Annotated in this window: 55 protein-coding genes and 2 pseudogenes (1 of these 57 running past the window's edge); 35 read left to right on the forward strand and 22 right to left on the reverse strand. The window is 58.9% G+C overall.

Features of this window, described 5'->3' with window-relative positions; all coding sequences use genetic code 11:
• The 7 genes from HMPREF9695_RS06155 to HMPREF9695_RS06185 all read left to right on the forward strand — a co-directional run.
• On the forward strand, positions 1 to 377 hold the end of the coding sequence (locus HMPREF9695_RS06155) for a multicopper oxidase family protein (protein ID WP_006019958.1). It extends 1,006 nt beyond the left edge of the window; 377 of the gene's 1,383 nt are visible here — the last part of the coding sequence; the start codon falls outside the window, past its left edge; its stop codon occupies positions 375 to 377.
• A 46-nt stretch (positions 378 to 423) separates the two neighbouring features.
• Positions 424 to 909: a cupredoxin domain-containing protein gene (locus HMPREF9695_RS06160; RefSeq protein WP_006019959.1), complete on the forward strand. Its 486-nt coding sequence runs from the start codon at positions 424 to 426 to the stop codon at positions 907 to 909.
• Positions 910 to 946: 37 nt separating this feature from the next.
• Positions 947 to 1,237, forward strand: a complete 291-nt coding sequence (locus HMPREF9695_RS06165) for a copper-binding protein (RefSeq protein WP_006019960.1) — start codon at positions 947 to 949, stop codon at positions 1,235 to 1,237.
• Between the two features lie 96 nt (positions 1,238 to 1,333).
• Positions 1,334 to 1,639: a copper-binding protein gene (locus HMPREF9695_RS06170; RefSeq protein ID WP_006019961.1), complete on the forward strand. Its 306-nt coding sequence runs from the start codon at positions 1,334 to 1,336 to the stop codon at positions 1,637 to 1,639.
• Between the two features lie 74 nt (positions 1,640 to 1,713).
• Positions 1,714 to 2,700, forward strand: a complete 987-nt coding sequence (locus tag HMPREF9695_RS06175; RefSeq protein WP_006019962.1) for an FkbM family methyltransferase — start codon at positions 1,714 to 1,716, stop codon at positions 2,698 to 2,700.
• The gene (locus tag HMPREF9695_RS26285; protein WP_006019963.1) at positions 2,697 to 2,840 is read left to right on the forward strand and encodes a hypothetical protein; all 144 of its coding nucleotides are present in this window, start codon (positions 2,697 to 2,699) and stop codon (positions 2,838 to 2,840) included. Before HMPREF9695_RS06175 ends, HMPREF9695_RS26285 begins: the two co-directional genes overlap by 4 nt.
• A gap of 1,020 nt (positions 2,841 to 3,860) precedes the next feature.
• Positions 3,861 to 5,099 (forward strand): OpgC domain-containing protein, encoded by a 1,239-nt coding sequence (locus tag HMPREF9695_RS06185; RefSeq protein WP_006019966.1) that lies wholly within the window; start codon positions 3,861 to 3,863, stop codon positions 5,097 to 5,099.
• 885 nt (positions 5,100 to 5,984) lie between these two features.
• Here the strand turns inward: HMPREF9695_RS06185 and HMPREF9695_RS06190 are convergent.
• Together HMPREF9695_RS06190 and HMPREF9695_RS06195 are read right to left on the reverse strand one after the other, a co-directional pair.
• A complete protein-coding gene (locus tag HMPREF9695_RS06190; protein ID WP_041711932.1) occupies positions 5,985 to 7,352 on the reverse strand; it encodes an ATP-binding protein in 1,368 nt (455 codons plus the stop codon).
• A gap of 11 nt (positions 7,353 to 7,363) precedes the next feature.
• On the reverse strand, positions 7,364 to 8,017 hold the full coding sequence (locus HMPREF9695_RS06195; RefSeq protein WP_041711934.1) for a response regulator transcription factor: 654 nt from the start codon (positions 8,015 to 8,017) through the stop codon (positions 7,364 to 7,366).
• Between the two features lie 155 nt (positions 8,018 to 8,172).
• Between HMPREF9695_RS06195 and HMPREF9695_RS06200 the strand changes: the two genes are divergently transcribed.
• The 7 genes and pseudogenes from HMPREF9695_RS06200 to HMPREF9695_RS06230 all read left to right on the forward strand — a co-directional run bounded on the left by HMPREF9695_RS06200 (position 8,173) and on the right by HMPREF9695_RS06230 (position 15,214).
• A complete protein-coding gene (locus HMPREF9695_RS06200; protein WP_006019969.1) occupies positions 8,173 to 9,228 on the forward strand; it encodes an efflux RND transporter periplasmic adaptor subunit in 1,056 nt (351 codons plus the stop codon).
• 3 nt (positions 9,229 to 9,231) lie between these two features.
• Positions 9,232 to 12,384, forward strand: coding sequence for an efflux RND transporter permease subunit (locus HMPREF9695_RS06205; protein ID WP_006019970.1), 3,153 nt, complete (start codon positions 9,232 to 9,234; stop codon positions 12,382 to 12,384).
• Positions 12,327 to 12,731 (forward strand): DUF3240 family protein, encoded by a 405-nt coding sequence (locus HMPREF9695_RS25620; protein ID WP_006019971.1) that lies wholly within the window; start codon positions 12,327 to 12,329, stop codon positions 12,729 to 12,731. The genes HMPREF9695_RS06205 and HMPREF9695_RS25620 overlap by 58 nt, the downstream gene beginning before the upstream one ends.
• A 68-nt stretch (positions 12,732 to 12,799) precedes the next feature.
• Positions 12,800 to 13,342 (forward strand): annotated as a pseudogene (locus HMPREF9695_RS26885) (cytochrome b/b6 domain-containing protein); the annotation flags it as partial.
• 99 nt (positions 13,343 to 13,441) lie between these two features.
• Positions 13,442 to 13,687, forward strand: a complete 246-nt coding sequence (locus tag HMPREF9695_RS26890) for a PilZ domain-containing protein (RefSeq protein ID WP_041711938.1) — start codon at positions 13,442 to 13,444, stop codon at positions 13,685 to 13,687.
• Between the two features lie 38 nt (positions 13,688 to 13,725).
• A complete protein-coding gene (locus HMPREF9695_RS06220; protein WP_006019973.1) occupies positions 13,726 to 14,199 on the forward strand; it encodes a hypothetical protein in 474 nt (157 codons plus the stop codon).
• A 433-nt stretch (positions 14,200 to 14,632) separates the two neighbouring features.
• Positions 14,633 to 15,214, forward strand: coding sequence for a hypothetical protein (locus tag HMPREF9695_RS06230; RefSeq protein WP_006019974.1), 582 nt, complete (start codon positions 14,633 to 14,635; stop codon positions 15,212 to 15,214).
• Positions 15,215 to 15,355: 141 nt separating this feature from the next.
• Here HMPREF9695_RS06230 and HMPREF9695_RS06235 read toward each other — a convergent pair whose 3' ends face one another.
• From HMPREF9695_RS06235 to HMPREF9695_RS06250, 4 genes are read right to left on the reverse strand one after another with little or no spacing between them, the layout of a single operon-like run.
• A complete protein-coding gene (locus HMPREF9695_RS06235; RefSeq protein WP_006019975.1) occupies positions 15,356 to 16,675 on the reverse strand; it encodes a cation diffusion facilitator family transporter in 1,320 nt (439 codons plus the stop codon).
• Positions 16,676 to 16,692: 17 nt separating this feature from the next.
• Entirely contained in the window at positions 16,693 to 19,932 is a 3,240-nt protein-coding gene (locus tag HMPREF9695_RS06240; RefSeq protein ID WP_006019976.1) for an efflux RND transporter permease subunit, read from the reverse strand.
• Positions 19,933 to 19,935: 3 nt separating this feature from the next.
• Positions 19,936 to 21,144 (reverse strand): efflux RND transporter periplasmic adaptor subunit, encoded by a 1,209-nt coding sequence (locus tag HMPREF9695_RS06245; RefSeq protein WP_006019977.1) that lies wholly within the window; start codon positions 21,142 to 21,144, stop codon positions 19,936 to 19,938.
• A 44-nt stretch (positions 21,145 to 21,188) separates the two neighbouring features.
• Positions 21,189 to 21,470 carry a metal-sensing transcriptional repressor gene (locus tag HMPREF9695_RS06250; RefSeq protein ID WP_006019978.1) on the reverse strand — a complete coding sequence of 94 codons (282 nt, stop codon included), beginning with the start codon at positions 21,468 to 21,470 and terminating at the stop codon, positions 21,189 to 21,191.
• A 77-nt stretch (positions 21,471 to 21,547) separates the two neighbouring features.
• Between HMPREF9695_RS06250 and HMPREF9695_RS06255 the strand changes: the two genes are divergently transcribed.
• Positions 21,548 to 21,826 (forward strand): metal/formaldehyde-sensitive transcriptional repressor, encoded by a 279-nt coding sequence (locus tag HMPREF9695_RS06255; RefSeq protein ID WP_006019979.1) that lies wholly within the window; start codon positions 21,548 to 21,550, stop codon positions 21,824 to 21,826.
• Positions 21,827 to 21,958: 132 nt separating this feature from the next.
• Here HMPREF9695_RS06255 and HMPREF9695_RS26895 read toward each other — a convergent pair.
• Both HMPREF9695_RS26895 and HMPREF9695_RS06260 read right to left on the reverse strand, forming a co-directional pair.
• Positions 21,959 to 22,192, reverse strand: a pseudogene (locus tag HMPREF9695_RS26895) (hypothetical protein); the annotation flags it as partial.
• 268 nt (positions 22,193 to 22,460) lie between these two features.
• Positions 22,461 to 22,823: an ArsR/SmtB family transcription factor gene (locus tag HMPREF9695_RS06260; RefSeq protein WP_006019980.1), complete on the reverse strand. Its 363-nt coding sequence runs from the start codon at positions 22,821 to 22,823 to the stop codon at positions 22,461 to 22,463.
• Between the two features lie 556 nt (positions 22,824 to 23,379).
• On the opposite strand from HMPREF9695_RS06260, the gene HMPREF9695_RS06270 reads away from it, so the two are divergent.
• The 4 genes from HMPREF9695_RS06270 (at position 23,380) to HMPREF9695_RS26900 (ending at position 27,524) form a co-directional block, all read left to right on the forward strand.
• Positions 23,380 to 24,114 (forward strand): L,D-transpeptidase, encoded by a 735-nt coding sequence (locus tag HMPREF9695_RS06270; protein WP_006019982.1) that lies wholly within the window; start codon positions 23,380 to 23,382, stop codon positions 24,112 to 24,114.
• Positions 24,111 to 26,210, forward strand: a complete 2,100-nt coding sequence (locus HMPREF9695_RS06275) for a protein-disulfide reductase DsbD family protein (protein WP_006019983.1) — start codon at positions 24,111 to 24,113, stop codon at positions 26,208 to 26,210. Before HMPREF9695_RS06270 ends, HMPREF9695_RS06275 begins: the two co-directional genes overlap by 4 nt.
• Before the next feature lie 8 nt (positions 26,211 to 26,218).
• The gene (locus HMPREF9695_RS06280; protein ID WP_006019984.1) at positions 26,219 to 26,854 is read left to right on the forward strand and encodes a DsbA family protein; all 636 of its coding nucleotides are present in this window, start codon (positions 26,219 to 26,221) and stop codon (positions 26,852 to 26,854) included.
• Positions 26,855 to 27,248: 394 nt separating this feature from the next.
• Positions 27,249 to 27,524 (forward strand): GDCCVxC domain-containing (seleno)protein, encoded by a 276-nt coding sequence (locus HMPREF9695_RS26900; RefSeq protein ID WP_245258722.1) that lies wholly within the window; start codon positions 27,249 to 27,251, stop codon positions 27,522 to 27,524.
• A gap of 68 nt (positions 27,525 to 27,592) precedes the next feature.
• Here the strand turns inward: HMPREF9695_RS26900 and HMPREF9695_RS06285 are convergent, their stop codons facing one another.
• The 3 genes from HMPREF9695_RS06285 to HMPREF9695_RS06295 form a co-directional block, all read right to left on the reverse strand.
• Positions 27,593 to 28,702 (reverse strand): YeeE/YedE family protein, encoded by a 1,110-nt coding sequence (locus HMPREF9695_RS06285; RefSeq protein WP_006019985.1) that lies wholly within the window; start codon positions 28,700 to 28,702, stop codon positions 27,593 to 27,595.
• Between the two features lie 80 nt (positions 28,703 to 28,782).
• Entirely contained in the window at positions 28,783 to 29,160 is a 378-nt protein-coding gene (locus HMPREF9695_RS06290; protein ID WP_006019986.1) for an ArsR/SmtB family transcription factor, read from the reverse strand.
• Between the two features lie 30 nt (positions 29,161 to 29,190).
• A complete protein-coding gene (locus HMPREF9695_RS06295) occupies positions 29,191 to 29,595 on the reverse strand; it encodes a thioredoxin family protein (RefSeq protein WP_006019987.1) in 405 nt (134 codons plus the stop codon).
• Positions 29,596 to 29,655: 60 nt separating this feature from the next.
• Here HMPREF9695_RS06295 and HMPREF9695_RS06300 point away from each other — a divergent pair, with 60 nt between their 5' ends.
• Positions 29,656 to 30,246 (forward strand): SoxW family protein, encoded by a 591-nt coding sequence (locus tag HMPREF9695_RS06300; protein WP_006019988.1) that lies wholly within the window; start codon positions 29,656 to 29,658, stop codon positions 30,244 to 30,246.
• 34 nt (positions 30,247 to 30,280) lie between these two features.
• Here the strand turns inward: HMPREF9695_RS06300 and soxX are convergent, their stop codons facing one another.
• Positions 30,281 to 30,958, reverse strand: coding sequence for a sulfur oxidation c-type cytochrome SoxX (gene soxX / locus HMPREF9695_RS06305; protein WP_006019989.1), 678 nt, complete (start codon positions 30,956 to 30,958; stop codon positions 30,281 to 30,283).
• 11 nt (positions 30,959 to 30,969) lie between these two features.
• Positions 30,970 to 31,791, reverse strand: coding sequence for a sulfur oxidation c-type cytochrome SoxA (gene soxA, locus HMPREF9695_RS06310; RefSeq protein ID WP_006019990.1), 822 nt, complete (start codon positions 31,789 to 31,791; stop codon positions 30,970 to 30,972).
• A gap of 172 nt (positions 31,792 to 31,963) precedes the next feature.
• Between soxA and soxY the strand changes: the two genes are divergently transcribed.
• The 10 genes from soxY to HMPREF9695_RS06355 all read left to right on the forward strand — a co-directional run bounded on the left by soxY (position 31,964) and on the right by HMPREF9695_RS06355 (position 40,594).
• Positions 31,964 to 32,428, forward strand: coding sequence for a thiosulfate oxidation carrier protein SoxY (soxY, locus tag HMPREF9695_RS06315; protein ID WP_006019991.1), 465 nt, complete (start codon positions 31,964 to 31,966; stop codon positions 32,426 to 32,428).
• A gap of 34 nt (positions 32,429 to 32,462) precedes the next feature.
• Complete coding sequence (gene soxZ, locus HMPREF9695_RS06320; protein WP_006019992.1) at positions 32,463 to 32,792, forward strand: thiosulfate oxidation carrier complex protein SoxZ; 330 nt, start codon at positions 32,463 to 32,465, stop codon at positions 32,790 to 32,792.
• A 57-nt stretch (positions 32,793 to 32,849) separates the two neighbouring features.
• Positions 32,850 to 34,547: a thiosulfohydrolase SoxB gene (gene soxB / locus HMPREF9695_RS06325; protein ID WP_006019993.1), complete on the forward strand. Its 1,698-nt coding sequence runs from the start codon at positions 32,850 to 32,852 to the stop codon at positions 34,545 to 34,547.
• Positions 34,548 to 34,621: 74 nt separating this feature from the next.
• Complete coding sequence (gene soxC, locus HMPREF9695_RS06330; RefSeq protein WP_041711413.1) at positions 34,622 to 35,899, forward strand: sulfite dehydrogenase; 1,278 nt, start codon at positions 34,622 to 34,624, stop codon at positions 35,897 to 35,899.
• Entirely contained in the window at positions 35,883 to 36,584 is a 702-nt protein-coding gene (locus HMPREF9695_RS06335; RefSeq protein WP_006019995.1) for a c-type cytochrome, read from the forward strand. The genes soxC and HMPREF9695_RS06335 overlap by 17 nt, the downstream gene beginning before the upstream one ends.
• A 67-nt stretch (positions 36,585 to 36,651) precedes the next feature.
• The gene (locus tag HMPREF9695_RS06340; RefSeq protein WP_083875163.1) at positions 36,652 to 37,065 is read left to right on the forward strand and encodes a c-type cytochrome; all 414 of its coding nucleotides are present in this window, start codon (positions 36,652 to 36,654) and stop codon (positions 37,063 to 37,065) included.
• A gap of 108 nt (positions 37,066 to 37,173) precedes the next feature.
• The gene (locus HMPREF9695_RS06345; protein WP_006019997.1) at positions 37,174 to 37,632 is read left to right on the forward strand and encodes a DsrE family protein; all 459 of its coding nucleotides are present in this window, start codon (positions 37,174 to 37,176) and stop codon (positions 37,630 to 37,632) included.
• Entirely contained in the window at positions 37,633 to 38,733 is a 1,101-nt protein-coding gene (locus HMPREF9695_RS06350; RefSeq protein ID WP_083875164.1) for a substrate-binding domain-containing protein, read from the forward strand. It begins immediately after the preceding gene.
• 268 nt (positions 38,734 to 39,001) lie between these two features.
• Positions 39,002 to 39,412: a hypothetical protein gene (locus HMPREF9695_RS26290; RefSeq protein ID WP_157223910.1), complete on the forward strand. Its 411-nt coding sequence runs from the start codon at positions 39,002 to 39,004 to the stop codon at positions 39,410 to 39,412.
• A gap of 549 nt (positions 39,413 to 39,961) precedes the next feature.
• A complete protein-coding gene (locus HMPREF9695_RS06355; protein WP_006020000.1) occupies positions 39,962 to 40,594 on the forward strand; it encodes a DsbA family protein in 633 nt (210 codons plus the stop codon).
• A 308-nt stretch (positions 40,595 to 40,902) separates the two neighbouring features.
• Here the strand turns inward: HMPREF9695_RS06355 and HMPREF9695_RS26125 are convergent, their stop codons facing one another.
• Positions 40,903 to 41,136, reverse strand: coding sequence for a hypothetical protein (locus HMPREF9695_RS26125; protein ID WP_006020001.1), 234 nt, complete (start codon positions 41,134 to 41,136; stop codon positions 40,903 to 40,905).
• Between the two features lie 384 nt (positions 41,137 to 41,520).
• Here HMPREF9695_RS26125 and HMPREF9695_RS25650 point away from each other — a divergent pair.
• Positions 41,521 to 42,662 (forward strand): IS3 family transposase gene (locus tag HMPREF9695_RS25650; protein WP_085947356.1). Its coding sequence is split into 2 segments (ribosomal slippage): positions 41,521 to 41,785 and positions 41,785 to 42,662, totalling 1,143 coding nucleotides; the frame shifts between segments, so codons are not numbered across the junction.
• A gap of 17 nt (positions 42,663 to 42,679) precedes the next feature.
• Here HMPREF9695_RS25650 and HMPREF9695_RS06375 read toward each other — a convergent pair.
• Together HMPREF9695_RS06375 and HMPREF9695_RS06385 are read right to left on the reverse strand one after the other, a co-directional pair.
• Entirely contained in the window at positions 42,680 to 42,865 is a 186-nt protein-coding gene (locus HMPREF9695_RS06375; protein WP_006020002.1) for a hypothetical protein, read from the reverse strand.
• A 1,067-nt stretch (positions 42,866 to 43,932) separates the two neighbouring features.
• Positions 43,933 to 44,994 carry a site-specific integrase gene (locus HMPREF9695_RS06385; RefSeq protein WP_006020003.1) on the reverse strand — a complete coding sequence of 354 codons (1,062 nt, stop codon included), beginning with the start codon at positions 44,992 to 44,994 and terminating at the stop codon, positions 43,933 to 43,935.
• A gap of 111 nt (positions 44,995 to 45,105) precedes the next feature.
• On the opposite strand from HMPREF9695_RS06385, the gene dusA reads away from it, so the two are divergent.
• Positions 45,106 to 46,104, forward strand: a complete 999-nt coding sequence (gene dusA / locus HMPREF9695_RS06390) for a tRNA dihydrouridine(20/20a) synthase DusA (protein WP_083875165.1) — start codon at positions 45,106 to 45,108, stop codon at positions 46,102 to 46,104.
• 7 nt (positions 46,105 to 46,111) lie between these two features.
• Here the strand turns inward: dusA and HMPREF9695_RS06395 are convergent, their stop codons facing one another.
• From HMPREF9695_RS06395 to HMPREF9695_RS06410, 4 genes are all read right to left on the reverse strand, one after another.
• Entirely contained in the window at positions 46,112 to 46,627 is a 516-nt protein-coding gene (locus HMPREF9695_RS06395) for a TIGR02281 family clan AA aspartic protease (RefSeq protein WP_006020005.1), read from the reverse strand.
• A 16-nt stretch (positions 46,628 to 46,643) separates the two neighbouring features.
• Complete coding sequence (locus tag HMPREF9695_RS06400) at positions 46,644 to 46,856, reverse strand: DUF1289 domain-containing protein (RefSeq protein WP_006020006.1); 213 nt, start codon at positions 46,854 to 46,856, stop codon at positions 46,644 to 46,646.
• Between the two features lie 42 nt (positions 46,857 to 46,898).
• Entirely contained in the window at positions 46,899 to 48,494 is a 1,596-nt protein-coding gene (locus tag HMPREF9695_RS06405; protein ID WP_006020007.1) for a sensor histidine kinase, read from the reverse strand.
• 235 nt (positions 48,495 to 48,729) lie between these two features.
• On the reverse strand, positions 48,730 to 49,599 hold the full coding sequence (locus tag HMPREF9695_RS06410) for an NAD(P)-dependent oxidoreductase (protein ID WP_006020008.1): 870 nt from the start codon (positions 49,597 to 49,599) through the stop codon (positions 48,730 to 48,732).
• A gap of 168 nt (positions 49,600 to 49,767) precedes the next feature.
• Here HMPREF9695_RS06410 and HMPREF9695_RS06415 point away from each other — a divergent pair, with 168 nt between their 5' ends.
• The 3 genes from HMPREF9695_RS06415 (at position 49,768) to HMPREF9695_RS06425 (ending at position 53,413) form a co-directional block, all read left to right on the forward strand.
• A complete protein-coding gene (locus HMPREF9695_RS06415) occupies positions 49,768 to 50,901 on the forward strand; it encodes an Mrp/NBP35 family ATP-binding protein (protein WP_006020009.1) in 1,134 nt (377 codons plus the stop codon).
• 160 nt (positions 50,902 to 51,061) lie between these two features.
• Positions 51,062 to 52,150, forward strand: a complete 1,089-nt coding sequence (locus tag HMPREF9695_RS06420) for a TRAP transporter substrate-binding protein (protein WP_006020010.1) — start codon at positions 51,062 to 51,064, stop codon at positions 52,148 to 52,150.
• Between the two features lie 174 nt (positions 52,151 to 52,324).
• The gene (locus HMPREF9695_RS06425) at positions 52,325 to 53,413 is read left to right on the forward strand and encodes a TRAP transporter substrate-binding protein (protein ID WP_006020011.1); all 1,089 of its coding nucleotides are present in this window, start codon (positions 52,325 to 52,327) and stop codon (positions 53,411 to 53,413) included.
• An 86-nt stretch (positions 53,414 to 53,499) separates the two neighbouring features.
• Here HMPREF9695_RS06425 and HMPREF9695_RS06430 read toward each other — a convergent pair whose 3' ends face one another.
• Together HMPREF9695_RS06430 and HMPREF9695_RS06435 are read right to left on the reverse strand one after the other, a co-directional pair.
• Positions 53,500 to 55,347, reverse strand: a complete 1,848-nt coding sequence (locus tag HMPREF9695_RS06430) for a TRAP transporter large permease (protein WP_006020012.1) — start codon at positions 55,345 to 55,347, stop codon at positions 53,500 to 53,502.
• Between the two features lie 40 nt (positions 55,348 to 55,387).
• Positions 55,388 to 55,984 carry a TRAP transporter small permease subunit gene (locus HMPREF9695_RS06435; protein ID WP_006020013.1) on the reverse strand — a complete coding sequence of 199 codons (597 nt, stop codon included), beginning with the start codon at positions 55,982 to 55,984 and terminating at the stop codon, positions 55,388 to 55,390.
• Between the last annotated feature and the right edge of the window lie 199 nt (positions 55,985 to 56,183).

Raw genomic sequence — 56,183 nt, forward strand, 5'->3', positions numbered from 1 at the left:
TTTCGAAAAAGGATCTGGCCAGGGCCGTCGCCAAGCTGGCGCCCGGCGCCATGGCGATGGGATCGACCGGAATGGCCATGGGCGAGATGGAAATGCCGATGCCGGACAACACGCTGATGATGATGACCGGATCGGGACAGTTCGGGCCTATCGAGATGGGTGGAATGTTCACGGTGATGAAGATCCGCGAAGGGCTTGCGCGCGACGATTACAAGGACCCCGGTCCCTACAAGTTTCCCAAGGGCACGGTCGCGTATGAAATCGATGTGCCGCAGAGCGAGCCGCCGCGTCAGACCGGTGCGAAAGGCAGATCCGCAAAAGACAAGGCACCGAAGCCCACGGACATGAAAGGCATGAAGGGGATGAAAGGGATGTAATCGCACTACCGAAATCGTCGATTCATTAAGAACAAGGAGACACGCTATGAAGACTCTCAAGCCATCCGGAACCGCGCTCGTCGCAGCGGTGCTTCTCTCCACCGCTGCCTGGGCTGGAGCGGGCCCGTCGGGTCATGGCCATGACGAGGCGTTCTCCGCCGGAGAACCCGGCGATCCGAAAAAGCCGGCGCGCATCGTCCAGGTCACCATGGGCGAGATGGACGGAAAGATGATGTTCATGCCGTCCAGGCTCGAGGTGAAGAGGGGCGAACAGGTCAAGTTCGTGCTGCGCAACAACGGCGAGCTCGAACACGAATTCGTCCTGGCGAACACGGCGGAAAATCTCAAGCACGGCGAAGCCATGAAAAAGAATCCCGACATGGAGCACGACGATCCGAACGCAAAGCGGCTCGCGCCGAAGAAGGCGGTTGAGATCGTCTGGAAGTTCACCAAAACCGGCCAGTTCGAGTATGCGTGTCTAATTCCGGGGCATCGGGAGTCCGGCATGATCGGCACTGTGACCGTAAAGTAGCCCACGTGACCTAACCTCCATAGAAACAAGGATTCATATGAGAAATCTGAAGATCGCCGTCGTCCTTGCCTTGATCCTGACCTCCGCGGCTGCATTCGCGCAGAACGCCATGGTCCAGGGCGAAGTCAAAAAGATCGATGCTGCCGCCGCAAAAATCACACTCAAGCACGGACCGATCAAAAACCTCGAGATGGACGCAATGACAATGGTCCTGCGTGTCAACGATCCAGACATGCTCAAGAACTTGAAGGTAGGCGACAAAGTCAAGTTCGAAGCCGAGCGCGCCTCGGAGGGAGTGACCATCACGAAGATACAAAAGTCCAAGTGACCGGAGGTCGCTCGAATTTCGCTAACGAGGTGCGAAACAAGAAGGGTGGGCATCAATGGGGTTAGCACAGATCAAACCGAACAAAGGGAGTTCAAGATGAAGGTAAATAAGTTGGCAATTACCGCTCTCGCGTTGTCACTCGCGTGGCCGTCCGCTGGCGCATTAGCGCAGACAGCGATGGTTAACGGCGAAGTCAAGAAGATCGACGAAGCCGCCGGGAAAATCACCCTCAAGCATGGTCCCATCAAGAACCTCGATATGAACGAGGACGGAATGACGATGGTGTTCCGCGTCCAGGATCCTTCGATGCTCAAGCAGGTGAAGGTGGGCGATAAGGTCCAGTTCGAAGCCGAGCGGGCCACCGCCGGCATCACGATCACGAAGATGCAGAAGGGAAAATAGGGGCCGAAGCTTCCGGCGTCGTGACGCCGCCTTTTCGCATGGCGCCGGAGCTCGGGTCGAGATTGGAGAAACGAATGGAGGCATTGTTGCACCGAACCGACGAAGCCGCGGCAGGACGACCGCTCGCTTTCGATCGCGGGAGCGGAATGCTCACCGGCGCGGGCGCGCTCGATCGCATCGCGCTGCTGGCGTTGCAGGCGGGATCCCTGTTGACGCAACCATACGGACATCGCGGCTACAGGCTCGGCTGCAAGGCAGTCGCCAACTTCGTGCCACGGCGAGACATCGTCGTGCGGCTGAACGAGGACGCCGAATTCGCGATTCCCTTCTGCGACGGGTATTGGAGCAGATTGCTCAACCGAAGATACCACTATGAGGAGGAAATCGAAGCCTTCTTGAGGAGCGCCAAAGACGTCAGATACTCTTTCGTCGATTGCGGGGCCAACTTCGGGTACCGGTCCGCGCTCGCGTCCAGTCGGCCTTTCGGCGGTCAGCTTACGCTTGCAATCGAAGCGTCTCCCGATAACGCGAGGCGGCTTGCGACCAACGCGCACCTGAACGGCGACCGTTTCCGCTGGCTCAACGCCGACGTCGGCGAAAAATCGGGGGGATTCGCGCGCATCACCGGCGCTCGCCACGAAACATTCGGACCGCTCGTCCTGGCCGAGCACGAGTCCGAAGCAGTGCCGGTCGTCTCGCTCGACGGCCTTGCCAACGACGGCCTCGTCGATCCGACGCTACCCGTCGTGATCATGCTCGACGTCGAGGGAGTGGAGATCGAGGCCTTGAGCGGCGCGCAAGGACTGCTGCAGCGCGATTGCGTCGTGATCTGCGAAGAGCATGGGCTCGACCGGACGCACGGTATCACGCGACATCTGATCGAGGCATTGGCCCTCAGGGTGTTCGTGGACGACGAGGGAGAACGTCGGTTCATGCGGCTCGACCGAGTCGAGCGCCTCGATCGGATCAAGAAGCACGCCTGGGTCGGCTACAACGTCTTCGCGACCTCCAGCGCGCTATGGGAGGAGCGGTTGCTCGCGGCAACATGGAGGCATCGATGATCGCGTCGCCGCCGCGCATGAGCCACCTGCCACAAGAGAGCGGTGCGACGATCGTCCCGTTTGCGACAGCCCGGATTGCCATTCGCTACCGCGACGCTGCGGTGATTACATTCAATGTTGATGCAGGAGTTCCTTCGTAGCGCAGATGTCTTGACCCAAACACGGTGAAAACCTGGCGAGGTCTGGTCGACAGCGCGTGCTGGTGCGCGCATGAACACCAGTTGAGTCATGCGTCCCGTAGTTTTCGAAGTCGCGGAACAACCGTTCAACGGTCGTTCGTGAGCGTGTTTTCAATCAACGGAGAATGTGTGATGCGAAATACTCCGGAAGATGTGCGCGGCGTACGTCCTGATCGCGTTTGCGCTGTCCATGCCATCTTTCGCCGACGATGCCGGTCAGGCCTAGATGAAGTCGATGGAAAAGATGAACGCGGACTTGAAGAAGGGCATGGATCCGGATGCCAGCATCGGGTTGATTGCTATCGGATCACATGCGTGGTTTGATTATTCGGTCAATTAGGAGGAAGAGAAATGAATGTCTGTAAACTGTTAGTTGCCGCGAGTGTCATGTCCTTCGTTGCGTTCCCCGCGATGGCGCAGACGAGTTCTGGAGAAGGAAAGGGCGGCAGCCACCACTACTCTGGTGGACCCAAGTCCGAAGGTCCTCATCACATTGGCCCCAAGAAGCAGAAGACGGGCTCAAAGAAGTCCGGTCCGAGCGGGAGCCATCATTACAGCGGCGGCCCGCGTGAACCCCACCACATCGGTCCAAAGTAACAGTGACTGGACTGAGGTGATTCTGCACGCGGCGGGATCGCCTCTTCTCAGCATCGCTATTCCTTAATGTGCCTTTGCGACGTTAGTTCAGCGAAGCCTCGACCTTGATTGTTTCGTCGAGATCGCCAAGCACTAAGACTCCGAATCCAAGCTGCCGATGCTCACCGCAGCGGGAGTTTATCGTCCGCCGTACCGGAGGTCAGCGATTGTTGCGTGGATCGAAGCGTCGGCCCAAACTAACCTCATCGCTGTATTGACCATGGCTCTCAGCTGCCTCATCGCCCACAGGGTCTCGTTGAGCGTACCGGCGTCTTGGATAAGCGCGATCAAATCGTTCCATTCGAAGGCGCGGAAACTCATCATTAAGAAATGGAGAAAGAGACGTTGGCTGACGAGACCTTTAGCGGTACGGCCGGTTGGGCCCTAAGACCTGTATGGCGCCGGATTCGAGATGTAATCGCCGTCCGATCCGTACTGCCCAAGTCCCAGCGCGACGTCCGTCTGGACCTATTTCGAGGTCTGGCAAATTGGCTGATCTTCCTTGGGCACATTCCGGACAGCTTACTCGCATGGTTCACGACGCGAAACTACGGCTTTAGCGATGGAGCCGATCTCTTCGTGCTGATTTCCGGCTACACGGCGACGTTTGTTTTCGGCAAGATGATGATGGAGCGGGGCTTCGTCATCGGCGCTACCAGGGTGTTGCGCCGGGTCTGGCAGCTCTACGTTGCCCATTTGCTGATCTTCATTTTTTACCTCACTGCGGTTCACTATCTTTCGCATAAGTTCGACGACCCGCATCTGATGGATCAATTCAACGTCACATCCCTGATGAACGTGCCCGTCGAGACTCTCTTGCAAGGTCTCCTGCTCAAGTTCAAGCCGCTTAATCTCGATGTTCTGCCGCTCTACATCGTGCTGATGGCCGCGTTCCCGATCTTCCTTTGGTTCATGTTGCGATGGCGCAATGCGGTGATGATCGGATCTATCGGCCTGTATCTGGCTACTCGCCATTACGGCTGGAATTTTGCCTCCTATCCTGCGGGCGTTTGGTACTTCAATCCGCTCACTTGGCAGCTGCTCTTTGTTTTCGGAGCCTGGCTGGCGCTCGGGGGAGCTGCGGCGAATCGAGGGCTTCTGCAATTTCGCAGCCTTTACGTCCTGAGTATCGGCTTCGTTCTGTTTGCTCTCGCCATTACGCTGGCTGAGCGGATTCCCGAATTGCGGCAGTTCGTTCCTGACGCGATCGCAGAGACATTTATTCCGAACGACAAGACGAATCTCGCGCCTTACCGGGTGATCCATTTGGTTAGCCTAATGTTCATCGTCGTCTCGCTCATTCCGGTCGATTGGCCGGGGCTGAAATGGCCAATCTTCAAGCCGATGATTAGATGCGGTCAGCAGTCGCTGCCTGTCTTTTGCGTTGGCCTGTTCCTGTCCTTCATCGCGCACTTCGTGCTGGGCTTCGGGTCAGTGGGAGTAGTGGCCCAGCTCCTGGTCGGTGCCGCGGGTCTTTGGATCATGACGATGGTCGCCTACTATCGGGCTTGGTCGAAGGAGGTCGACAAGGGTTTACCTTCGGGCGGCAAGTTGCCGAAAGGGGAGGCTCGGGGTGAGCCGTAAGCCATTCTGAAGGATGAAAGCGTTCCCACATAACGGTGATGTAACCAGCCAAGGATGAGCATCAAGGATGTCGGCTGGTATAACGCCGGTGAGGAGAAGGCACGGTGTCTAATTGGTGTCCAACATCTCGACACGTGAAGAGCAGTTTGCGGTGTCCTTGGCTGGCCGCATCGACATTCGCGCTCAACGCGGGTTCTTCATTCCGGTCGGTGTTGGTGCATAGGAACTCCAGCTGCGGCTGTTGGGCCGGGCAACTGTCCAAAATGACCGAAGAAATGACCAATTCCGCTACGATCCGTAGGCTCCTCAGCGTGCCGGCGTCACGGCGCATGCCGCGGTAGTTTGGGGGCTGTATTTGGAAGGCTAGGTGCCACTCTAACGCGACAAAAACGAAGCAACTCCGATTCGCAGGAACGTCGTTCGCGAGGTGGCGTTTGCAAACCAGCTAAAGTCCGGTCCGAAATTCGGGTCGACTCAACTGCATGGAGATACTCAGGAGCAATAAGTCTGGCCGTCGCCGTGGAGGGGATACCGGCGAAGGCGACACCACTCTTAAGAGCTTCGGCGACTACGCGCTGATCGTAGGCAACGGCTGCCGATGGTTCTGACGCCGAGATGGACATCGCTTTCGGACGCAGCGGCAGCGAGTATCTGTACTCCCGAAGACGACGTTTTGGTGCACCAGTTTTTGCGTCCGGTAGCATCGTCGACGTGCGCTCGTTCGTCGCCGGCATGAATCGACCCTTCGCTCCCTGCCGATCAGGATCAGAAACCGATCGGTCCGATCGAGACTGAACGACGTCGTTCGAGGCATCGACCAGGACTCGAAGATACAAGATTACTGAGTGGGGTCAGCCGGTTGGCCAATAGTATGCTTCGGAAAGGTCACCTGAATCGATCATCGAGAGTTTGGAAGCGAGGAAGATCAAGAACAACTTTGAGCCCACCGAGCGGTGAGGTATCGAGAGCGATATCGCCGCCGTAAAGTCGTACGAGATCGCGCACGATCGAAAGGCCAAGTCCAGAGCCGGGGGCCTGACTGTCCCAGCGCTCACCGACGTTGAAGACCACCTCGAAGGCTTCCGGCGGCAGCCCAGGTCCATCATCCTCGACCACAACACTAACGGTGTGCTGAGGCGATCCATCGGCACAATACAGCAGCACGCGTCCCTTTGCGTGCTTGCACGCATTGTCGACCAGGTTTGCCAACATCTCGTTGAGGTCTTGCGCGTCGCATGCCGCCGTCAGGCTTAACGGAATGCCGTTCTCGATCACGATTCCCTTGGGTTGGTATAGCCGCGAAAGGGCACTGGTCACTTCCGCGCCGGCCCTTCCGACAGAGGCGAGCGTTCCTGGAACCGAGTGCATCGCAACCGCACGGGCACGTGCAATCTGGTAGTCAATCTGTGTCTGCATTCGCCTACATTGGTCCAGGATGATCACCGACGACTGCGGCAAGCCTTTGTCCTCGATGCGATAGGCCTCGTCAGTCAGAATCGCAAGGGGTGTCTTGAGCCCGTGTGCCAGGTTTCCAGCCTGCGCCCGCGCGCGAATCATTAGTGCGGTCATCGACTTCAGCATGGCGTTCAAATCGTCGACCAAGGGCTGCACCTCCTGCGGGAAGTTGCCTTGCAAGTTCTTCTCGCTTCCGGACCGCACCCGGTTCAGGGCATTACGCAGGTAGTTCAAGGGCCGCAATGCAAACAGAATGAGTCCGCTCGCTGCGATGATCATCGAACTGGCGAAAGCGCCCATCGACCAGACTAGTGTACTGTTGAAGCCTTGAAGGACACTTTCTAAGTGACGGCGGTCAGTGCCTATAATAAAGCGTAGTGGCGGGTCTGTAGTGTTGTACCAGTGCGCACGCTCGGCAATGAGAACCTTACCGGTCGGGCCGTCAATCATGTGGGTGTGAATGGTAGCATTCGGCCGATCGTCAGTTGGGATGCGTAGCATCCCTCCCTGCAACGAGCCGGACCGGGCCAAGATGCTTCCTGGCTTCTGGATCTCCCAATAATAGCCGGAGAGGGGCACGTCGTAGCGCGGATCGCTCAACGGACGTTGTAGGTGAGAGCCCGACGATGTGATGGTTGCAAGTCCCTGTAATTCGTCCAGGTGGACGTAAAGTTCCTCGTAAAACTGTTGGGTGACATGCGTCTTGAAGACCGTTGAAAGTGCGACACCGGATATGAGCACCCCAATGAGGATCCATACGATAGCAACGCCGATCAGTCGGCCTTTGAGGCTCGTCATGCGTAACGCCATTAATCCATCCGATATCCGAGACCGCGAACGGTCTTGATCAGATTGTGGCCAAGCTTGCGCCGCAGCCGGCTGACATACACCTCGATGGTATTGGACTCGCGGCTATCTTCGAGAGCGTACAGGTGATCGATTAGGTCTTGCTGCGAAATTACCCGTCCTACGCGGTGCAGGAAACAGTTGAGCATGCGGTACTCGCTTGCAGTTAACTCCACTGGCTCGCCGTCGCGCGTAACGCGGCTCGATACAGGGTCGAGCGAAATGCCGCGATGCTCAAGCAACGGGTTCGCAATCCCGGACGCGCGGCGTATGAGCGCTCTCAGCCGCGCCGCCACTTCGGGGATGTGGAACGGTTTTGTGATGTAGTCGTCGGCGCCCGCGTTCAGGCCATCGACCTTCTCCGCCCATGTCCCGCGCGCAGTAAGAACGAGGACTGGAAGTTTGCTGTTTGCCGCTCGCCATCGTCGCAAGACATCCAAGCCTTGCATTCCGGGGAGGCCCAGGTCCAGCACGGCGGCATCGTAGGGCTCGGTTGATCCCAATGCGTGACCGTCAGGGCCGTCAGCCGCATGTTCAACCACGAAGCCACTCGCCGTCAACCCGGTGATCAGGCGCCGGGCAATCTCGTCATCATCTTCAATCAGAAGAATACGAATGGATGCCTCCTCGAATTCCAACCTCTCTTTATCACGGACAAGCTGAAACGTACCTGAAAACGCCAAGCCAGCCGGCGGATCGCCTTCAGGCTCCTTTCAGATACGCATGCCATGAGACGGGCCCCAAGTCTGGTTTCGACGATGGAGACGGTTCCATGCGCTGCCCGCGGCTGAAATATCTGCTGGCTCTTCTGTCGCTTATGCCCCTGGCGACACGCGCCGGCGCCAAAGATCTTGCCGTCACCCAGGCGCAGGTGGATCGCCTCGAAATCCGCCTTCAGAAAGTTCAGCCCGCGCAAACCGAAGCCGTCGCCCTGCTTCCGGCCACGGTCGTGCCGGCAACCAACGCGCGCGTTGTCGCCGCGGCGCCGTTCGCGGGAACGGTCACGCAGATGCACGTTCTGCCGGGCCAGTCCATCAGGAAAGGCGAACCACTCGTCACCGTTGCCAGCCGCGAATTCCTCGAAGCCATGAGCAGGCTCAATCAGTCCGAGGCTGAGCTTCAAATGGCGGAAACGGTCGCGACACGCGCCCGCAGGCTGGTCGACAAGGACGTCGCAACGCCGGTCAAGGCCGAGGAGGCAGAGGCGCAAGCCGCCAAAATCCGTGCGCTGACTGACGACCAAAAACGACTTGTCGCGATCGGAGGCATCTCGCAGGGAGCCCCCGGGAACTACACATTGCCAGCCCCTGCCGACGGCAGGGTGGTGGAAACCCGCGTGTTACCAGGTGAAAAGCTCGATGCTATGGGAGCGGCGGTCGTGATCGACACCAGCGAGCAGCTTTGGCTGGAAGCGCAAGTGCCGGCCGACCTCATTGGTCGCATCCATCCAGGTGACCGTGTGCAGGTCGCGGACGGACCGATCGGCAAGGTGATCTCAATCGGGGGCGCGCTTGACCGCATGACGCGGTCAGCGACAATGCTGGCCGAGGTGCCGCCGCGGTCCGGCCTTGTTGCCGGGCAGATGACCGCAGTGAGCATCATTCGTCCCGCTGCTGCAAGTGGACTCGAAGTGCCGGCCACGTCGGTCGCATGGATCGGCGAGGGCAATGCTGTTTTCGTGCGAAACGACACCGGCTTCGTCGTGGTGCCCGTTCGACTCAAGGGCAAGACGACGGCGGCTGCCACAATCGAAGGCGATTTGACGCCAGGACAGATGGTGGCTGCAAGCGGTCTTTCGCAACTTGAAAACCTCATTCCCAGGGAGTGAGTAATGCTGCGCCGCTTAATCGAGTTCGCCCTGACACAGCGCGTTTTTGTCTTGTTGGTCGCGGTGCTCATCGTCGGAGTTGGCGGTTACGCGTTTCAAAATATCCCGATCGATGCCTTCCCGAATATCGCGCCCGTTCAAGCGAAGATCATCTTGAAGGCGCCGGGCATGACGCCGGAAGAGGTTGAGACCCGCGTTATCACCCCGCTTGAAATGGAACTGCTTGGCATTCCGCACCAGACCATTCTGCGCGCTTCCGCCAAGTACGCCATCGCGGATATCACCATTGATTTTGTGGACGGGACTGACATCTATTGGGCGCGCCAACAGGTGGCCGAACGGCTGGCCGGCGTGCGGGGGGATTTGCCCGCCAACGTCTCCGGGGGTCTCGCACCGATCTCGACGCCGCTGTCCGATGTATTCATGTTCACCATCGAAGGAGGCGGCCTTTCGCTTGAAGAGCGGCGCACCCTGCTGGATTGGACGATACGGCCGGCGCTGAGAACCATTCCGGGCGTTGCCGACGTCAACGCGCTCGGCGGCCTCGTCAAGACCTTCGAGGTGACGCCGGATAGCGCGGCGTTGGCAGCCTCCGGACTCGACGTCTCAAAGCTGATCGCGACGATTCAAGCCAATAATCGCAATGACGGCGCGGGGCGCCTCGGCGAAGGCGAAAAAGCGCTGGTGGTGCGCGCTGAAGGCGCCATCCAGACGCCGCACGACCTCGAGCAAATCGTACTCAAATCCGAGGGCGGGAAAATCCTCCGGGTGCATGATGTCGCCAAGGTCCGCATCGGCAGCCTCACGCGCTATGGCGCGGTTACGAAAGACGGAAAAAGTGAGGCGGTCGAAGGGCTTGTGTTGTCGCTCAGAGGCGCTGACGCCAATGCACTCGTCAAGGCCGTCCGCCAGCGGCTCGACGAGTTGAAACCAAGCCTGCCTGACGGCGTTCGCCTCGAAGCCTTCTACGACCGCTCGGATCTCGTCCAAAGCGCCGTTGGAACGGTCAAGAAAGCTCTCATTGAGGCCACCGTTCTCGTCGTCCTGCTCCTCCTCGCCTTTCTGGGAAATCTCAGGGCGGCCCTCGTTGTCGCCGTGACGCTGCCGTTTGCGGCGCTCGTCACCTTCATCATGATGCAGGCGTTCGGGATGTCGGCCAACCTGATGAGCCTCGGCGGCCTCGCCATTGCCCTCGGCCTCATCGTGGATGCCGCGGTTGTTGTCGTTGAAAACGCGGTCGAGCGTCTCAATCATGATCCTGGCGACGGCAAAGTGCCGCTCCTGCATCAGATTTATCGGGCGGCAAGCGAAGTCGCGGTTCCCGTCGTGTCGGGCATTTTCATCATTTGTCTGGTGTTTCTACCGCTGTTGTCGCTGCAGGGCCTGGAGGGCAAGCTGTTCGCTCCCGTTGCGTTGACGATCATCTTCGCCCTCAGCGGCTCTCTGGTTCTGTCGCTCACGCTGATCCCGGTCCTATCGTCCTTTCTGCTGCGCGGCGGCAATCATGGCGAGCCTTTGCTGATGCGGCTGCTGACCCGTGGATACGGCCCGCTGCTCAGAACGTGTCTCGCTCATCCGCTGCCGGTCTATCTCGTTGCTCTCGGCGGGATTGGTCTTGCCGTGGTGGCTTATGGAGCCGTCGGCAAGACGTTCATGCCGAGCATGGACGAGGGCTCCGTCATCATGCAGACGATCAAGTTGCCTTCGATCAATCTCAAGACCAGCATCGACGCCGATCTTCTGATCCAGCGCACCTTGCTCGAAAAGGTGCCCGAAATCGATCGCGTGATCTCGCGTGTCGGCTCTGACGAATTGGGCCTCGACCCCATGGGTCCGAATGAGACCGATGCCTTTCTCGTCTTGAAGCCGAAAGATCAGTGGCGCGTGCCTGACAAGGACTGGCTGGTCGCGCGCTTGCGTGAGGCGATGACCGATCTGCCGGGAATGGAATTCGCGTTCACGCAGCCTATCGAGATGCGCACATCGGAGATGCTGACCGGCGCCCGGGGCGACCTTGCGATTAAAATTTTCGGGCCTGATCTCAAAGTGCTGTCCGAGTTGGCAGGTCAAGTCCAATCGACTCTTCGAAAGGTCCCAGGCGCAACCGAGGTATCGACGGTCTCGAACGACAAGGTTGATTATTTGCAGATCGACGTTGACCGCTTGGCGGCAGGCAGGGTCGGTTTATCGGTCACCGGCATTCAGGATGAATTGCGCACGCTGCTTGAAGGCGGCTCCGCCGGGCTTGTTGCAGAACCGCAGCGGCGGACCAACATCGTGGTGCGCGGGCCAGAGGCCATTCGCGACTCGCCTGAACTGTTCAGCCGGATGCAGCTCGCGGCCGGCGACGGCGGTCTTGTGCGGATCGGGGATGTTGCGCGCGTCGGGCGCAAGGTTGGCGCCGTCAAGATCGATCGTGAAAACGCTTCGCGCTTTGCTATCGTGCAGGGCTACGTGTCGGGCCGCGATCTTGTCGGTTTCGTGAAGGACGCCCAGAAGGCGGTTGCCGAGAAGATCCAGCTTCCGTCAGGATACCGGCTCGTCTGGGGTGGCCAGTTCGAGAACCAGCGCCGTGCCGCAGCCCGGCTTGCGATCGTCATCCCGATTGCACTGAGTCTCATCTTCATTGTCCTTTTCGCAACATTGCGCTCTATGCGCCAGTCACTGCTTATTCTTGCCAACGTGCCCTTTGCTTTAGTCGGAGGCATACTGGCCCTGTGGGTCTCCGGCGCGTACCTGTCGGTACCTGCTTCCGTCGGTTTTATCGCCCTGCTCGGTATCGCCGTGCTCAACGGGCTGGTTCTGGTCAGTTATTTCAATCAGCTGTTGGACAGCGGGATTTCGCTCGATCGGGCCATTTATGAAGGCTCGGTCCGACGGCTCCGGCCAGTTCTCATGACGGCTAGCATCGCTGCCTTCGGGTTGGTGCCGCTGCTGTTCGCAGACGGGCCCGGTTCGGAAATCCAAAAGCCGCTCGCGATCGTGGTCATCGGCGGTCTTGTCACCTCAACGGCCTTAACGCTGGTTCTTCTGCCTATCCTGTTTCGACGCTTCGGCGTCCCCAATGGTCAAACCACCCTGCGCACTCGGAGCCTCGAATGGACAAGTCCTTATGCAAGCTCACGCTCGTCTTTCCCCCAAGCGGAGAGGACGTAGTCGTCGAGTTTCTGCTGAGAGCCAATCCACCCGTTAGCGGTTTTACGACATGGGTTGCGGACGGACACGGTCTCGACTTCACCGAAGCAAGCATCAACGAGCGGGTGCGGGGGCGGGTGAAGCGCAGCGTGCTGGTCGCGGTGCTGCCACGACAAGGGGTGACGAGTTTGCTAGACGGTCTGCGAGAAAATGCCCGGGTTGCCAACCTCACGCATTGGATCGAGCCCGTCGACAGCTTCGGCAGGCTGACCGCGATCACGGGTGATGTGGAGGTCAAACCCAAAGAGACGAGTAGCCTGGGTCCCTCACATATCCTTGACGCCTCACCAGAGTGCCGATGCTCATAGCGGTCCAGAGTATAGAAACAACGAGCCTTTAGGATTCTCCGCATGTTGAAACGAACGAGATATTAAACATGAAAGATCGCAAGCCTGGCTGGTCTTGGACCACCCGCCTTCTCCATCTTCTGCTCGCCGTGTCTGTGACCCATCAGCTGTTCATAAGCCTCGTGATGGTGGTTCCTCAAGATAATCGTCCGGGCGACATACTATTTTCGCTCCACGAGAACGTGGGGCTGGCTACGTTTGCTATCATTCTCTCCTATTGGTCTTGGCTGGCCTTGCGCCGGTCGGACAGAGGTGCCCGCGCCTTATTTCCTTGGTTCTCGAAAAGCGCCCGAACCGCCGTTGTCAATGATGTTCTTGCGCATCTCGCGAGCTTGCGCCGTCTGCGCTTGCCTGCTTTGGAGGAACAACCGCTTGCCGCTGCGGTCCATGGGCTCGGCTTATTGACAGCGACCATAATGGCGAGTACCGGCGCCGTCGCATGGTCTTCACTCCTGCCCAAAGCTACGACGGCGATGATTTGGGAGGTGCATATGACATTAGGTAACGTGATGTGGGCCTACTTGATCGGCCACGTCACACTAGCGCTCTTACACGAGTTCGCTGGCGAGCGGCGGCTTCGGAGGACTTTCAGTTTGCGGTTTTCGATCAGCAACAGCGGGACGAGTCCGCTGAAGATAAAGTCGCCTAGACAAACTTCCTCGGGGTCGATCATGGAAGATAAGCGGTCGCATCCGCGGACGAGAGTTTTTAAGGCCGGCACGATCTCCTTTGGCGGCGGGGCGATCTCCTGCACGGTCAGAAATCTCACAGCCGCTGGAGCATTGTTGGAGATTGAGGGTCCAGCGGGAATTCCAAAGAAATTCACGCTTGTGATTGTAGCGGACGAGTTTCGAAGAGCTTGCCGGGTTGTTTGGATGAGTGAAAAAAGGCTCGGCGTCACCTTCGACGCAGTCTGAACCACAGAGACCAAATTTAGCGGCTAAAGGAGCATTCCATGTTGCGCATATTCATCGCACTGATGGTGTGTCTGACCCCGACTGGAGCAAACGCGCGCGCGTCGGGAATGGCGCCGGGCAAATTCTCCACGTTATCATACGAGCAGCTGCAGCGACTTCCGCCGCCTATTCACAAGGCGCTTAAAGCAGCGCAGCTACTGTGCACGGACGACGCAATAAATATTCGAACGGGGTTTCTGCGATACCTGAAAGGAACGACGGACGAAGAGTTTATCGCAGTCCACTTCGACCAGTTCGAGTGCTTCAATCGAGATGCTCTTTGTTCGCCGAACGGCTGCCTTCACCGCGTCTTCGTTTCGAAAGGAGGCATCCTTCGCGAGGTTTGGCGAGGGGACGTTTTGGAAATCGACATGTCTACTGAATCAGGTAGGCCATCCATCGACGTCGATTGCAGCCGACGCGGTTCGTTTTGCCGCTACCGGATGCAGTGGAATGGCAAGCGGTTTCGTTAAGGGCAAGATACGCTCCGATTAAGGGCGAGGAGTCTGATATCGTCCATTGCGTTGAACACGCGATTGCGGCGGCCGGGATGCTGCTTCACATGTTTCCCGTCCCGCGTGATAATGGGTCGCGAGTATTCGCCGACTCGTTTGCTCGCGGCCTTCGTGATCGTCGGTTTCGTAGCTGCGTAGCTGGTGACACCAGTATCGGCAAAGCATCTGGCTGCTGCTGAGATGACGGATATGGCCGCGATGCTGTCCTGACGGCCAGAAGAGTAGTACTGCGAGGATTGCCCGCCTGTCGCGATGTACATGCTGACCATCGCTCAGGCCGAGCCGTCCTCTACAAACGGTATCCAGGTGTCTTGACCCGAAGGCTGTTTGCTCTCACCGGCGTCTCTACGCCGTCTGCTGCTGCGGCGGCCTTAGCGTCGGGGGTAAAAGCATGAAGCGCGACCAACGAATGCGGCTTCCCGTGTCGAGCCGCAAGCGTTGGAGGTTTGTGACGTCGCGTCAGAATCTTAGGACGATGATTCTCTATCCTTACCAGAACGCCGTGGCTCTTGGCGATCATCTGGTTGCCCTGTGCACGGCGTCCTTCCTGCACCGCGCCGCCCCGTACCTCGCCACGACGACCGTGCGGTTGCCCGATTCCGTAACCCCTTCTGGCGCCGTGCATCCAGGTGGTGCCGACCGCTGCGCCGCGGTTCACCGAAATTTTGCCGACTTCAAGCTCGACTTAGATCGAGACGCGCTCGTCGCCGCCGATCTCGGAAACCGTGACGTTCAAGTCTTGCCTTCGATGGGCCGGTGCATGACCATCTCTGTCCAGCCCGCCTTCGGCCGGAAAATGCTATCTTCCTTGATCTTGGTCTGCGTAGCCTCGGATAACGGAAGTAACGCTTGCGCTGTTGCCGCGTTCTCGCTCAAGCTTCTTCTGGTCCAAATAAAGATTGCACGCCGACCAGGCACCACCCGACCGTCTGCCGGACCAATTATTCCTGCTCTGCAGTTGGGTGGACTCTGAACCGGGAGTTTTGCGCGGCAGCATCGATTCCTTCGCGGACTTTAAATCCTCGGATATGGATGCGGAGTACCGTGGGGAGTAGTGGTGCTGTACACGCGCCTCGATCGGCCCTGAAGGCCATGCTTGCCACGCGCAGGAGGGTCAATGCCCGTGGCCTGCCGGCTCCGTTATGCGAAATTCCCGAATTTCCTCCCTGCCATTAGCCGACAAAATAAGCCGCGCGTTGAATTCATGCGGCTCGTCCGGCGCAGACTGGCTCTCGAGCGTGGAAAGATCTCCCGACGACGGTAAAAGAACGAGGATTTCGGGCCGCCCGGCGCGGTCGATCGTCACGACCGCGTTCAACCCGTCGGCCCACCGGTCCAGGGTCAGCCGCATTCGTTCCCCGGCCGGCGTGCGCGCAATCGAAAGCTCCCCCTCCGCCAGTTCGCTGCGAACCTGGAATGGCTCAGGAGCGTGATGCGCTCCCGGTTGGGCCTCTTGGGATGTGGATGATACCCGGACGTTCGCAACGGACAGGGCGGGTACATGCTCGAGCATCTCATGCCGGAGGTTTTCAGCCAAACGGTCTGCGTCGGCCACGGGCATATCGGCGAGGACGCGGACACCGACGTCCGCGAGCAGGCGATGTCCCAACCAGCGCGCCTTGACGTCAAGGACCTCACGGACGCCGTCGACGTGCCCGGCGGCGTGCCTTATCTCGTCGGTGACCGCGGGGTCGACTCCGTCGAGCATCCGAACGAACACCGCCTTGGACGACTGCCAGACGATGCCGAAGATGGCGATGGTGATGAGAAGTCCGATGATCGGGTCCGCCAGCGGAAATCCCAGCCACACGCCGATCGCACCGAAGACCACCGCCAGACTGGTGAAGCCGTCGGTGCGCGCGTGATAACCGTCGGCGATAAGGGCCGCGCTGTTGATCTCGCGCCCGACCCGGATCCGGAAGACGGCGACGGCCTCGTTCCCGAGAAATCCGATGATGCCGGCGGCCACCACCCAGGGAATGAAAGCGATGCTTTGCGGGTGGATAAGGCGGTCCACGGCTTCGTAGCCTGCGAACACGGCGCTGAACAGGATGATCGCCACGATGGCCACCCCGGCCAGGTCTTCGGCGCGTCCGAGACCATATGTGAAGGTTTTGCTCGGCTTGCGGCGCGCCAGCACGAACGCGATCCAGAGAGGAATCGCGGTAACCGCATCCCCGACGTTATGGATGGTATCGGCCAGGAGCGCGACGCTGCCCGAGATCACCACGACCACCAGCTGCAAGGCCGAGGTAAGCGCCAGCACGACGAACGACCATTTGATCGCCCAGATGCCGCGTGTCGTCGTCGCGATGGTGGGATCTATCGACCCGTGCGTGTGGCCATGACCCTTGCCATCGCCCGGCCCGTGGCCGAGCCCCAGCGATTGCCCTTGGGGCGACATCCCGAACCATTCTTGGATTTGCTTCAACATGTCATAACCTTCGGTTTCTATTCGGCTGCGCGGCTTGGGATGAATGCACTGTCGGGCTTCGGCTGTGCTTGGGCAGGTGCGAAGTAGGAGTAGAGGGCCGGCAGGACCAGAAGCGTCAGTAGCGTCGCGCTCAGCAGGCCGCCGATGACGACAGTCGCCAATGGCTTCTGCACTTCGGCCCCCGTACCCGTCGCGATGGCCATGGGCACGAAACCCAGCGAGGCGACCAGTGCGGTCATGATGACAGGGCGAAAGCGAGTGAGGGCGCCCTGGCTGATGGCCAGGTTCGTGTGGACACCTTCCAGAATTAGTTTCCGGATCTGTGTGAGCATCACCAGTCCGTTAAGGACCGCGACACCCGACAGGGCGATGAAGCCGACCGCCGCCGAAATCGAAAACGGCATGCCGCGCAGCCAGAGTGCGGCGATGCCGCCGGTCAGCGCCAACGGCACGGCGCTGAAGACGATGAGGGCGTCACGCGGCGAGCCGAGCGCGCCGAACAGGAGAAGATAGATCAATAGAAAACAGCCCGGCACGACGATCATCAGACGCTGACGCGCGACGGAGAAGTTCTCGAACTGTCCGCCCCAGGTCAGGAAACTCCCCGGTGGGAGCTTGACCTGCTCGTCGACCCTGGTCTGCGCCTCCGAGACCAGGGAGCCAATGTCCCGTCCGCGGACTTCGGCGGTCGCGACGACACGCCGCTTGCCGTTTTCGCGGCTGATCTGGTTGGCGCCCTCGGTCTGCTCGAACGTGGCCACGGTCCGCAGCGGGACGGACGAGGAAGGAGCGTTCGGATTGGCGTTCGGAAGCGGGACCGGAAGGTCCTCGAGTGCGGAGATGTCGTTGCGCAGCGCATCGTTGAGGCGCACGACGATCTGGAATCGGCGGTCGCCCTCGAAGACGAGTCCCGCGGGACGTCCGCCCACGGCGGTCTCGATCAGGTCCTGCACCAACGCCAAGCTGAGACCGCGCCGGGCTATCTCGGATTTGTCTATCTTGATCTCGAGAAACGGAAGACCCGCCGTCTCCTCCACCTTGACGCTCTCGGCGCCATCGACCTTGCGCAGCACGTCCGCGATCCGGGCTGCCGTGCGCTGCATCTCCGCAAAGTCGTCCCCGAAGACCTTTACGGCAAGGTCTTCCCGTACCCCCGCAATCAGTTCGTTGAACCGCATCTCGATGGGCTGCGAGAAGCCGACCTTGTTGCCCGGAAGCTTGGTGGCTTCGGCCTCGATGCGCTTGATCAAGTCGTCCTTCGTCAGCCTGGGGTCCGGCCACTCGTTCTGCGGCCTGACGATGATGTAGGTGTCCGAAGAGCTCGGAGGCATCGGATCGGCGGCTAGATCCGGCGTTCCGGTGCGCGAGAAGACGAAAGCGACTTCGGGAAACTTGCTGATCTGGCGTTCGATCAGAAGCTGCATCCGCTGCGACTGTGCCAGCGCCGTACTCGGCACGCGTTTGACCTCCATGACGATATTCTTCTCATCGAGCGTCGGCGTGAATTCCTGCCCGAGCCGGCCGAACAGCAGAATGGCCCCGACGAACATCAGCGCGGCCGCCACCATCACCGGCAGCGGCCTTGCAATCGTCCGGCTCAGCAAGGGCGCGTAACCGGACTTCAGCCGCCGGACGAAATAGTTCTCATCCTCGCGCACGGGCTTCGAAACCGCGATCGCGATGGCGGCCGGGACGAAGGTGAGAGAGACGACGAATGCGGTCGCGAGCGCGATCATGACCGTCAGCGCCATTGGCTCGAACGTCTTGCCCTCGACGCCCGTGAAGGCGAGGAGGGGAACGTACACCAGGATGATGATGATCTGGCCGTACACCGTCGGACGGATCATCTCCGAGGTCGAAGCCGTCACCGTGGACAGCCGCTCTTCGAGCGACAAGGTTCGGCCCAGTCCGCGCTGCCGTTCGGCGAGATGGCGCAGGCTGTTCTCGGCGATGATGACGGCGCCGTCGACGATGAGGCCGAAGTCGAGCGCGCCCAGGCTCATGAGGTTGGCGCTGATCCGCCCTTGCAGCATGCCGGTAGCGGTGATGAGCATCGTCACGGGGATCACGCAGGCGGTGACGAGGGCCGCGCGCAGGTTGCCGAGCAGCAGAAAGAGGACGGCGATGACGAGGAGCGCGCCTTCGGCCAGATTGCTCGCCACCGTTTGGATGGTCGCGTCGACCAGTTGCGTCCGGTTCAATACGGTATGCGCATAGATGCCCGGCGGCAGGGTGCGGCTGACCTCCTTGATCCGGACGTCGGCGGCGGCGGCAACCGTTCGGCTGTTGCCGCCGATCAGCATCAACGCCGTACCGAGCACGACCTCGCGCCCGTCCACACTGGCGCTGCCGGTGCGCAATTCGCGCCCGATCGCGACGTCGGCAACGTCCCGCACCCGCACGGGAATGCCGCCGCGGGTGGTGACCACGATGTTGGAGATGTCGTCCATGTTCTCGACGCGCCCGGCGGCGCGCACGACGTAACCTTCTCCGTTCTGCTCGATGTAGTTCGCCCCGCGGCTGACATTGTTGGCCTCGATGGCGGCGATCACCTGACCAAACGACAAGCCGTAACCCACCAGCTTCGCCGGATCCGGCTGGACCTGGAACTGCTTGACGAAGCCACCGATGGCATCGGCGCCGGCGACGCCCGGCACCGACTTCATCTGCGGACGTATTACCCAATCCTGCACCGTGCGCAGGTACACCGTCCGCTGGAACTCATCGGCCAGACGCTCGCCTTCCGGCGTCAGATAGCTTCCGTCGGTTTGCCATCCCGGTCGGCCGTCGTGGACAGGAGCGGTCGTGCCGGGCTTTTCGTATTCGACCGCCCACCAGTAGATCTCGCCGAGCCCCGTGGAAACCGGGCCCATCCTGATGTCGACGCCCGGCGGCAGGCTGGGCTTGGCGTCGTTGATCCGCTCGGACACCAGTTGCCGCGCGAAGTAGATATTGGTGCGGTCGGCGAACACCGCGGTGATCTGCGCAAAGCCGTTACGGGAGAACGACCGAGTGGACTCCAGTCCCGGTATTCCCGCGAGCGCGGTCTCCAACGCGACGGTGACCTGCTTTTCGATCTCAACCGGCGTCAGCGACGGCGCGACGGCATTGACCTGCACTTGGACGTTGGTCACGTCCGGAACGGCGTCGATCGGCAGCTTGGTCAGCGACCAGAGACCGGACGCTGCGGCGACGAGCGTGACGAGCAGGACCAGCCACCGGCGCTTTACCGAAAAGTCGACGATCCTCTCGATCATCGCTCAGTCCTCTTCGCCGGGTTTCGACAGTTCCGCCTTCAGCGAGAACGTGTTCGACACCGCGATGGTCTCGCCGGCCGCAAGGCCCGAGACGATCTCGACGGATTGGCCATCGCGCTGGCCCAACACAACGTCGCGCTTTTCGAAACCCTCCTTGGTGCGGACGAAGACGGCCTTGCGGCCTCCGACGTTCTGGACGGCACCGAACGGCGCGACCACGGGAGCGGCGTGCTCCTCTATAGCGATTGCTGCCGTGACGAACGACCCAGGTCTCCAGCGCCCGTCGGCGTTATCGATGGCCGCGACGACGCGCGCGGTACGGGTGTCCTTGTCGAGCAGCGGACTCACGAAGACGATCTTCGCGGTGCCTGCCGCCGGTTGCCCACGCGTCGCGATGTTGACAGCTTGTCCCTCCCTGACCGCAGGCAGATCGGCCGAGGAGACCGACAGGTCGACCCAGACACGGCCGAGGTCGACGATGACGAAGAGTTCGGTTTCGAGATTGTCGCGACCGACGGCGGTCCCCAGTTCGACCCGTCGTTCCGCAATTCGTCCCGAGATGGGGGCGCGCACGTTCTGGCTGCGCAGCAGGGCGTCGGGGGCTTGTGGAAGTGCTTCGATCTCATCCGCCCGCACGCCGAGTGCCAGCAGCTTCTGTCGCGCAATATTGAGGCGCATCGATGCCTGAGCCGCAGCGTTACGCGAGCGGATGTACTGCTGTTCCGGAACGGCGCGTCCCTCCCAAAGCGATTTGTCGCGAGCGGTCAGATCTTGCTGCAGATCGTTCGACAGCCGGGCAGCCAGATATTCGCTCTTGGCATCGGCGATCTCGCGGCTCTCGAGGACGGCTAGAATCTCGTCCTTGACGACGTCGTCGCCGATGTTCTTGCGCAACTCGGCGACGGTGCCCGACAGTTTGACGGCGACATGGGCCACGCGGCCGGCATCGGGGACGACGGTGCCGGGCACGGCCAGGCGCTTCGCGATCGTGGCGGGCCCGACGCTGCGCTGCTCGATCTCAGCAAGCCGTATGCGCTCCTCGTCCATCGCCACGACCGTAGACTTGCTCGAGGAGCCGGCGAGCTTGGCGTCCCTCTGCACGACGGCCGCCGGAACGCCAAGTCCGGCTACCCGCTGCAACGCGGGAACGCCGAAAGCGAGTACAGCACCCAGGGCAAATGCTGCGACGACGGTAATCGGTCGGATAGCCATGCGGAATACTTACGGTTTCTAGGTTGGAAACGGCTGCGGCGCCGTCACAGGTATCGCGAGATCGCCTTGAACTCGGCGAGCACGCTTTCGGTTGATTTTGCCCGCCCACCATTGGCGGCGGTGTCGAGGCAATGGTCGACGTGATCGTGGATCAACGTCTTCTTAGCCTCGCTGATGGCCTTCTCGACGGCATGAAGCTGCTGCGCCAGGTCGAGGCAGGGGCGGCCGTCCGAGAACATCTCGATCACCTTGTGAAGGTGACCTTCTGCGCGCTTCAGACGCTTGAGGATTCCGGGGTGCGTTACGTGAACATGATCATTGGTCATGGGAAGCGTTGTATCCCCCCGGGGGGGATATGGCAACACCCATTGCGTAGGATAGGGAGGTAGCCTATATTGTCGCAATGAGCCATACCATAAGGGAAAAGAAAAAGCTCCTTGCCCGCGTCCGTCGGATCAAAGGCCAAGTCGAGGCGATCGAGCGTGCGCTGGGAGAGGAAGCCGAGTGCGAACGCATCATGCATATGATCGCGGGCGTACGCGGTTCCGTCGCCGGCTTAATGGCGGAGGTGGTCGAGGACCACATCCGGACTCACCTGGTCGATCCGCAGAAAAATCCGGGCGCGCTAAACGCGGATGCGGCGGACGAGCTCATCGAGGTCGTTCACACCTACCTGAAATAAAGTTGGCAATTCCGTCGAAGCCATCGAGCCACGAAAGCATGCTGACCTTCGGTCGCCGGCCCGCACGAAATCGGGTTTGCCGCTAAAGTGCCGCAGCACCGCGCCGCCTCTCCTTGCGCTATTTAGATGTAGTTACTCACGCGGCCTGATCGTGGAGCGTAGGGCCTCAGCAGCTCTATCCGCTGAAGTGGCGACATTCTCGATATCCCCGCGTAAAGCCTTGAGGGCCTGTCTCTCTTGCTCAATCTCATAGGACTTTCGAAAGCCGAGGCGGCGAAGGATCGGAACCGGTGGGCACCATCCCTGAATTGCGTGCTGAAAAAGAAAGCCCGTTACCAGCGCCGGAAGGGCGAGCCAGCGTCGTCCAGATGGTGCGCGTAGTGGCGCACCCGAATTGCGATATCCCGCTGGATCTGCTCATTAATGCGGATGCTGGTATGCGCCGGCACTCGGTCGCGCCTGTTCTGCTTAAAGCTCTCCTGGTCCCGACACAACGCCGCCGTCAGCACTTAGTTTCAAGCCGACTTGTTCGCGCCCATGACCTTTTGCAGCCGGAATCTCCGTTGAGCAGCAGAGCAAGGCTGCAGATGCTCCTATGAGGAGCCCGCCGACAAGGGCGGAGACCGGGGTGCACTTAGGCATGACGCACCCGCCGGGATTTGACGCCGGCCTTTCGCGTCCGGCAGAAAAGGTCATGCAGAGTTGCAAACAGCTGCTCGATGCGCGAATCGGCAATGCGATACCAGACCGTCTGGCTTTCCTTGCGGAAGGTCACGATGCCTTCCTCGCGCAGCCTGGAAAGGTGTTGGGAGAGAGCCGACTGGCTTATACCTACGGCATCGACGAGGGATCCGACGGTAGCTTCGCCGTATTCGACCAACTGACACAAGATCATCAAGCGTCGCTCGTTGGCCAGCGCGTTCAGAATTCCCGCAACTTCCGCGGCGTTCTTTTGAAAATCGGCAAGATCTTTCGAGGCGTTGGGCAATTTGTTCATCTTTTTGGTTGTCTATTAATTTGTTCTAATGTAGCAAGATCTTATGAATTTACAAACATCGAATTGTCGTTGCGTCACGTAACGTTGATTTGCCTCCCGCTACGAGCCTGAGAGAAAAGCTGCGGATGCACGGTCTTATCCTCATTTCCATGCGCGGAACCGCGAGACGGCCGATCGCCTTGGCGCTACTCTGCATTTTGGGGATCCTGGTTTCGCTGGTGCAGCCGTCCTTTGCGCGCGGGTTTTCCAAAGCCGAACCTGCTCAGGCGGCTTTCCCTCAAAGCCATTCGGTTAAGGGCGGGAAACCATGCAAGCGGGTGGTTCCGGGCGCCGTTGGCACGTTGTGCAGTGTGGGTGCACTGATTGGGTTAGAAGTCAATACGTCAGCAATTGCGGAACCCAGTCACGGCAAGGCCGGAATATTGCCCTACGCTGACAAGCGGCTCGAGGTGCAGTGGCTTGCCGCTCCTCAGTACCGGCCTCCACGGATCGACGCATAAGGTCAGCTTCGCGCTGACGCTATTATTGCGTCCATAGATCCCTTCGGAGACTTCTCATGACATCGCCATTAGCCGCGCTTCGTGCGGCGGCGCATCCGTGCCTGCGCGTGCTTTGCGCAGCCGGATTGACCGTCCTACTGGCCGCCTGCAATCAGGCAACGCTCCAGGAGGCGTCGTATGCGCCGCCCCGGCAGCCGCAATATCCCGCACTTACCGACAGCGCCTTCAAAATTCCAGCGGTCAAAGCTGAAACGATTGACCCAAAGTACGTCAAACAACGTGTCCGATACGCGACTCAACATCCGCCCGGCACCATCGTCGTCGATCCCTATGCCAAGTTTCTTTATCTCGTGCAGGAGAGCGGCTTTGCGATGCGCTACGGAGTTGGCGTGGGCCGTGATGGGTTCGGATGGACCGGAACGGCGGACATCCGCCGCAAGGCGCAGTGGCCGACGTGGACGCCGCCATCCGCCATGGTCGCTCGGCAGCCCGAACTTAGGCAGTACCGTCAAGGCATGGCCGCTGGAGTCGAAAATCCGCTCGGCGCGCGTGCGATGTACCTGTTCCAGAACGGCAAGGACACGCTGTTTCGCATTCACGGGACGAACGAGCCCGAAAGCATCGGGAAAAATGTTTCGAGCGGATGCATCCGGCTATTAAATCAGGACGCGATCGATCTCTTCGACCGTGTGCCGGTCGGGTCCAAGGTCGTTGTGCTCTCAGAACAGGAAGCACGTGCAGCCTCGTCAATCGAGGCCAATCTGCTCACCAAAGCTGAGGTGCTGAGATGAGGCATTTTGTATTTCGCGCGATGGTGGCGCTCGCTCTGATATCCGCGGTACCCGAGGCGCAGGGCCAGCCCTTCGTCCAAGCGGTAACTCAGAAGCCCGATATCAAAGCCGACCTTCTGACGGGTAGCTCGGAAGCGGGAAAACCGGACGTCACCTGGATCGGTGTACGTGTAGACCTTGGTCCTGGCTGGAAAACCTACTGGAAATCGCCGGGGGACGCCGGCCTTCCGACTGAGTTCGATTGGTCCGGCTCGTCGAACGTCGTCAGTACTGAGGTGAACTGGCCTGCACCATCCCGGCTATCGATTCTCGGGTTCGAGTCAGTCGGGTACACACATGAGGTTCTGTTTCCCGTCAAAATTAAGGTCCGCGAATTAGGCATCGAGACACGCATCCGCCTGAAGCTCGCGGTCTACGCTTGCAGCACCATCTGTGTGCGGGAAGAGCTAGTGCTCGCCGGTACGATCCAGCCTGGCGCAAGCGGACACTCCCAAACGACAATCGATACGTGGCGCTCTCGGGTGCCGCAGCCTACGTCCAATGTGCTTTCCGTTCTGTCGGTCGAGCGGTCTCCAACGGGCCCAGCGTCGCTAAAGGTCGAGATCGCTTCGTCCAAGCCACTTAATGCGCCCGATGCGTTCATCGAGAGCGATCCGGCATTGAGCGGTGACAAGCCTGTCGTGACCTTTGAGCATGGTAATCGGGCGACCCTGACCGTGAACCTGCCTGGCGAGACTGCCGAAAGCATCAGGACGCGTACGGTGACGGCGACGATCGTTTCCGACGGCGCAGCCGTCTTGGCCGTATCACCCGCACCGCAGGCAAACGGAGGAACTGGTGCGACGAGCCCAGTGGATCAGCCGGCGTCCGATATACCTGGCGGTATGTTTGCTCTCATTGGCATCGCGCTCGTCGGGGGCTTCATTCTGAACCTCATGCCCTGCGTGTTTCCGGTGCTTTCGCTGAAGCTTCTTTCGTTCATTCACGGCAGCGCGGCCGATCGTGGCCAGGTTCGCAGGGGATTTGCTGCCACGGCTGCGGGAGTCCTGGTTTCCTTTCTTCTGCTGGCGGGCGGGCTTGCCGGCATGAAGGCTGCCGGCGCCAGTGTCGGATGGGGTATCCAGTTTCAACAACCCTGGTTTCTCGGTGGCATGGCAGTGGTCCTTGTCCTGTTCGCGGCGGATCAGTTCGGGCTTTTCAGCCTCCCGGTATCTTCAGGCTTCCTGACCCGGGTAAGCGGCATCGCAGGTGGCTCATCGACGACCTCGCATTTTCTGAGTGGATTCGTGGCCACGCTGCTTGCAACCCCCTGTTCCGCGCCGTTGGTAGGCACTGCCGTTGGTTTTGCACTGTCGCAGGGGACCGCCGAGATATTCGCCATCTTCACGGCTCTCGGCGTCGGCATGGCGTCGCCCTATCTGCTCGTCGTGGCCGTTCCTGCAATGGCAAACGTCATCCCACGGCCCGGGCCTTGGCTGGCATACGTCAAGCGGATCTTTGGTGTGGCGTTAGTCGCGACCGCCGGCTGGCTCTTGCTAGTACTTGGCGAGGTAGCAGGCCGGTCGTTTGCGATCTCTCTTGGCGCGACATTGATGTTAGGGTTGGCCGCCCTGAGCCTGTTGAAGGGCGCCCCCCTGAAAATGGTCGCGACAGCCACGGGAACAATTGGACTCATCGTCGCTGTGCTTGCGGTATTCGCGCAGTCTCAAACGCGTAACCCGACTGAGATACCTTGGCGCACCTTCTCGAACAGTGATCTGCATGCGCTGGTCGGTGCGGGTCGCACGGTATTCGTAGACGTTACGGCGGACTGGTGCATCGCCTGTAAGATCAACAAGGCGCTTGTCATCGACAGGCAAGAGGTTGCGGGGCGTCTTTCTTCGGACGTCGTGCCGATGCGGGCCGACTGGACCAGGCCGGACACCGAAATCGCACAGTTCATGCGTGAACACGGGCGCTTCGGCATTCCCTTCAACATCGTCTTTGGCCCCAGGGCTCCGGACGGCATCGCTCTTTCGGAAATCCTTTCAACCTCGTCTGTATCGGCCGCTTTCAATGAAGCTGCAGCAGTATCAAAACCCCCCTCACAGAAATAGGTCACCCCATGAAGAAATCGTTCATTGCATTCGTTGTCGCATCCACGTTTTCTCTCGGGGCGCTTATCAACTTCGTGCCAGGAGCACGAGGCGAAACCGCAGACGCTTTTAAGGAAAGCGTGCTCCGTGACCCGGACATTCCGTCGATCGGAAATCCCCAGGGTGATATCACCATCGTTGAATACTTCGATTATCAGTGTCCATACTGCAAGAAGGTCGCCCCCGAGCTTCTCAAGATCTCAAAAGAGGATGGCAAGCTCCGTATCGTGATGAAGGATTGGCCGATTTTTGGCGGCGCTTCGCAATATGCAGCGAAAATGGCTCTCGCGGCCAAATATCAGAACAAGTACCATGAGGCGCACGCAGCGCTCATCGGCGCCAGCACGAGACTGAACGAAGAAGTCGTTCAAAAATTGCTTGGAGAGGCCGGTGTCGATGTCGATCGCGCGAAGCGAGACATGGAAACCTACAAGCCTGCGATAGAAGCGCTGTTGGCTCGCAACAATGAACAGGCCGAGGCATTCGGCTTCCAGGGTACGCCTGCCTTCATTATCGGGACATTCAGGGTGCCGGGGGTACTGGATGCCGCCGGCTTTAAACGAGCCATTGCGGATGCGCGGACTGCGGCGCAGAAAAAGAAATAGACGCCCATGAGCGGACGGTTGTGGCTTTCGAACATGGTGCATCTCTGGACCATGAAGCCGACAGCAACTGACCGATTTTATCTCAACGACTTGGGCGGTTCGGGTCACAGTACCGCATACGAGATTGAGAAGAACGCCAAGTCTCAATGGCTGCGTTCTTCGTCCGAACATCAAAGTGAGGGCGTATGTGTGGTGTATTGCTGCTGTGTCAAGGTACGGACCCCAGATGTCGGAGGCGCAAGGAGCCGCAATTGCAAGGGTGCGTTTCGAAGACAGTCGTACGAACGTCCCCGCGCTTATTACGGCGACCACCAATGCCGGTTATCCTGCGAAAATGATGCAGTAGGACTCACGCAGGTTAAGCAAGTCGATTTCCGTATTCGAGTGTTCGCACATGACGCAACTTCAATCGACCGTTACTTGTCCGCAGTGCAGTCATCAGTCGTTGGAGACGATGCCGACCGATGCATGTCAATTTTTCTATGACTGCAAAGGGTGCGGAGTGCGCTTGAAGCCAAAGGCAGGCGACTGCTGTGTGTTTTGCTCATACGGCTCAATCTCGTGTCCGCCCATCCAAGAGGGGAGCTCGTGTTGTGTGACGCGTCAAAGGGCAGGGTTCTCGGAAAAACAGTTAGCCGTGCGATTAAAAGTTAATGATGGTGCAATTTAAGAAGGCGGAACCTTTGCTATCGGGAGATTTGGCCGTCGGAATACCTAGATTGTCCTAAACTCCGGCCGTCAATGCATGGGACCCTTGCCTCGAAGCAGCTCTGCCCAACTACGTTCGAATATGTCGCGGAGCGAGCCATCGACCAGAACGGCGATGCCGATGCGTGCACCCAACATCATTCCCGCAACGGCGAGCGGCGAAGACAGCGCCAGTACCGATCCTGCGGTAATGCCCTGACCGATGGTGCAGCCACCGGCCAGAATGCCACCGATACCCATCAAAGCCGCGCCGGATAAGTGGCGCCGCATCTCGTGGTCATCGTCGAATGCTTCCCATCGCAACTCCACCGCGCGCCAGGCCGCAAGGCATGATCCAGCGATGACGCCCAACACGCTCGCGACTCCGAAGTCTGCGAAGTTTGCAACGTTCAGCAAACCTGCAAACAGGGTTTTTCCGATCGTTGAGACAAATGTCAGGCTCTGCGGCTGCAGCGGGCTGCTGAACTCGTCGCCGAATGTCGTTGTAACGAACCAGCCTGCGACGGTGGCAACGCCAAGCACTACGCCTGCCGAAAGTAGCCGCGGCGCGCGCCAGAGCCTCCGATCGCCAAAGGCCAGGGACATCAAGCCCGTACCAATAGTGACGGCAACGATAGTACGCATTTCAGTTCCGAAGGCGCGTGACGCAAGCGTGGCAAAATCGGAGCGTGCACCTTCGGGCATTGTTACCGTCAGCGCTTCGAAAATTCCGATGCGAAATCCGGCGAATATGCCCCGAAGGGTTGCGTAGGCGGCTGCCCCGAGAATGAGAACGACAACCAGGCTGCGTAGGTCGCCGGCGCCAAGCCGGACGAGCGACCCAAAACCGCAAGTACCGACCATCGCCATGCCTACTCCGAACATGGTGCTGCCGATCAAGATGGCGATGACGGGCAACGCAGGAGGCACATAACTTGTGGTTTCCGGATTGAGCATGCCGGCAATGATTAGAGCTTGGGTGCCCAGGATTGCTATTCCAAGAGCAAGTCCAAAAACGCGCAGTCTGCGCCCGTCGTCCCCCATCAGCGCGTCTTCGATGGCGCCGAACGAGCAGAGCTTTGCATGGCGCACGGCAAATCCTGCGACGGCGCCGATAGCGAAGCCGAGCAGAGCGGGAAGCCAGGCAGATAAATTCTGCACGGGTCTCTATCTCCGGAATCCGCGCGCGAATTTGCTTGTAGACGGCGACCGCTCCGTCGCGTGCCTACCGCGCGGCAAAGTTATGCTTTCTCGACGGGCGCTGTTGGCTTGCAGAAAATATCATATACGACGGAGATTACGCGGCGCACGTCCTCATTAGCGAGGCTGTAATAGATTGTTTTCCCATCGCGGCGGGTATCGACCATTCCATCATAGCGTAGCCGGGCGAGTTGTTGCGAAACTGCCGACTGCCGTAACGAAAGAATATTTTCGAGCTCCGTGACCGAACGCTCGCGCTCTGCCAGCAGGCAGAGCAGCAGAAGCCGATTCTCGTGGGACAGAGCTTTGAGGAAGTTGCTGGCCTTGCGAGCCTTGCGCATCAACTGGTCCAGCTCCGGCGAGTATTCCGCGCCGTCGCGAAGTTCGGTCTCTAGTTCGGTTGAAAGGATCGATGTCATGGTAGTTCGTTCAGGTTGTGCATGGCACTCTCAGATTCGGTCAGTTTCGGTTTGGGAACGCGTTAGCTTGGCGGCGAGGGTGCCGAGCAATCCCCAGAACGCGGCGTCATTGATGTAGCCGGTGATACGTCCGATCTCGCGGCCGCCGTTCACCACCACAAAGGTGGGCGTGTATAGCACCCGCGAGGAGAGCGTAACGTTACTCGCGGTCTGACTGGCGATGTCGATGCGGCGCAATGGAAGGATTTTGGCCTCGGCCGTCTTGTCATAGATCGTCCCGACCTCGCGGTCCCAGCGTTGGCAGGAGGGGCAGCCACCTTGCGAGAACATCAATAGTTCGGCCGCTTGGGACGCTGCGGCCGACAGGTTGACAACCAGGATCAACACGGCGCCCAGCAAGATTTTCTCGATTTTTCTGTTCGACATATGATACATATAAACGAATTCGCATATATATGCCAGCACTTGAGGCACGAGATTGGCTGGGAGCCGTCTATGTCGAAAGCAACAGGACCAAACATCAGTAGACGACAAGCGATGGCGCTGACCGGCGTCGGTTTGCTCGGGTTTCGCTCCGTTCCGGCTCTTGCAGGGCCCAAGCTTGGTGACGATGGCCTCTACCAGATGGATTGGTATTTGCAGAGCTTTCTCGACCTGCCTGAAGATCTCGCCGGTGCTACGGCGAAGGGCAAACGCTTTGCGATCATGTGGGGTCTTAGGGGATGCCCCGCCTGCAAGCGGATGCACGAGGTTCATATGATGGATCCCGCAATCGAATCCTACATTCGAGATAATTTCGAGATTCTGCATCTCAACATTCTGGGCTCGCGGCTCGTGACCGATTTCGATGGCCGAAAACGCGCCGAGAAGCCACTCAGCGTCGCTTACGACGTGCACGGGACGCCGTTGATCCAGTTCTTCCCGGAGAAGTCCGAAGGCCTCGCTGCATTGACCGGGCAGGCACGGGAAGTCGCACGGATACCAGGCTTGCCCGGGCCAATCGAGTTTCTCGCCATGTTTCGTTACGTGCGCGAAAATGGCTACGAAACCGCGCCATTTCCGGACTGGCTGAAGAAGCAGGCTTGATCGGCACAGCCCGCGCCGCGTTCTGTACCCCCAGCTATTTGTTCAGCGGCGATTCCGGATCGAACAGAAACGCGACGAGATCCATGATCTGTCTTTCGCTCAAAACCTTGTTAGCGCCGAACCGCGGCATGTTCGAACATGCCAGCACCGCCTGCGAATCGTAGATCTTGGCGAAAGCATTCTTGGCCTCCGCAGGATCGAATTTGCGATCCTTGCCGTACGCCGTCAGGCTCGGCCCCAGTGTGCCATAGCTGACCTCCGCTCTTTCCATCTGGTGGCAGGCGTAGCAGTTGCCGCCATTGACGGTCTTGTCGTCGTCGGAGAACTGTCCGCCGCGGCCATTGTTGGCGATCTTCTTGCCTTCCTTCCAGTCGCCCAGCACCTTGCCGTCGACCGGGAAGACCACTTTCGCCAGTTCGCGCTTGACGATCTTGTCGGCTTCGGCGGCCGGCACCTCGTTGCGGTAGAGATTGCAGGTCCTCAGCGTATCGTCGGGTTCGATCCGCGCCTGCCATTCCGGCGGGGCCTTTCCGAAGGTCGCCTTCACATACGTCTCCACCAGCGCCGGATCGGCCTGCTTCGCGGGCGCCGCATTGGTCATCTCGACCTGGTCGGCTTTCTTGACCGCGGTTTGCGCGGATGCGGCGAACGGGATCGCTGCGATAACGCCGGCACTGAGGGCGAGCGCAAAAAACTTCAATGCTGTTTTCACGGTGCGCTCCCTCAGCGTTTGATCGACGGCACAGCGATATCGCCGCCGAGCGCCTGTTTATTGAGAAAAACCGTCAGGGCCGTGAGGCTGTCGGACGCATATTCCGGAATTGGCCAGCGCTGCTGACGGTAGCAGTCCCACAGGCGATGTTGCATGGTGCGCAGCGCGCCTTGCGACACGCGATAGGTCGGCCACGTGCCCATCGTTTCCTGCGCTTGCTTGCCGGACTTCGACAGGTTAGGCAGCCCCTGCAACCGGATGCGTTTGCCTTCGTCGGCGTGGCAGGTTGCACAGGAGAAATCCATCACGCCGCCACGCCGGTAGAACAGCGCTTCGCCGACGGCGGCCATTTCCTGCTCTTTGGGATGCTCAAGTTGCACATCGATCTTCATGCCGTTGGATTTGTTGGCAATGAAGGCGACGAGATCTTCCATGTCGGAGGGTTTGCCTGGCCCCGAGAATCGACGGGCAATCACGTCCTTGGTGTCCAGTCCCTGGACGTTCTGCATGCACCACAGCAGACGCTGCTCGAGGTCCATGACCTTGTTCGAGTCGGCGAAGAAGCGCGGCATCTTTGCGAATGCACCGTCGAGCTTGCCGGCGCCGAGCCCGAGATCGCAACCCCCAAGGGATACGTTCTTGGTGCCCCGCTTTTGGTTCCACAGGATCTCGCCGCGATCGACCGCGAGAAATCCGGGATTGGAAAATGGATCGGAGATCATCGCACGGTAGCGTTCGATCTCCTTTTCGCTTGCGTCCTGCGCCTTTGCCGCGAAGTTCAATGAACATAACAAGATAGCGACTATCGCCGCCCCTATCGTGGCCCGTCTCATACGACCCTCCCATCCATCAAAACCGTCTTTTGCGGTCATTAAGGCGATGTCACATCTTTACATTCAAAAAAATCAATATAATGATATTTGAAGATGATGATAGATTAATCTTGGAATCGTCAAGAGAAACTATCGGCAGGGACGCGCAAGAAGTCCCGCGGGAGGAGACAGAATGGTTCTGAAATCGGTTGAAAAGACTCGTCGTGAAACGCTGGCCCTGGCGGCAATCGCCGGGCTCGCGGCGTTGCTTGCGCCAAGAATGGCGGTTGCAGATGAGGCTGCCGTCGCTGCAGAAATCAAGAAGCTCTACGGCGACAAGAAATTCGAGAGCGGCAAGGTCAAGCTCGACGTACCGGAGATCGCCGAAAACGGCCTGGTTGTACCGATCAATGTTGATGTCGAAAGTCCAATGACCGACGGCGACTATGTCAAAGCGGTACATGTGTTTGCGGACGGCAATCCACTTCCGGGCGTGGTGAGTTACCGGTTCACACCGGCATGCGGCAAGGCATCGGCCTCCACGCGGATGCGCCTGTCGCAGACACAGAACATTGTCTGCATTGCAGAAATGTCAAACGGCGCTCTCCATTCGGTGAAATCAAATGTGAAGGTTACCATCGGCGGCTGCGGAGGCTGATCGAGCCTTAAAAAATCAGAAGAGGGACATTCAAATGGCGACTACATCGACACCGCGCGTTCGTCTCCCGGCCCAGGCGAAACCCGGCGAACTGATCGAGATCAAGACGCTTATTTCGCACGAGATGGAGTCGGGTCAGCGCAAGGATAACGCCGGCAAGGTCGTGCCGCGCAAGATCATCAAGCAGTTCGTGGCTGCCTTCAATGGCAAGACGGTTTTCGAGGCCGACTGGAATCCTGCGATTTCGGCGAATCCCTATCAGTCGTTTTTCTACAAGGCCGCCGAAACCGGCGAGTTTACCTTCACCTGGAAGGACGACGATGGATCGGACTATGTGGCGAAGAACAAGCTGACCGTCGGCTGATCTTTGTTCCGAGCTCGAGAGTACCCTTCCTCAAACGAAGGGGCATGAGGCGAATCGATGATTTCACGGCGGGAATTCCTGCAGGCGACGGCGGCTGCGTCGGCACTCACGGTCGGCGGCGGTATCGGGCCGCTCGGTCGCGTCGCGGCCCAGCAGCGTCTGACTCAAGCCCACATCACCCGCTTCGATCCGCTTGGCACCGTTACGATTCTGCATGTGACGGACACCCACGCGCAATTGATGCCGCTGTATTTTCGTGAGCCGTCGATCAATCTCGGTGTTGGCGAGGCCAAGGGAATCCCGCCGCATATCTCGGACGCCGAGTTCCGGAATTATTTTAAGCTCGCCACCGGCTCGGCAGAGGCACACGCACTGACCTCCGACGATTTCGTCTCGCTCGCCCGCAACTACGGGCGCATGGGCGGCATGGATCGTATCGCCACGCTGATCCGCGCAGTGCGCGCCGAACGCGGCGACGACAAGGTGCTGTTGCTGGATGGCGGCGACAGCTGGCAGGGAAGCTGGACATCGTTGCAGACCAAGGCCCAGGACATGGTGGAAGTCATGTCGGCGCTGAAGCTCGACGCGATGGTCGGCCATTGGGAATTCACTTACGGCGCTGAGCGCGTCAAGGAGATCGCGGACAAGGCTTCATTTGCGTTTCTGGCGCAGAACATCCGCGACAATGAATGGCAGGAGCCGGTGTTCGAGGCTCGAAAGATATTCGAGCGCGGGGGAGCGAAGATCGCCGTCATCGGTCAGGCGCTGCCGCGCACGGCGATCGCCAATCCACGCTGGATGTTTCCGAAATGGGAATTTGGCATTCGAGAGGAAGATATCCAGAAGCAGGTCGATGAATCCCGCGCTGCAGGTGCGTCGATCGTCGTGTTGCTGTCACACAATGGCTTCGATGTCGATCGCAAGCTCGCGGGCCGCGTCAAGGGCCTCGACATCATTCTGACCGCGCACACGCATGACGCCATGCCCGGCCTGATCCGCATCGGCGATACGGTCCTCGTGGCCTCGGGCTCGCACGGCAAATTCGTCTCGCGTCTCGATATCGAGGTCAAGGACAAGAAAGTCGCCGGCGTACGCTTCAAGCTGATGCCGGTGTTTTCCGACGCGATTGCGCCCGATCCGGCGATGAAAGCGCTGGTGGAGAAGGTGAGAGAGCCATTCGCCAAGGACCTTGCACGCACCATCGGCAAGACCGATTCCTTGCTCTATCGCCGAGGCAATTTCAACGGAACTTTCGACGACCTGATTTGCAATGCCATGCTTGCGGAAAGGGACGCGGAGATTGCGCTGTCGCCCGGTTTCCGCTGGGGCGGCACCCTGTTGCCCGGCGATGCAATTACCTGGGAAGACGTGACTAACGCCACCGCGATTACTTATCCAAACTGCTATCGAAGCCAGATGACGGGCGCGCAGCTCAAGGAAATTCTCGAAGACGTCGCCGACAATATCTTCCATCCCGATCCGTATTTTCAGGGTGGCGGCGACATGGTCCGGACCGGAGGCATGGGCTACACGCTCGATATCACGCAATCGATGGGATCGCGTGTTTCGGGGATGGTTCATTTGAAGTCGGGCCATCCAATCGAGGCGGCGAAGACTTACACAGTGGCCGGTTGGGCCAGCGTCAACGAAAACACGCAAGGTCCGCCGATCTGGGATGTTCTGGCCACCCATATCTCCAAGGCCAGCTCGGTCAAGATCGAGCCGAACACTTCAGTCAAGGTGACGGGAGCCTGATGCCATGCCCTTTCCGTATAGCGCCGCCCCCACATATTCACGTATCTTGATAAATGCGACGAAAGCAATCCCGCATGAGTGACAGATCGCCCGTGGAAGTTCTCAGCCGACGCAAGTTTCTCAGCGCGGCAGGTGTTGCTGGTGCAGGAACGGTGCTTTCGGCGATGCCGGCCGCGGCCGGGTCAGCCGACCCCGATCCGCTCATCACCGGGGTCCAGGATTGGCAGCGTTACCTCGGCGACGGCGTAGACAAGCGGCCTTACGGACTACCGTCGAAATTCGAGAAACATATCGTTCGGCGCGACGTCGGGTGGTTGACGGCATCGGCGGAGTCATCGGTGAATTTTACGCCGTTGCACGAACTTGACGGCATTATCACGCCATCGGGACTGTGCTTCGAACGTCATCACAGCGGCGTCGCCGAGATTGATCCCGGCAGTCATCGCTTGATGATCAACGGTCTCGTCGACCGGCCGCTGGTATTCACGATGGACGACATCAAGCGGATGCCTCGCGTGAACAAGCTGTATTTTCTCGAATGCGCGGCGAATTCGGGCATGGAGTGGCGCGGCGCCCAGCTCAATGGCTGTCAGTTCACGCATGGCATGATTCACAACGTCATGTATACCGGCGTGTCATTGAAAGTGCTGCTCGACGAAGCAGGCCTCAGGCCCAACGCGAAATGGCTGATGCTCGAAGGGGCGGATGCGGCCGGCATGAATCGCTCGCTGCCGCTGGAGAAAGCTCTGAACGACGTCCTGATCGCGTTTGCGATGAACGGCGAGGCGCTTCGACCGGAGCAGGGTTATCCGCTTCGCGCGGTGATTCCGGGCTGGGAAGGTAATTTGTGGGTGAAATGGCTGCGCCGCATCGAGGCAGGCGATCAACCCTGGCAGACCCGCGAGGAGACCTCGAAGTACACCGACCTGCTGGCCGACGGCCGTTCGCGAAAACATACCTTCATCATGGACGCGAAGTCGGTGGTAACCAATCCGTCGCCGCAGGCTCCCTTGAAGTACAAGGGACGAAACGTACTGAGCGGCTTGGCGTGGTCCGGGCGCGGATCGATCAAGCGAGTCGATGTGTCCCTTGATGGTGGCCGCAACTGGCAGACCGCCCGCATCGACGGGCCGGTGCTCGACAAGTCGCTCGCGCGCTTTTACGTCGATTTCGACTGGAGCGGTCAAGAGATGATGGTCCAGTCACGCGCGATGGATTCGACCGGCTACGTGCAGCCTTCGAAGGACGAGCTGCGCAAGGTGAGGGGCGTCAATTCAATATACCACAACAACGGTATTCAGACCTGGCTGGTACGCTCCGGCGGAGAGACTGAGAATGTCGAAATTGGTTAACCGCTTCGCGATCGTTTCGCTGATCGGCGCAGTCGTCCTGTTGTCGGTCATCCAGTCTCCGGCACAACAAGTGGCCTCACAGCAGGCGACGTCGTCAACAAAGCTCGGTTTGGGGCGTCCCGCATTGCCGGAGGAAATCAAGGCATGGGACACGGACGTTCGGCCCGATGGGCAAGGCCTTCCCCCCGGCAAAGGCACCGTGAAGCAGGGTGACGAGATCTTTCAGGCGCAGTGCGCCGCCTGTCACGGTGAGTTCGGGCAAGGCGTCGGTCGTTGGCCGGTGCTGGCGGGAGGCTTGGGGACACTCAGGGCCGACAGGCCCGAGAAAACCATTGGTTCGTTCTGGCCAGATTTGTCGACGGTGTTCGATTACATCAAGCGCGCCATGCCGTACGGCAATGCTCAGTCGCTTTCCAATGACGAAGTTTATGCGCTCACAGCCTATCTGCTCAGCATGAACGATGTCGTGAAGGACGAAAATTTCGAACTGAACGAGAAGAACTTTACATCCATCAAGCTGCCGAATGAGTCCGCGTTTTTCGATGATGATCGGGAGACGTCCGAAAAGCAGTTCTGGGGGAAAGAGCCGTGCATGAAAAATTGTCGGGGCGTACCGAAGATTATCGGCAGGGCAATCTCAGTCGATGTCACGCCAGATAGCAAGGCGACTTCGAAGGTCGATTGAGGTTTCTTGGTATTGAAAGATATGGAGCGCACGCATCTTGATAGCCACACCCGCTGAAAGTCAGAGTATGTCGTTTCGTCGAAAGACGAATTGCCCCACTCGCGAGCTGGTCGTCGCGGCGTTCCTTCTTGCGCTTGTGCCCTCCGCAAACGCGCAGGATGCCGCGGCGGGGGAAAAATCGTTCAACAAGTGTCGCGCCTGCCATCAGGTCGGCGAGTCCGCGAAGAATACCGCTGGTCCCTACCTGAACGGTCTGTTCGGGCGCAAGTCCGGGACGGTCGAAGGATACGGCTATTCCGAAGCCAACAAGAATTCGGGCATCATCTGGGACGAGGCAACTTTTGCTGACTACATCAAGGATCCGAAGGCCAGGATTCCCGGCACCAAGATGTCATTCGCCGGCATCAAGAACGAGCAGGAAGTCAAGGATCTCACGGCGTTTCTAAAGCAGTTCGGCAAGGACGGGAAGAAGAGCGATTAAGCTTGCAAGAGGGTGCAGGCTGGGACGTTCTCAGCAAAGCGCCTTCACAACGCTTTACTTGACCTTTTTTTCGAGACGGAACAACCCGGCCACCAAACAGGAGGATTTATGGGAACGCTATCACGCTTCAAGCTCTTCGTTATGGCATTGTCGCTGTTCGCCGTGACGTCTTTCACCGGATCACACGCCGCCGATGCGAAAGCTCATCGTGTTTCAATTCACGTGGATCAAAACGATGCCGCGGTAATGAATCTGGCTCTGAACAATGCCGTCAACGTCATTCAGCACTACAGCGCGGCGGGTGAGGAAGTAGAGATCGAAATTGTTGCGTACGGACCGGGCCTCCACATGCTGAGAGACGATACATCCCCAGTCAAGGCGCGGATCAAGTCGATCAGCGAGAGTATGCCAGGCGTTGCATTCACAGCATGCGGCAATACCAGCGACGCCATGAAGAAAGCCGAGGGCAAGGAAATTCCGCTCGTTTCCCAGGCCAAAGTCGTCCCCGCAGGCGTGGTTCGTCTGATGGAACTGCAGGAGAAGGGATGGAGTTACGTTAAGCCATAGGTGCCCTGGGTTATTCAATTCTCCCGCGAGAAGCACATTTTGATGAACCGGCTGGTTCAAACGCTGCCGAGAACACGGAGTGACGTTGTGCTCACCATTAGGAATCCTGGCTCGAAGTCTCTAGTTGTCGCGTTGCTCGGCTTGCTTGCGTTGATGTCTGAACCGGTAAGGACGGCGGTTGCCCAGAGAGAGGCAGTCGGTACGATCCCAGTCATCCCCGTCGGCAAGGAGAACGACGTCAAATTCTACGCTGTCGACGGCAGCGTGACGAAGGGAAGGACGGCACTGGAGCTGATGCCAAAGTCGGACCTGGTCCTCTGGCTCGCAGGCAATCAGTTCTTTGCAATGGACGAAGTTATCTCCGCCTTTCAGCGAAAGCGTGCCGGAATAAGCGTCGGACTCATTACCTTGCCTCCCGGGCTTCTACTTCAAGCCATCAAGGCCGGCGGCTGGACGTATGACGGCAAGGAGTATCCTGGCGGACCGGACATCTACGCTTCGGTGAACCTGGGGCATCTCAAGGAACTCAAGAAATCCAATTTGATGAGTAGCTTTATGGTCTACATGCACAACGAGCTGCAGATCATGGTAGCGAAGGGCAACCCCAAGAAGGTTTTGGGCATCAAAGATCTCGTCAGGGTCGACGTTCGAACATCGATGCCAAATCCCGTCAACGAAGGAATCATGCAATTCTATGCGCGCAAGGTTTTGGAGCGGCATGGAATCTGGCAACAAATTGCTGCCGGAAAGGAATGTGTTTCCTGCGACACCACGGCAACGAACTGGTTCACGGCGGTTCACCATCGCGAAACGCCTGAACGTATCAAGGCAAACGTCTCGGACGCCGGGATTGTATGGAAGACGGAAGTACTGGAGGCTCTGCGGGCGGGAGCGGACATCGACGCTGTCGAACTTCCAGAACAAGATAGCCTGCGCAACGAGGTTTCCTATGTGATCGGTGCGCTCAATAATTCTGGACATCGTCAGGCATCGGAGGCTTTTCTGGGGTTTCTGCGTTCACTTGAAGGGCAAGGCGCCTATGCCAAATTTGGGTTTGTGAAAGCCAGCGGCGATGAGCTGGTTCTGAAGCCTATCGAATAGCTGGATCTTAGTCGATGCGTAACGCTGAATGCGGCATACTCCACGAGGCTTTCTAGAGCTCCACGCTGACCCGATCTAGACAGAAAGATCCAGAACGATGCTGGATGGCATGGGTAGAGGAACAATGTGGAGCATGGCCTCACATGGATTGTCGTCATCGTGGTGCTGGTGTTAGCAGGCGCGGCGCCGGCCAAATACCTGTCCTCTGGCCGATAACCGAGAGCGGTCAATTGACCTGCGCGTGGCCATCCGTCTCAAGGATTGAAGAGTGACGTTTATTGCGCAATCACAGCAGCTCTTGAAAGCAAACGGGAGTTTTTCGGACCCAATCTTTTGCCTTGGCCTCAGCCTCATATTCATCTTTGGTGGGCTTGGAAATTTCGGTGAGCATCGTCAGATGCTTGAGCAGATAGCTGAGTCGCCGTGGTCAAATACCATCAATGCGATCGGCGATCCATCTGCTTTGCTTTGGATTTCCGGGGCTATTTTCGTTCCGGCCGGCGTAGCGCTTGCTGTTGGGATATATGACCCGGGTGTCCTCTGTTCCGCTTTTCGTGACGCTGGCGCCAACTACGACTATAGTGCACGTGGCACCGGGCCACGCCGGACCGTTGTTCAAGAACATTGCTATCCTTGGTGCGTTGATTCATTTCGTCGATCGACCGAAAGTTTGCATTAGCCGTTGAACCCAGTGCCGATCGGAGTGCTAATTAGCGTGCGGACGCAAGCCAGGAAATCGCCTCTCAGCCGCGGCTGTAGGGAGTGCCGACAACCGCGCGATGCTGGCGCCACCACCGGTTCGAACCTGCTGATGAGAGGCGGTATGTTAATAGCGAAGCCACCCCAACGTCCTATTGCGCCTGGAGAGCCTGACGCCATCCTGGGGTTGGGAGTTGCAAGCGCCACCATGTGGTAAGGGTGAAAGTCCAGGAGGGATTTTTCTTAGGTGTTTGTTGCACATCAAGCTCGCCGAGCACACCAAGAACCAGGTTGCTTCAAGGTTTCTGTAGTCGCATAAACGGCGGTTTCCATCGACAACCAAGTCGGACATCGAACGCAAAGTTCATGCGCGAAAATGAGCGCCCGGCATTCCATTCAACATCGTTTTTGGTCCCAAAGCCCTCGATGGCATCGCCCTTTCGGAAATCCTTTCCACTTCGTCTGTATCGACCGCATTCAACGCGGCTGCGGCAGTATCAAGTAACTCGTCACAGAATTAGGTCACGTCATGAAAAAATCAGTGGTCACTGTTGCTAATGCATGCGCGCGTTCTATCAAGGCCCTTATTAGTAACCTGCCCAGAGCGCGAGGCGAGTCCGCAGATGCGTTTAAGGAAAGCGCGCTCCGGGACTCTGAAATTCTATCGATCGGAAATCCGGAAGGTGATCTCACGATCGTTGAATACTTCGATTATCAGTGTCCCTATTGCAGAAAAGTCGCCCCCGAACTTCTTAAGATCGCGAGAGAGGATGGCAAGCTGCGGATCGTGATGAAGAACTGGCCGATCTTTGGCGGAGATTCGCAATACGCGGCGAAAATGGTTCTCGCGGGAAAGTATCAAAACAAGTACCACGAAGCGCACGGAGCTCTCATAGAGGCCCGCACGAAGCTAAGCGAAGACATAATTCAAAAACTGCTTGGGGAGGCTGGAATTGATGTAGATCGCGCGAAGCGAGACTTGGAAACCTACAAGTCGGCGATAGAAACTCTGTTAGCCCGCAACAATGCGCAGGCTGAGGCATTCGGTTTCGGAGGGACACCTGCCTTTATTATCGGAAGAGTTAGAGTGCCGGGGGCCATGAATCCAGCTGGATTTAAACAAGCCATTGCGGATGCTCGGGCTGCTGCGCGGAAAAAGTAGTAAGCGCCTTGAGAACGGACGACGTGGGCAATGAAACATCGCAAGGCTCAAATGATAAGATGCGCGCCTTCGCCTTCGCAATAGTTGTTCGGTGGAACTGAACGAGTTGAGATGATGCATCCACCGCTTCCGAAATAGTTAGCGCGCTTCTGTGGCTCATGTCGGACCAGCATTCGTTATTGAAGGGAATGTCCTTTTGAATGAGGCGGGCCGTGAAGGTCGGATGAAGAGACTACGTTAGCGGATGGCACCTAGCTCTAATCCACCACCGCCGCGTCCGGCCGCATGATAGCAACAATCCGTACGACTTAGAGAATGGGAGTTTCCCAGGAATTGACGTACCTAACAGTCTGGTCTCGTCCCAGCGCATGAGCGCACGTGGAGTGGCGCCCGCGGCGCTTTGGACTCAACATCGCAATTGTACCGATAGCAACACACGCCAGGCTCAAGGGGATATGCACCCCGAGGATGACCGGCAAAAAGACGGGATCGGTCGAAGGAATTTCGATGCCCGCCACGATGGTCGTTTCTTCACCTGTCATGGCGTTTCCTCGCTCTTGGATCTGGTCATCGTCTTCGCCGACGAGGACGTTCGCTAGACGGGGAAAGCCGCTGCGCCACACGCGAGGCACGGCCCACAGCAGCCGTCAGGACGGCAGCCGCTCGCCGCGAATTGCAGCGGCCCGAACGCCGCGCCGGCAATGCCGAAGACGAACGACGCTCCCCTGATCGCCAAGATGGTCTCGCCCGAAATACTGGGCGTAACCGGCGGCGCTGATCGCTCGCTGCGAGCCGTACGCCCCGCCTAGGCACAGCGCGTACAGCGAGCTGACCGCAATTCGGCTGCCAAACGCCGGGAGAGCTTGATCTGCCCCCTTTGAAGTGGTCCTCCCTGAAGTATGATTTTCGGATGGAGGATAAGATCAATGGCAAGGAAGAGGCATACGGCTGAAGAGATCGTTGCGAAGCTGCGGCAGGTTGATGTGCTGATGGCACAGGGCCGGCAGGTAGCAGACGCAGTCCGAGCGATAGGCGTGACGGAAGTAACGTACTATCGATGGCGAAACGAGTACGGTGGCCTGAAGGGCGATCAGGTGAAGCGACTCAAAGAGCTGGAGACTGAGAACAATCGTCTCCGGCGAGCGGTGTCGGATCTGACGCTGGACAAGCTGATCCTGGCGGAGGCCGCAAAGGGAAACTTCTAAGCCCCTCCCGACGCCGTGCTTGCGTCGATCATGTAACAGCCGAGCTTGGCATCTCCGAGAGACGGGCGTGCCGGGCTTTGGGTCAACACCGATCGACGCAGCGCAAGACTCCAACGACACCCGATGACGAGGCGGCTTTGACTGCCGACATCATCGAGCTTGCCCGCCAATATGGCCGCTACGGATATCGCCGAATTACGGCGTTGCTTCGCAGAGCCGGCTGGATGGTGAACAAGAAGCGTGTTGAGCGGATCTGGCGATGCGAGGGGCTGAAGGTCCCCCTAAAACAACCTAAACGCGGGCGTCTCTGGTTCAACGACGGCTCATGCATCCGTCTGCGGCCGGAGCGACCCAACCATGTCTGGTCCTATGACTTCGTCGCCGACCGCACCCACGACGGCAAGGCGTTCCGGATGTTGTGCATCATCGACGAGTTCAGCCGTGAGAGCCTGGCCATCCGTGTCGCGCGGAAGCTCAAAGCAACTGACGTCATCGAAGCGCTCTGCGAGCTGTTCGTCTCGCGGGGCATCCCTGCGCACATACGTTCGGACAATGGCCCTGAGTTCGTCGCCGAGGCGCTGCGGGATTGGATCGCCACCGTCGGAGCCAGGACTGCTTACATCGAGCCGGGCAGTCCGTGGGAGAATGGCTATTGCGAGAGCTTCAACGGCAAGCTGCGCGATGAACTGCTCAACGGCGAAATCTTCTACACATTGAAGGAGGCCCAGATCGTGATCGAAAACTGGCGACGTCACTACAACACGGTGCGTCCACACTCATCGCTTGGATATCGACCACCGGCACCCGAAGCCATCGTCTGGCCAGCACCAAAGGAGGTAGTCAAAATGCAATCCCTAAACTAACATTCCGATCGGACCACTCAGTGGGGGCCGGTCATGGTCATTTCCTTCATGGCCATGGTCTTCTTTTCGCCAGCAGGCATCTTATCCATGTCAGCGCTGGCTTTTGTCATGCTCGCGTCGTTGCATTCCATCATCTGAGCTGATGCGGGAGAGGCCGCGAGAAGCGCAGCAACGGCGAGTGATCCAAGCAAACCTTTAATCATTGTAAAGTTCCTTCCTAAATCGGCTACAATGCCGACTGAGCAGAACGTACCCACTGCACATTGGTTCACTTAGAGGAGATTGTTTCGTAAACCTGCGGAGCACAGCGGGCCTGCCTAACCGGTCGAAAGATGCATATCAGCTGCGCTGGGGCACGACCGTCGGACGGAGCGGGCTACCGTCTACCGTTCTGCAGAGAACGCCGCAACGAAATCGCAACGAATTGGGTGAAACGACCGTGAACAAAACGAGACAGAGATACCCTGTCGCCAGATGAAAAATCAACAACTTAGAGGATATTCCTTGCGTTCGGGACGCAGGTGACAGTCTGCCTCAGACGGCTACGATGGGTCGACTGGTCCGACCTCGGACCAGGGATCTGTTCTGATCCTCCCTATTTTGGATATCGCTCGATAGCGCCCATTTGGGACGCCGGATCAAGAGCGAATCGCAGGCGGCCCAAACCGACACCCACACCAATCGGGCAGGTCGTCCGAGTCGGTGAATCATGCGTTAATTTTCCGGCAAATTTCGCCGCTTGGCGATCCTGCGACTCAGTCTATGACGGCTTTGTCGCACGAAAAATGCGGGTACACGCAGATGCCAAATTCGAATGACGTCGCCAGCCACGACATGCTTTGGGAGCGGGTCCTTTCCCTGCTCGTCGTGGGTGCCAGTGTGTTGGGCGGAAGCGCCGTTTTGCTGATACAGGCGTTGCCGTCCATGCTGCACGGATTTCCCTAGACCCGGAGATCGCTCGTGAGACTCGCAACACCATTCCGACAAAGAGAAATTCTGTAGTGATCTCAATGACCCGAAAAGCTGCAAAATGTCGGAATACGTGTTGAAAACACTTCGGAAATTTGGAGACTTCCAAGCTGAATACAAAGGGCGACTCTCTTCATCCGCTCCAGCGTTTTCAGTACCTTAACGCGAGCGCCGGATTGCATTCCGACAGACCTGCTGCTTCATTCCTACCAGCGGTAGCCGCTTATTTGCTGCGGTCTGGTGAAGGTGATTCTCGATAACCGACCATACCGACTACGCATTGATTCGATCAGAATGGCAGTCAGGCAACCCGCATCGAACGGATTGAGTGGAGTGCTTCTGGCTTCAGGTGAGTGTATCGGCGTAGCATTTTCCAATCCTTGTGCCCGGTGACAAGTGCAACCTGTTCAATGGAAAACCCAGCCTCGAAAAGGCGGCTCGTGCCTTCGTGACGCAAATCGTGAAAGTGAAGGTCATCGATCTTCAGTTCTCGACAGTGCCGACGAAATGCTGTGCCAACGGATCGTCCGTTGTAAGGAAAAATCCGGCCTTCGCGAATATTCGAGAAACGTCCTTGCTCCTCAATGATCTTGCATGCGTCATAGCCTGATACATCCAACAGAGGAATTCGCTGGTCGTTGCCCTTCTTCTTTCGGGGATCTTTCCGATTTCGAATGAGGAGCATTCGGTTGCTGGCGTCGAAATCGCGCCATTCAACTCTTGCAATTTCGTCTTGCCGCATTGCGGTTGCGACCGCAAATCGGATGACGCGACCGACCGGAATCTGTTGCCGAATATTTGCTTCCAATGCCGAGATAATACGATCGAGTTCGTCTTGCGTGGGGCGGCGATCACGCTCATCGCCTTTTCCGACGAGCCCGAGACGTCCAAGAGCGATCCGGGCGAGATCTATTGGTTCAGTTAACACAACGACGCCGTGCACTGCGGCGGCGTGAGACAGAATCGTCTTGATATATCCAAGATCAATGCCGACCGTCACGGGGCCGGCTCCCTCCAGCGCGCGCTCTTTTCCGAATTTGATGAAACGCTCGCGATCAAGCTCTGGAAGACGAAGATGTCCAAGTCTTTCGTCCAGGAAGATGAGACTCGCAGTCTTGGAACGACCAATGTCCTTCCCGACCTCTTTCAAGTCTTGGCGATGAAGCGCGACGAGATCGCCGAAAAGTTGGACGTCGTGGGATTTGTGCGTCGTTGTCGGTTCTTGCCGGTCAATCCGCCGTTCGATATCGATGCCCCATTCCTCCGCGTCCTTTCGGCGGAGAAATGTCTCGTTGACATATTTCCCCTTTCGTCGGACTTGGACTCTCCAAGAGCCTGATTTCAGTCTGGTGATAGTTGCCACGCGTGTGCGCTCCGTGTGCACTGAGGCGTCGAAAAGCCGGAAAAAACGTCGCGCCATGGCGTAGAATAGAGTGCACACGACGCGACTTAACGACTTGAATGTACTCGAAAAATGCAGATAAATCAATTACATAGATTTGCCGTGGCACCTATGATGGACTGGACGGACCGGCATTGCCGCGTGTTCCACCGTCTGCTGACGCGGCGTGCCCGGCTCTACACAGAGATGCTGACCACGGGTGCCATTATTCATGGCGATCGCCGGCGCCTGCTGAGCTTCGACGCCAGCGAGCATCCTGTCGCGCTTCAGCTCGGTGGATCCAATCCGCGTGATCTCGCGGAAGCTGCGCGGATCGGCGAAGATTTCGGCTACGACGAGATCAACATGAATGTCGGTTGTCCTTCTGATCGCGTGAAGGGCGGAAATTTCGGCGCGTGCCTGATGGCGGAGCCGCAACTCGTTGCGGAATGCGTCGCCGCCATGAAGCAGGCTGTGAGAATTCCGGTCACCGTGAAATGCCGCATCGGTATCGACGATCAGGATCCGGAAGTTGCATTGGACACGCTGAGCCGGGCCGTGATCGCGGCAGGCTCGGATGCGCTGGTCGTTCACGCACGAAAGGCTTGGCTGAACGGATTGTCGCCGAAAGAGAACCGCGACATCCCGCCGCTCCACTACGACCGGGTCTATCGCCTGAAGGCGGCGTTGCCCGACGTGCCGGTCGTCATCAATGGCGGCATCACCTCGATCGCAGCCGCCAAGCAGCATCTCGATCATGTCGATGGTGCGATGCTTGGACGTGCGGCTTATCAGGAGCCATGGCGGTTGCTGAGTGTCGATCCGGAGCTATTCGGCGAAGCCGCGCCGCACGCGACCATGCATGACGCCATCGAAGCGCTGATGCCATACGTAGAGCGCGAGCTTGCCGCCGGGACACGGCTGCATTCGATCACGCGGCATCTGGTCGGCGCGTTTCATGGCGTACCGGGTGCCCGGGCGTTTCGCCGTTATCTTGCGGAAGTCTGCACGAAGCCGGGCGCTGGTACGGATTCGTTGCGTGAGGCGCTCACGATTGTCGAACCGCGTTCCGCAGCGCCGATCGCAGCGTAAGACAGATTTACGGATATCCGCGCAGCATCAGCTTGTCGGGGCGAACTTCCCAGCTTTCCAGCCGGTTGAGGAAGCTCATGCCGAGCAGGTTGGACTTCATCTGGCCGCGCGGCACCACCAGCGCCGGCACCGAGCGTTCCACCAGCTTGCCGACCGACAGACGATCAAGGGTCAGGCGCGCAGCACGCACGCGCCCGCCGGCGGTTTCGACATCCACACTGTAGTCCAGCAGTTCCAGTGGCAGGCCGGCGGCCTTCGCGGTTTCATAGGTCAGGACAACGGATGTGGCGCCGGTGTCGATCACCATCGGCGTGCTGAATCCATTGATCTTCGCACGCAGCGAAAATTCACCGCTGTCGCTGCGCGCAATTTCAACCGCGCGTGCCGGTTTTGCATTCAGGGTCTGGTCCGTGGCGCGGATCAAGGCGCCCTTCATGCTGGCGAACGCAACAGGATGCGACATCGACAGCAGGAAGCCGACAGACGAGACCACCACGGCGAGGATTGTGAAGGCGCGTATCATGCGGCACCTGCCGCGCTCAGGGATTGGCCTGAGGCTCGGGTCGCGGCGCTCGAATCTCCAGACCCGCATCGAGCATGCGCTGATGCAGCATTGCCATGATGCCGAGCCTCTCGCCGTTGTCCATTTTGTGCCAGCGCGCGATTTCGGGCAGGGTTCGCCCGCAGCCGAGGCAGAGCTTGCTCTTCGGATCGATGAAGCAGACGGCGATGCAAGGCGTTTCTTGTTTCATGAACTGTACTGATGGACATTTTCATCGCTCGCGCAAGATGTTCTACAAACCGGTTCCCGCATTCATGATCGGCTTGTAACGCGGACGGCTCCGATCCCCAGCGAGTCCTCCTGGCGACCTGTCGGGCTGGAGTGGGGGGGATTCTTCACGCATCGGCGCCAGCGCCGTCATCACGCGCTCAGGTGGATAGGTGACGATCACTTCCGTACCTACCCGCAGGGTCGATTTGAGCGTGAACGTCCCGCCGTGCATGTCGATCAGGCTCTTGGCGATCGGCAGGCCGAGGCCGGCGCCCTGTTCGGCGGATTTGATCGAGTTTGAACCCTGGCCGAAGGATGCCAGCACGATCGGAATCTCGTCTTCGGCAATGCCCGAGCCGGTATCCTTGACGCTGAGGTATTGTCCGCCCGACGCTGTCCAGCCGACCTTGAGCCAGATTTCGCCGCCCTGCGGCGTGAACTTGATCGAGTTAGACAACAGGTTAAGCACGACCTGACGCGTGGCGCGTTCGTCACCCCACAGCTTCGGCATGTCCTGTTCGAAAACTTCATGAATCGTGATGCCGCGGCTCGATGCGCGCAGTTTCAGCAGGTGGTGACAATCCGCGACAACATGCACCAGCGAGACAGGCTCTTCGTTGAGTTCGTAGCGCCCGGCCTCGATGCGCGACAGATCGAGAATTTCGTTGATGAGATTCAAGAGGTGGACGCCGGAGTTGTGAATGTCGGCGGAGTAATCCTTGTAAACCTCGACGGCATGTGCGCCGAAAATCTCGCTCTTCATGACTTCGGAAAATCCGAGAATCGCGTTGAGCGGCGTGCGCAACTCGTGGCTCATCTGGGCGAGGAAGCGCGACTTCGAAACGTTGGCGGATTCGGCCCGGTAGCGGGCCTCATCGGAGATCGCCTTGGCCTGCTCGAGTTCGCCGATCAGCGCATCTTTCTCGGCGCGGGCTTCCAGCGTCGCAAGCGTAGTCGAATGCAGACGATGAGCGAGTAGGGCGAAATAGCCTTCCGCAGTCACCGCGAGCGCGGCGAGGATGTAATCATCGAAGGTTCCGCGAAGGATGAAATTCACCGCGATTGCCGCCGAAACCGGAACGGTTGCCGCAAAGGCAGCAATGGGCAGGCTTGCCGCCAGCATGCTGGAAACGGCAATGACCAGCAGCATCACGAACAGCATCAACGTGTTCGAGACGACATCGATGCCTGATGGATGGATCAGGACGAGGGTCCAGGCCAATCCGTAAAGCAGATCCAGTCCCACAAATCGCATGCGCCACTTGCGCGTGATCGCAGGCGATGAGGACGTAACGGCAAGAAACTTGGAGCAGAAGCGAATGACGATGCCGTGGATCGCAAGGATTCCGGCGGTCCAGACCACGGCTGCGACGGCCGGAATCCAGAAGCTCGCGAGGATGCCCGTCGAGACCACGAGGAGGATAACGACCAGCGACGCTGAAATGCGCGTCTGCGCGTATTGCCGCAACAACTCATGGTCGAAGGCCGGCCGTGTTCCGCTGGTCGACGTCAGGCGGTCACGGGCTTCGCGCACGCGCTGCGAAGCGGCCCGGCGGCTGCGCGCCGGTGTTTCCGCCGATGTCGCGGAGAGCTCTTTTTTGTCGGCGGTCTCACTCATTTTTACGCGACAAATTCCCGAACAATTACCAATGCTGCGCCGGCTCATACGAGCGCGCACTGCTCCCCGCTATTTCTGGCGCTAAATCATTAAGAGGTGGCTTAAAGGTCAATTTAATCGGGTTAAGGAAGTATGAATTTCAGTGTCGCGGGATGGTCTGTTCGCACCCGTCAAATAGAAGAAAGGCGGCACGGGATACCGCGCCGCCTTATGTGTCGTACCAGGCGGAGGACTGTTAGCGCTGCAGCCGTGCCAGCAGGCTCGACGTATCCCAGCGCTTGCCGCCCATTTTCTCGACTTCAGCGTAGAAATTATCGACTAGCGCGGTGACCGGCAGGCTTGCACCGTTGCGGCGAGCTTCCGCGAGACAGATCGAAAGGTCCTTGCGCATCCATTCGACGGCGAAGCCGAAATCGAATTTGCCTTCGTTCATGGTCTTGTAGCGGTTTTCCATCTGCCAGGATTGTGCTGCTCCCTTCGAGATGGTGTCGATCACCGCCCCAACGTCGAGCCCGGCTTTCTTGGCGAAATGAATTCCCTCCGACAATCCCTCGACGAGACCCGCGATGCAGATCTGGTTCACCATCTTGGTAAGCTGACCCGAGCCGGCAGGGCCGAGCAATTTGCACATCCGGGCATACGAGGCGATCACAGGCTCTGCCTGCTTGTAGGCGGCTTCTGCGCCGCCGCACATGACCGTCAGCACGCCGTTTTCCGCGCCGGCCTGGCCACCGGAAACTGGCGCGTCGATGAACTGGAATCCGCGCTTGGTGGCCTCGGCATCAAGTTGCCGGGCGACCTCGGCTGATGCCGTGGTGTGATCGACAAAAACGGCACTGGGCTTCATGCCCGAAAATGCTCCGTCGGCGCCGATGGTCACGGCACGGAGGTCGTCGTCGTTGCCGACGCAGGCCATCACGAAATCCTGACCTTCGGCGGCCGCCTTCGGTGTCGCGGCGGCGCGGCCACCGAATTTCTCGGCCCATGCCTTCGACTTGGCAGCGGTGCGATTGTACACGGTCACCTCATGGCCGCCCTTGGCGGCGAGGTGTCCAGCCATGGGGAATCCCATGACGCCGAGGCCGAGAAATGCGACTTTTGCCATATCTTGCTCTTTTGAATTGCTGGTGTGTTTTGGCCGGATTTCCCGGCATGTGGGATGCCGACAGCTATGCGAATGATGGACGGCCTTGCAAGGCCGTTGACGGCACAGGTGACGCGCGTATGAAGGCCACAAGCGGCGGCCCCCGGGGGTAATGCCGGGAGATATGTTGTGGCAGTCGATAAAACCCAGGTTCTTGCAGCGCTTCGCGCCATAGCATCGCCGCGTGGCGTGCCGCTTGCCGATGCCAAGGTGCTTTCCGAAATTATGGCCTCGGACGGCAAGGTTTTCTTCTCGATCAATGTCGACGCCAACGAGGCGCGGGCATGGGAAGACGTTCGCGCCAAGGCCGAGGCCGCGGTTCGGGCGATTCCCGGCGTCACGACAGTGATGGTCGCTTTAACCGCCGAGCGGAAACCCGGCCCTGCCGCAGCCCCGGCGCCGCACCAGCATTCGCTCGGGGTAAAGCCCGTTGCTCAGCATCGGCCGCAAGGCGCGCCAGCGGATTCTCCGATGAGCAAGCAGGCCGCCATTCCCGGTATTGGCTCCGTTATCGCGGTGGCGTCCGGCAAGGGCGGTGTCGGTAAATCGACCACGGCGCTCAATCTTGCCCTCGCGCTGCGCGATCTCGGTCTGCGGGTGGGACTGCTCGATGCCGATATCTACGGCCCATCGGTACCGCGCCTGACCGGCGTTCGCGAAAAGCCAGCGCTGAACGACGCCAAGAAAATGATCCCGATTGTCCGCTTCGGGCTGCCGCTGATGTCGATCGGCTTTCTCGTCGAGGAAGAGACCGCGATGGTCTGGCGCGGGCCGATGGTCATGTCCGCGATCCGGCAGATGCTGTGGGACGTCGCCTGGGGCGAACTCGATGTGCTGGTGGTGGACATGCCGCCAGGAACGGGGGACGCGCAGTTGACGCTTGCCCAGCAGGTGCCGCTTCGGGGCGTTGTCATCGTTTCGACGCCGCAGGATCTCGCCCTGATCGATGCGCGCAGGGGGATCGCGATGTTCGACAAGGTGAACGTCCCGACGCTCGGCATTGTCGAGAACATGAGCTACTTCCAATGCCCTGAATGCGGTACGCGCTCCGATATTTTCGGGCATGGCGGCGCGCGGCACGAGGCGGAGCGGCTCAAGGTACCGTTCCTTGGTGAAATCCCTCTGCACATGACCATCCGGACGTCGTCGGATGCCGGCACACCAGTGGTGGACAGTGAGCCGGGCGGTGCCCATGCGGCGATCTATCGGGCCATCGGCACCGAGATCAAAAGGCAACTGGTGGGCGCGGCGGTCTCCACCTGACGCCCTGGAATGCCACTTTTTACCTGATTTGAGGCCTTATTCGACTTTCGTTTAATCCGCTCCGGATGCGGCGTTCCCGCGTTTTCCGCAAATCGACTTCCGTGCTAGAGACCGTTCCAGAGGGATTTCAAAAAGAAACACCCCCAAAAGGAGATGCCTAATGAAGCGTCGTGATTTTTTGAAAGTAACTGCTGCCGGAGCGGCCGCCACTGCGGTCGCTTCGCCAGCCATCGCCCAGTCGTCCCCGGAAGTTAAGTGGCGTTTGACGTCCAGCTTCCCGAAGTCGCTCGACACCATCTACGGCGGCGCCGAGCAGCTCTCGAAGTACGTCGCCGAAATGACCGACAACAAGTTCCAGATTCAGGTATTCGCCGCCGGCGAAGTCGTTCCCGGCTTGCAGGCGCTTGATGCGACTTCGAATGGCACGGTCGAAATGTGCCACACGGTTTCCTACTACTATGTCGGCAAGGATCCGACGTTCGCGATCTTCGCGTCGGTGCCGTTCGGTCTCAACACGCGCATGCAGAATTCGTGGCTCGATCAGGGCGGCGGCAACGAGCTTGCCAACGAGTTCTACAAGAAGTTCGGCGTTATGGGTCTGCCTTGCGGCAACACCGGCACGCAGATGGGCGGCTGGTTCCGCAAGGAGATCAAGACCGTCGCCGATCTTCAGGGCTTGAAGATGCGCATCGGCGGCATTGCCGGTCAGGTGCTGGCGAAGGTCGGCGTCGTCCCGCAGCAGCTTGCTGGCGGCGACATCTATCCGTCGCTGGAAAAAGGCACCATCGACGCAGCCGAATGGGTCGGTCCGTATGACGACGAAAAGCTCGGCTTCAACAAGGTTGCGAAGTTCTACTACTATCCAGGCTTCTGGGAAGGCGGACCGACGGTTCACGCGTTCACTAACCTCGAGAAGTTCAACGCGCTGCCGAAGAACTATCAGGCGATCCTGACCAACGCGGCGGCACACACCAATGGCTGGATGCCTGCACGTTACGACATGCAGAATCCGGGCGCGCTGAAGCGTCTTGTGGCCAGCGGCACGCAGCTGCGTCCGTTCACCAATGAGGTGCTCGACGCGTGCCTGAAGGCGACCAACGAGCTCTGGGCTGAAATCTCCGCCAAGAACGCCGACTTCAAGAAGGCGATCGATGCAATGCAGGCCTACCGTTCGGACCAGTATCTGTGGTGGCAGGTCGCCGAATACACCAACGACAGCTTTATGATCCGCTCGCGCACCCGCGGCTGATTTCGTTCACCGAAGCAGTCTGAACCAGCCCGGCCTCGAAAGAGGCCGGGCTTTTATTTTGCGGTGCAGTGGAAGAAATCAGCATGGATATTGGTATCGGGTTGCTCCATGCTCCGGTTCCAAGCCTCGAAAAGAAGGGCACAAAACACACAAAATCACATTCAGGGAGTCATCATGAAACGTCGTGAGTTTATCAAGGTCGCTGGTATCGGCGCAGCCGGTGCCGCGATCGCATCACCCGCCATTGCCCAGTCGTCGCCTGAAATCAAATGGCGCCTGACGTCCAGTTTTCCGAAATCTCTCGACACCATTTACGGCGCGGCCGAGGTGTTTTCGAAGGCTGTTGCCGAAGCCACCGACAACAAGTTCCAGATTCAGGTCTTTGCCGCGGGCGAAGTCGTTCCGGGCTTGCAGGCGCTGGATGCTGCCTCCAACGGCACCGTGGAGATGGCCCACACGGCTGCTTACTACTATGTCGGCAAGGATCCGACCTTCGCGCTCGGCACCGCCGTTCCCTTCGGCCTCAACAGCCGTATGCAGACCTCGTGGCTACAGGTCGGCGGCGGCGGCGAACTGTTCAACGAATTCCTGAAAGGCCACAACGTCATCGGCTTCGCGGCTGGAAATACCGGGTGCCAGATGGGTGGCTGGTTTCGCAAGGAGCTGAAAGACCCGTCCGATATGAGCGGCTTGAAAATGCGGATCGGTGGCTTTGCCGGCCGTGTGCTCACCAAGCTCGGTGTGGTGCCGCAGCAGGTGGCGGGCGGCGACATTTATCCGTCGCTTGAGAAAGGAACCATCGACGCAGCCGAGTGGGTCGGGCCTTACGATGACGAGAAGCTCGGTTTCCAGAAGGTCGCGAAGTACTACTACTATCCCGGCTGGTGGGAAGGCGGACCGACGCTGCACAATCTCGTCAATCTCGCCAAATGGGAATCGCTGCCAGCGAGCTACAAGTCCATCATCAAGACGGCATCGACGCTTGCCAACGAAACGATGCAGGCACGCTACGATGCCTACAATCCGCCCGCGCTGAAGCGGCTGGTGGCCGGTGGAACGCAATTGCGTCCGTTCTCTGCATCGATCATGGATGCCTCGCTGAAGGCCGCCAATGAGGTCTATGCGGAAACGTCGGCGAACAATCCCAACTTCAAGAAGATCTATGAAGCGATGGCGGCTTACCGCAACGACCAGTACACGTGGTGGCAGGTTGCAGAATACGGCTTCGACAGCTTCCAGGTCAGGTCGCGCACACGAACCTGATCCTCGCGATCAACTGCCCATCAAGAGAAAATCCCGATCTTCGCAAGAAGGTCGGGATTTTAGTTGAAGCATGCAGGCTTGCGAACTTACTTGCTGCCAGCCGGTGGACCGAAATCGAGCGCAGGCATTTCCTGTTGCTGAATCTGGATATCGACCTTGTTGGGATCGACGGTCGATAGTGCGCCCTTGTAGTGCATCACCATGGCCGGGAAGGCGATCACGAGACCGACCATGATCACCTGGATGATCACGAACGGCACCGAGCCCCAGTAGATCTGCCCGGTGGTTACAGGCTCCATCCGCTTGCCGCTGACGCGATCCGTATAGGCTTCTTTCGGGGCCACAGAGCGAAGATAGAACAGGGCAAAGCCGAACGGCGGATGCATGAATGAGGTTTGCATATTGACGCCGAGGATCACGCCGAACCAGATCAGATCGATGCCGAGCTTTTCGGCGGCGGGGCCGAGCAGGGGGATGACAATGAACGCCAGCTCGAAGAAGTCGAGGAAGAATGCCAGCACGAACACAAAGGCGTTGACGAAGATCAGGAAGCCCGTCTGGCCGCCGGGGAGTGAGACCAGCAGTTCCTCGACCCACCGGTGGCCGTCGACACCGTAGAAGGTGAGGGAGAAAACGCGCGCTCCAACCAGGATGAAGATCACGAAAGCGGAGAGCTTGGCGGTGGATTCTGCAGCCTGTCGCGTCAGGTCGAAGCTCAGCCGCCGTTTCATGATCGCGAGGATCATCGCGCCGCCAGCACCCATCGCACCGCCTTCAGTCGGAGTCGCGACGCCGATGAAGATCGTGCCAAGCACCAGGAAGATCAGGCCGAGCGGTGGCACCATCACGAACACGACCTGCTCGGCGAGCTTCGACAGCAGCTTCAGGCCCGAGATGCGGTTGATCACCGCGAGCACGAATGACATCGCCACCACGATCGACATCGTGAGAACAACGTAGTCTGCGCCGGCCTTCACCTCGGTGAATTGCATAATTTCGAGCGCAATTGCGGTTGCACCGATCAACACAACGAAGAGCGACAAAGTCATCGTGCGTATGATGCCGATGAAGGGTTTGAAGAACAGGCCGGTCACAACAATGAACCAGAAGCCGTGAAGTATCAGCGGGTTCTCCGAAATCTTGTTGAAGACGGGCGAGGTCCAGTCGAACAGGCCAAGCTTGACCACGAAGAAGTATGCGGTTGCGGCGGCCGAGATTGCTGCCAGCGGGAGGATGACTGGGTGCTTGGCGGTTTCAACCTCACGCAGTGTCTGTGCTTCCAGCGGCAAGCCAGGTGTGGCTTGCGGGAAGAACGTCGCAACAAGGAAGATGTACACGGCATACAGGATCGACAGCACGATACCGGGAATGAACGCACCTTCGTACATATCACCGACGGATCGGCCGAGCTGGTCGGCCATCACGATCAGTACCAGCGACGGAGGAATGATCTGCGCCAGCGTGCCGGAGGCGGCGATAACGCCGGTCGCGACACGGCGGTCGTAACCGTAGCGCAGCATGATTGGCAATGAGATCAGACCCATCGAGATCACAGAAGCCGCGACGACGCCGGTGGTCGCGGCCAGCAACGCGCCTACGAAAATCACGGCATAGGCGATGCCGCCCCGGATGCTACCGAACAATTGCCCGATGGTTTCAAGCAGATCCTCGGCCATGCCCGATCGTTCGAGGATCAGCCCCATAAACGTAAAGAAGGGAATCGCCAGCAGCGTCTCGTTGTTCATGACGCCGTAGACGCGTTCCGGGAGAGCCTGCAGGAAGTCCGGACGGAACAGTCCGAGTTCGATGCCGATAAAGGCGAACAGCAGCCCGTTGGCGGCGAGAGAGAACGCGACCGGATATCCCAGTAGCAGGAACATCACGAGCGACGCGAACATGATCGGCGCCATATAGTGGATGAACATCGCCGCCATTAGAAATCTCTCTCGTTCTGCGCTGTGACGGCGACGCCGGTCATGGTTTTTCGGGTGTAATGGCCTGAGCCAGCTTCAGGGCTTCAAGTTCAGCGATCTCATGCGCGCTCAATGCATGTGCGTTCGGATCGGGCAGCAGACCCTGCATCACGGCGGCGCGCTTGATGATTTCCGAGACGGCCTGAACGAGCAGCAGTGCGAGGCCGATCATGATCAGCGACTTCGCAGGCCATTGTGGGAGGCCGCCGGCGCTGAACGATTGCTCGTTCTGATTAAAGGAAACGATGAAGAACGGCACCGAGGTCCAGATCAGGACGATGCAAAATGGCACGAGGAAGAAGACGTGCCCGATCATGTCAATCCAGCTTCGGACCTTGAGAGGCAGGCCATGATTGATGATGTCGATCTTGATGTGCTCGCCGTTGAGCAGCGTCCATGGCGCGCAGAGCAGGAACACGGCGCTGAACAGGACCCACTGTAATTCGAGGTATGCATTCGACGAAACGTCGAACACTTTCCGGATAACAGCGTTGGTCGCCGAAATGATGACGGCGATCACGATCAGCCATGACACCCAGCGACCGACAAACGTCGTAAACGCGTCGATCGCGCGACTCAATTTGAGAAGCGATTGCAAAACCCATCCTCCCGAATGCGCCCCTGCGTCGCTTGGCTCTGCCGCGACCGGAAGGTGACGGCATGCCGGCTTTTCCAGCCGGAGGCGCATAAAGCTGCCCGACCAAATCAGCGTGTCATGCCGCCGTCAATTGGAAGTTTGTTCATTCCAAGGCAGAATCTGCAAGCGCGATGAGGTGTGGGAAATTTGTGCCAAGCAA

This window comes from Afipia broomeae ATCC 49717 (assembly GCF_000314675.2).
GTDB classification, from domain to species: Bacteria; Pseudomonadota; Alphaproteobacteria; order Rhizobiales; family Xanthobacteraceae; genus Afipia; species Afipia broomeae.

Bases quoted from the DNA above. Each gene is read 5' to 3' on its own strand.
- HMPREF9695_RS06160 (WP_006019959.1), top strand. From the start codon at position 424: ATGAAGACTCTCAAGCCATCCGGAACCGCGCTCGTCGCAGCGGTGCTT.
- HMPREF9695_RS06165 (WP_006019960.1), top strand. From the start codon at position 947: ATGAGAAATCTGAAGATCGCCGTCGTCCTTGCCTTGATCCTGACCTCC.
- HMPREF9695_RS06170 (WP_006019961.1), top strand. From the start codon at position 1,334: ATGAAGGTAAATAAGTTGGCAATTACCGCTCTCGCGTTGTCACTCGCG.
- HMPREF9695_RS06175 (WP_006019962.1), top strand. From the start codon at position 1,714: ATGGAGGCATTGTTGCACCGAACCGACGAAGCCGCGGCAGGACGACCG.
- HMPREF9695_RS26285 (WP_006019963.1), top strand. From the start codon at position 2,697: ATGATCGCGTCGCCGCCGCGCATGAGCCACCTGCCACAAGAGAGCGGT.
- HMPREF9695_RS06190 (WP_041711932.1), bottom strand. From the start codon at position 7,352: ATGACGAGCCTCAAAGGCCGACTGATCGGCGTTGCTATCGTATGGATC.
- HMPREF9695_RS06200 (WP_006019969.1), top strand. From the start codon at position 8,173: ATGCGCTGCCCGCGGCTGAAATATCTGCTGGCTCTTCTGTCGCTTATG.
- HMPREF9695_RS06205 (WP_006019970.1), top strand. From the start codon at position 9,232: ATGCTGCGCCGCTTAATCGAGTTCGCCCTGACACAGCGCGTTTTTGTC.
- HMPREF9695_RS25620 (WP_006019971.1), top strand. From the start codon at position 12,327: ATGGACAAGTCCTTATGCAAGCTCACGCTCGTCTTTCCCCCAAGCGGA.
- HMPREF9695_RS26890 (WP_041711938.1), top strand. From the start codon at position 13,442: ATGGAAGATAAGCGGTCGCATCCGCGGACGAGAGTTTTTAAGGCCGGC.
- HMPREF9695_RS06220 (WP_006019973.1), top strand. From the start codon at position 13,726: ATGTTGCGCATATTCATCGCACTGATGGTGTGTCTGACCCCGACTGGA.
- HMPREF9695_RS06230 (WP_006019974.1), top strand. From the start codon at position 14,633: ATGAAGCGCGACCAACGAATGCGGCTTCCCGTGTCGAGCCGCAAGCGT.
- HMPREF9695_RS06235 (WP_006019975.1), bottom strand. From the start codon at position 16,675: ATGTTGAAGCAAATCCAAGAATGGTTCGGGATGTCGCCCCAAGGGCAA.
- HMPREF9695_RS06240 (WP_006019976.1), bottom strand. From the start codon at position 19,932: ATGATCGAGAGGATCGTCGACTTTTCGGTAAAGCGCCGGTGGCTGGTC.
- HMPREF9695_RS06245 (WP_006019977.1), bottom strand. From the start codon at position 21,144: ATGGCTATCCGACCGATTACCGTCGTCGCAGCATTTGCCCTGGGTGCT.
- HMPREF9695_RS06250 (WP_006019978.1), bottom strand. From the start codon at position 21,470: ATGACCAATGATCATGTTCACGTAACGCACCCCGGAATCCTCAAGCGT.
- HMPREF9695_RS06255 (WP_006019979.1), top strand. From the start codon at position 21,548: ATGAGCCATACCATAAGGGAAAAGAAAAAGCTCCTTGCCCGCGTCCGT.
- HMPREF9695_RS06260 (WP_006019980.1), bottom strand. From the start codon at position 22,823: ATGAACAAATTGCCCAACGCCTCGAAAGATCTTGCCGATTTTCAAAAG.
- HMPREF9695_RS06270 (WP_006019982.1), top strand. From the start codon at position 23,380: ATGACATCGCCATTAGCCGCGCTTCGTGCGGCGGCGCATCCGTGCCTG.
- HMPREF9695_RS06275 (WP_006019983.1), top strand. From the start codon at position 24,111: ATGAGGCATTTTGTATTTCGCGCGATGGTGGCGCTCGCTCTGATATCC.
- HMPREF9695_RS06280 (WP_006019984.1), top strand. From the start codon at position 26,219: ATGAAGAAATCGTTCATTGCATTCGTTGTCGCATCCACGTTTTCTCTC.
- HMPREF9695_RS26900 (WP_245258722.1), top strand. From the start codon at position 27,249: ATGACGCAACTTCAATCGACCGTTACTTGTCCGCAGTGCAGTCATCAG.
- HMPREF9695_RS06290 (WP_006019986.1), bottom strand. From the start codon at position 29,160: ATGACATCGATCCTTTCAACCGAACTAGAGACCGAACTTCGCGACGGC.
- HMPREF9695_RS06295 (WP_006019987.1), bottom strand. From the start codon at position 29,595: ATGTATCATATGTCGAACAGAAAAATCGAGAAAATCTTGCTGGGCGCC.
- HMPREF9695_RS06300 (WP_006019988.1), top strand. From the start codon at position 29,656: ATGTCGAAAGCAACAGGACCAAACATCAGTAGACGACAAGCGATGGCG.
- soxA (WP_006019990.1), bottom strand. From the start codon at position 31,791: ATGAGACGGGCCACGATAGGGGCGGCGATAGTCGCTATCTTGTTATGT.
- soxY (WP_006019991.1), top strand. From the start codon at position 31,964: ATGGTTCTGAAATCGGTTGAAAAGACTCGTCGTGAAACGCTGGCCCTG.
- soxZ (WP_006019992.1), top strand. From the start codon at position 32,463: ATGGCGACTACATCGACACCGCGCGTTCGTCTCCCGGCCCAGGCGAAA.
- soxB (WP_006019993.1), top strand. From the start codon at position 32,850: ATGATTTCACGGCGGGAATTCCTGCAGGCGACGGCGGCTGCGTCGGCA.
- soxC (WP_041711413.1), top strand. From the start codon at position 34,622: ATGAGTGACAGATCGCCCGTGGAAGTTCTCAGCCGACGCAAGTTTCTC.
- HMPREF9695_RS06335 (WP_006019995.1), top strand. From the start codon at position 35,883: ATGTCGAAATTGGTTAACCGCTTCGCGATCGTTTCGCTGATCGGCGCA.
- HMPREF9695_RS06340 (WP_083875163.1), top strand. From the start codon at position 36,652: ATGTCGTTTCGTCGAAAGACGAATTGCCCCACTCGCGAGCTGGTCGTC.
- HMPREF9695_RS06345 (WP_006019997.1), top strand. From the start codon at position 37,174: ATGGGAACGCTATCACGCTTCAAGCTCTTCGTTATGGCATTGTCGCTG.
- HMPREF9695_RS06355 (WP_006020000.1), top strand. From the start codon at position 39,962: ATGAAAAAATCAGTGGTCACTGTTGCTAATGCATGCGCGCGTTCTATC.
- HMPREF9695_RS26125 (WP_006020001.1), bottom strand. From the start codon at position 41,136: ATGACAGGTGAAGAAACGACCATCGTGGCGGGCATCGAAATTCCTTCG.
- HMPREF9695_RS06375 (WP_006020002.1), bottom strand. From the start codon at position 42,865: ATGATTAAAGGTTTGCTTGGATCACTCGCCGTTGCTGCGCTTCTCGCG.
- dusA (WP_083875165.1), top strand. From the start codon at position 45,106: ATGCAGATAAATCAATTACATAGATTTGCCGTGGCACCTATGATGGAC.
- HMPREF9695_RS06395 (WP_006020005.1), bottom strand. From the start codon at position 46,627: ATGATACGCGCCTTCACAATCCTCGCCGTGGTGGTCTCGTCTGTCGGC.
- HMPREF9695_RS06400 (WP_006020006.1), bottom strand. From the start codon at position 46,856: ATGAAACAAGAAACGCCTTGCATCGCCGTCTGCTTCATCGATCCGAAG.
- HMPREF9695_RS06405 (WP_006020007.1), bottom strand. From the start codon at position 48,494: ATGAGTGAGACCGCCGACAAAAAAGAGCTCTCCGCGACATCGGCGGAA.
- HMPREF9695_RS06410 (WP_006020008.1), bottom strand. From the start codon at position 49,599: ATGGCAAAAGTCGCATTTCTCGGCCTCGGCGTCATGGGATTCCCCATG.
- HMPREF9695_RS06420 (WP_006020010.1), top strand. From the start codon at position 51,062: ATGAAGCGTCGTGATTTTTTGAAAGTAACTGCTGCCGGAGCGGCCGCC.
- HMPREF9695_RS06425 (WP_006020011.1), top strand. From the start codon at position 52,325: ATGAAACGTCGTGAGTTTATCAAGGTCGCTGGTATCGGCGCAGCCGGT.
- HMPREF9695_RS06430 (WP_006020012.1), bottom strand. From the start codon at position 55,347: ATGGCGGCGATGTTCATCCACTATATGGCGCCGATCATGTTCGCGTCG.